This is a genomic window from Niabella aurantiaca DSM 17617, assembly GCF_000374125.1.
GTDB classification, from domain to species: domain Bacteria; phylum Bacteroidota; class Bacteroidia; order Chitinophagales; family Chitinophagaceae; genus Niabella; species Niabella aurantiaca.
This window is the reverse complement of sequence record NZ_KB893632.1, coordinates 57,672-98,341: the sequence shown is the minus strand read 5'-3', so window position 1 is coordinate 98,341 and position 40,670 is coordinate 57,672. Positions and strand designations below refer to the sequence as shown.

Below are 40,670 nucleotides of genomic sequence, written 5' to 3'. Positions count from 1 at the left end.
AAGGATTAAACGGATCATAGCAGATCGTGCCTATGATAGTGATAAGGCTGACAAAGAGCTTAGAAAACAGCAGGTGGAACTGATCGCGCCACATCGTTCTAACAGAAAGGCCAAACCCACCCAGGACGGACGACCCTTGCGGCGCTATCGAAATCGCTGGAAAGTGGAGAGATTGTTTGCCTGGATTCACAATTATCGAAGATGTTATGTGCGTTACGAATATCATGATACCAACTTCCTGGCCTTTGTTCAAATAGCTTGCATTATGATCATTATGAAAAAATACTTTTGAGATGGCTTCTAGTATGCTCCGTGTTACGGGCAACGATATTCAATAAAACGTTGCCCTTGGGCTCCCCTGCCCTCGTACGGAACCGGGTATCCACAGCCTCTAAACGCCGGTATGGACCCGGTCATAAACGCCGGACAAGGTTGCAACCGCTTTCTTTCCTTCTGGGCCCAGGTCCAGGCTATAATCGTTCACATAAAGATCGATGTGTTTGCGCATGACCTCTTCACTCATTGCCTGCGCGTGGTCTTTTACATACTCCGAAACCAGGGGATAATGATCAAAAGAATACCGCAGACTTTCCCGGATCAGCGCATCCACCTGGTCATAAAGAACCGTGCCCAGGGATCTTTTGATCACGATGCCCCCCAAAGGGATGGGCACACTCATAGTCTCCTCCCAATATTCCCCCAAGTCCTTCACTTTCATCAGGCCTTTATCCTGGTAGGTGAACCGGTTTTCATGGATGATCACGCCCAGGTCTGCCATACCATTAACCACCGCATCTTCTATTTCATGAAACACGCCAAAAGATTTGTTGCGCGCGCCGGGATAGGCAAAGCTAAAAAGCAGATGAGCGGTGGTATTGACCCCGGGCAGTATAATTGCCGCTTCATCAATGGCCGCCTCCGGAAAAGGTTGTTGCCGGCTAACCAGCAGCGGGCCCACCCCTTTTCCCAAAGCGCTTCCGGCATTCAGTAAAGCATACTGATCCTGCGTTTTAAAATAAGCCGGAAAACTAAGCTTTGTTACATCCAGCTTTCCTTCAAGCGCCCAGCGGTTCAGTGTTTCCACGTCTTCCAGCACCACTTCAAATTCAAGGCCTCCGGTATCGATCTTCCCGTTCACCAGGGCATCGAAAATAAACGTGTCATTCGGGCAGGGCGAAAATCCCAGTTTCAACTTCATATATGCTTCATATTAATATCTCATAAAACAGGAAAAACCCAAAAAATGTTCGGCAGTTTACGAAGTAAACACCCCGATGATCCGCTCCAGGGCCTCGTGAAGCTTTGAAATGGATTCCTTCAGCGCCCATTTTGATTTATCCCTTTCTCCCACATAATTGGATACAGCCCTTACCTGCAGAAAAGGCGCTCCTTCCGATAAAGCCACATAATGGAGCGCGGCACCCTCCATCGACTCTATTGCGGCACCCAGGTTATTTTTAAAGTGCTGGATCGTGTCTGCCCCGGTGGTGACTTCGTTAACGGTCACCCCTTTTACCCGCTCCAGACCGGTAAGATCCATCAGTGCGTCATATGGATTGGGAAGCCACCCCCCGGTAAATGGCGGGGTGTCCGCATGCTCTAGTTGCAGGTCAAAAACCGACTTCCGCTGCCCTGCTTCCACCACTCCCAGGTCGCCAAAGCACTCGCTGCCAATGACCACCACGCTTCCCGGAGCATACCGGTCAACAAAGCTGCCTCCGATACCTGCCTGCAGCACCAGGTCGTACGGTTCCCGCGCCAGCCGGCGGGTAAGCCGGTATGCCGTACCAACCCCCCCGATGCCGCTGATCAGCACATCCACCCCCTCCTGCGCTTTTAAGAAGGAGTTCAAAGGCGCAATCTCCAGCCCCGTGGCTGCTGTTAATAATATTTTTTTACGCATATCCCGTGTTTACACCGCTTGCTACCCCCGGTTCCGGTCCCTCTCAGGACCCGAAGGGTAAAAATGTTCAGCCCCGCTAAGTTCGGGCATTTTTATAATTGGGGGAAATGTTACCTTTGCAGTCTGTTTTTTTTGAAGGTGGTATCATTTTCGAATACAGCCGCCTTAAAAGCTGGAGCAAATACCGGCTTATTTATTTATGATGTATGGTATATCTCACAAGAATTGAACACTTTAACGCCGCGCATAAACTCTTCAATCCGCGGTGGAGCGAAGAGCAGAATGAACAGGTCTTTGGTAAATGTGCCAACAAGAACTGGCATGGGCACAATTATGAATTATACATTACGGTAAAAGGCGAACCGCATCCGGACACCGGCTTCGTATATGACGTAAAAAAATTGAGCGAGATCATTAAAGATCATATTATTGAAAAATTGGATCACCGCAACCTGAACGAGGACGTAGATTTTATGAAGGGGAAGCTGTGCAGTACGGAGAACCTGGCCATTGCCATCTGGAATGAGCTGCACCCGCATTTGCCCCAGGGAGTATTGCTTCATTGTATCAAGCTCTATGAGACCCCACGGATTTATGTGGAGTATTTTGGTTAAGTTTGTATGTACCTTTATCCAAGTATGAGAGTATCCGTATTCAGGAGGGAACATTTTAACGCGGCACACCGGCTCTTCAATCCAGCCTGGGATGATGCTACCAATGAGCAGGTCTTTGGGAAATGCGCCCTTCCGCATTATCACGGGCATAATTACGAACTGGAAATAAAGGTAACGGGCGAAGTAGACCCGCAGACCGGCTTTGTAATGGACCTTAAAGTGTTGAGCGATCTGGTTGCCCGGCATGTAATCGGAAGGTTTGATCACCGCAACCTGAACCTGGACACAGAGGAGTTCAAACATACCAACCCTACTGCAGAGAACATTGCAATTGTGATCTACGATATTCTGCGTCCGCATATCAACGGCGATCATGACCTGAAGATCCGTTTGTATGAAACACCAAGGAATTTCGTAGAGTATCCGTCATCTTAAATTACCGGCAAATATGGCCTATAAAAAAGAAGATCAATATAATGAACCTGTAACCCATGCGCTTATGCAGCACTATAAACAGGTGATTGCGCAGCTGGGGGAAGATCCGGAACGGGAAGGCCTCCAGAAAACACCCGAACGCGTAGCCAAAGCGATGCAGGTGCTCACACAGGGCTACCACCTGGATGCACACGAGATCATTAACTCTGCAAAGTTCCATGAAGATGTAAGCGAAATGATCATTGTAAAAGATATTGAATTGTACAGTCTGTGCGAGCATCATATGCTGCCCTTTTTTGGCAGGGCGCACGTGGCATATATCCCAAACGGATGGATCACCGGGCTCAGCAAGATCGCAAGGGTGGTAGATGTATATTCGCACCGGTTACAGGTGCAGGAGCGGCTTACTGTGCAGATCATGCATGCGATCAAAGAAACATTAAATCCGCTGGGTGTTGCGGTGGTGATCGAGGCAAAGCACCTGTGCATGATGATGCGGGGCGTTCAAAAGCAAAATTCCGAAACAACCACTTCTGCTTTTGACGGGGAGTTTCAAAAAAACTCAACCCGGAGTGAATTTTTAAAACTCATCAGTGCACGTTTAAGTTAAAGAAAAACGAACCAAAATAAATAAGTGAATATGAAACAGGCAGTGGTATTTCCCGGACAGGGATCGCAATTTACCGGGATGGGAAAAGAGCATTACGAGAACAATGCATTTGCAAAAAAATTGTTTGAGCAGGGCAATGAGATCTTAGGATTTCGCCTTTCCGACATCATGTTTACAGGAACTGCAGATGAACTAAAAGAGACAAGGGTTACACAGCCGGCTGTTTTTTTACATTCCATTGTCGCTTACAAGGTCATGGAGAACAACCGGCCGGATATGGTAGCAGGGCATTCCCTGGGCGAATTTTCGGCGCTTGTAGCCAACAACGTGCTGGCCTTTGAAGATGCACTGCAACTGGTGGCTGTAAGGGCCAACGCCATGCAAGCAGCCTGCGAGCTGCAACCGTCTACGATGGCTGCGGTGCTCAATCTTCCGGACGAAAAAGTAGAGGAGATCTGCAGCGCTATCGGGGAGGAAACCGGAGAGATCGTTGTTCCCGCCAATTATAATTGCCCGGGGCAGCTGGTCATCAGCGGAACCCTCAAAGGAATTGAGATCGCCGTGGAGCGCATGAAAGCGGCCGGCGCCAAACGCGCCCTGGTACTGCCTGTTGGCGGAGCCTTTCATTCTCCCTTAATGGAGCCCGCGCGAAAAGAGCTGCAGGAAGCCATTGAAAAAACAGCCTTCCATCAACCGGTTTGCCCCATCTACCAGAATGTGGCAGCCAAACCTATTATGGATAAGGAGGAAATAAAAGAGCATCTGATCGCCCAGCTTACAGGGGCGGTACAATGGACCCAGAGCATACAGGCGATGATCGCCAATGGTGCCACGAAATTCACGGAAGCAGGCCCTGGCAAAGTGTTACAGGGGCTGATCCAGAAGATCAGTAAAGAAGTAGAAGTAAATGGGGTTAGTTAACCCCATTTTTTTTCCCCAGACCGTTGCTGCAAATCGCCATCCATCTTACAGGACTTTGATCCCGCCGCGTGAATTCGGCCTCCGTCCCAATGAGGGTGACGACCATTGAGGCTGGTATTCCCTCCGGACAGGATCATCAGCAGCGATCTGCCGATGCCGGGCGTCCCTCATAGACAAGGAGGCAGACCCCGTTTGGGCCTGCCGTTGAACTTACCGCCCTTTATTTACTAGCCGCTGATGCGGTATGAAAATATTATAGTGTAAATACCGCGGCGGCGGCATAAAGACCCGGTATTTCAGCGCTCCCGCAGCCAAAACACCACACCAACATAATATACACCCGGGAGGTGCATCACCCTTATTTAGTATTTTCGCGCAAACAGAGATCCTTTATGATGCCCGCAAACACAAATACAATCCCCCCCCTCGCAACCGGCGACACTGATCTTGCCCGCACAACAGGCAGGGACGATCGATTGCTTGCCGGTTTTATGATCGCATGGCTGCTGATCAATGCGCTGCAGGCGGTGTTCCTGGGCATCGACGGGGATGAAGCCTACTACTGGATGTTGTCACAAAACCTGCAGTGGGGTTACTTCGACCATCCCCCCGTGGTAACCGCTCTTATACGGCTGGGAGAATCTTTCGGGCACGGACCGTTCTTTACGCGACTGGGAACCATCTTATTATCGACCTTTTCCATTGCCCTCGTGTATAAGGGGCTTCCCGTCTATCTTCAAAAAATAAAATGGTTCCTCCTCCTTTACGCAGCAACGCTGGTCTTTAACGTATATGCTTTTATTACCACGCCAGATGCTGCCCTCTTCTTTTTTGCAGCGCTCTTTTTCTGGAGGTATAAACTTTTTCTGAACAAAAACAGCTTCAGCAACAGCCTCTGGCTGGCCTTAGCCATCACCGGTATGTTCTACAGCAAATACCACGGCATCCTGCTTGTAGGATTTGTGGTCCTGTCCAACCTCCGGCTATTCGCCAATAAATATTTCTGGCTGATCGTCCTGGTGGTTACCCTGCTTTTCCTGCCGCACCTCTACTGGCAATACAGTAACGACTGGCCAACCGTGCGCTTTCATTTAATTGAACGCATCGCAAAAAAATACCGGATCAACTATACCACCGATTACCTGCTGGGACAAATACTGATCTGGGGACCGCTCATTTCCCTGCTGTTCTATGCCGCCGTTTTTAAGCTGAAGATCCGGGACAAGCTGATGCGTGCCCACCTGTTCATGTTTGCCGGAACCCTGCTTTTTTTCCTTTTATCTTCTTTTAAAAACACGGTAGAACCGCACTGGACAATGATCGCAGGTATTTCTTATGTTGCGCTGTTTTTATCGTTGATCATAAACGGCAGCGCAACCTTCCAACGCCTGTTCTTTAAATTTGCCTGCTCCAACATCGGACTTATCCTGCTGGCCCGGATCCTGTTCCTCATACCGAACGGACCGGCCAACCTGATCAAACACTTCCGTTCATTTTCTTATGCCCGCACATGGGCCGATGCGGTTTATCAAAAGGCCGCCGGTACTCCGGTCGTCTTTTCCAACTCCTACGCATTGCCTTCACTTTACAAATTTTATCACCCGGATGTACAAACCATCGGGTACAACGATAAGGGTTATCGTAAAACGAATTTCAATATTGCCGATGATCATTTCCTGCAGGGAAAAGACACTTATTATTATACCCAGAACCCATACCTGAAACCAGGCACCGGAATTGCCGTGGAAACCATCTATAACCCGGGGAGGCTATTGCCCCTGCCGCGATACCAAAGCGTTAACAAGCTCCGCATTGCATTAAAGGATCCGGTAAAAGAAATGCTGCCGGCGGGCATCCGGACCGTAACACTTCAGATCTCCAATAGAGGCAACACCGGACTGCAACTGAATGGCCGGCTCCGGCTGGACTACGCTTTTCTGATTGAGAAATACCGTTTCATCAATTCAGATTCCAGCTTCGCCCTTCCTCAAAAAACGCTGCAGCCGGGAGCAAGCATTCGGCTGAGCATACCGGTGAAAGCACCACAAAAACCAGGGAAGTACCGGCTGCTGTTCTCATTCACAAATGATTTCATACCGGGAAATTTTGCGAGCAATTTTTACGCGGTCGATGTTCATAAGAATTGACAGGGCATCAGTGGTGAGCCTTGAACAGCTTTCAGCAATCAGCCCTCAGCTTTCAGCGGGTCAATAGACAATAAAACTACAGGTATGAAAACGGGTCCGGCTGAAACGGGCAGCGGGATCTCCGGTAGTAAGTTCTTGCTCCGGCCACCTCACCATCCGAAACCTGCCAATGATCTTTGAGAAGTGAAACAGTCATCTGACGTGGAATTTCAAACCTGACACAAACACTATCCTCCCGGCGCTATAAGCTGGTTCCGGATCAGGCGGTTATTGTATTGCTGTATGAATGCCTTCGCTTTTTGTTCCATAGCAGCCGCCCGTTGCGCTGAATCCTTCAGCAGATCCTTTTTCATTAAACGGTCTTCCTTAAAATTGTAGAGCCCCGTTGCCTGCTTCTCGTCAAAAAACAGCAGGTAATCGCCTTCGATCCAGCGATGCCCGCCCGAATATTGGTAGGCAAAGCCCGCCCCTTTCCGGCTCAGCACATTTTCGCCAAAGGCCAGGTACGGTTTGTTATAGTGCAGGTAGCCCAGCACCGTGGGCATAATATCCAGCTGCTGGATCACACCCGGATGGGTGCCGCGAAAGCTGCTGTCGCCTGGTGCATACAAAATTATGGGTATCGCAATATCGCCCCAGGCATTCTGATATTCGGGATGATAGGACACCGTAGCATGGTCAGCGGAAATCACAAAAAGTGTATTATTGAACCAGGGCTGCCGGCGCGCCTTATCAAAAAATTTTTGCAAGGCCATGTCGGTATAGCTGATGCATTCCATTACCGGCAACGGGCCTTTCTTAAACCGGCCCTCATATTGTTTGGGTACCTTAAACGGATGGTGCGAGGACACGGAAAAGATCCCGGAAAAGAAGGGTTGGGGAAAACTGCTGAGCTTTTGTTCAAAGAACTGAAAAAACGGTTCGTCCCAGATCCCCCAGATCCCGTCATAGTCGGCATCATTGTCATACTCCGTTTTACCAAAATAGTGATCAATGCCGATCATCTTCGCATAGGACAAAAACCCCATCGACCCATTGGGAGCGCCATGAAAAAAAGAAGTATGGTATCCTTCCTGCGCCAGCAGCCGGGGCAGGCTTTTTGTACTGTCCGAAACATAGGGGGTCAATACAAAAGGGTCGAGCCCGCTGGGAATGCTGGAAAAAATAGAAGGGATGGCATCGATCGACTTCCGCCCGTTGGCAAAAGAGTTCCAGTAGATCTTACTTACCGATGCCAGGGAATCCAGAAAAGGTGTGAATCCTGTATAGGTACCCTGATCCAGGTCTTTGTTATAAAACCCCACGGATTCCTTGCCAAAACTTTCCAGGATAATGATCACCACATTCTTTTTGGAAAAAGGGAGCGAATCCGCCGGCGTATGTACCGGGGAATAAATATCCGCAACCTCCTTATCGGAATAATAATGCAGTTCTTTTAATGGCTTTACGCCCATGGTGCGGATAAACACAAAAGGTGTGTTCAATACCAGGTACACTTCATGAGACCGTTTTACATAGGCTCCGGCATCCCCTACGGTGATCGGGCGCGTGCTGTGCCGGAAACCACCCCGGATGCCGCCGATGGCCAGTACCACGCTCAAAACAAAGATCAGCGCCGCCTTCGTATAATAAACGGGATTCCGGTAAGGAGGCTTACCGGCGCGCACGGCTACTCTCCGGTATAAAAAAACCATGAGCCAGACAAGTCCTGCAAAGATCAGCACCACATACCAGTAATCGATCAAAAAATTAAATGCCAGCCCCGATTTATTCTGCTCATGCGAAAATTCGTTAAAAACGCTGGTAGTAGTCCTCCGCAGCGTAAAACGGTAATAGATAAAATCGATACAGTTCAGCAGCAGCGCGATCCCGTTGGTAATATAGAATACCCATTGAAGCACCCGCTGGTACCGTTTATGAATACGCAATCGATACGGCAACGGAACGGTCATCAAAAAAATAAGCAGGCAATTGAAATAGAACATAGCAGCAACATCAAACCGTAATCCTCCGGTAAGGATCTTTACCCAATCCGCTGCCCCGATCCCGGGGAATAAAGATGTGTTCAAAATGTAGAACAGGATCCTGCAGATAAAAAACAGGAACAACACCAACAGGATGCGGTATAAAAATACTCCGTAATAACTCAGCAACCAGGTGCCTCTTTTCCTGTTCATACGACAAAAAATTAACTGAATGCGCTTTCGTCCGGGTCAGCCGCCGTTACAGGCTGCTCCGTTTTCTTTTTCCGCTCCTTTCCAAATAAAATAAAAATAGCAGACAGCGCCATGATCATGGTTATTAAATAAAAACTGAGGCTGACCGATACCGCCAGATCCTTGTCCAGTCCGAATGTGCCGGCACCCCATACAATGGCAACCTCCCTTGCCCCTAATCCGCCGATGCTGAAGGGGAATAAAGACGCCAGTGAGGATAACAGAAAGATAGCAAAATAGGGCCAGTAACTGGTTTTGCAACCCAGCGCTGCCAGGATAAACGCCACCGTGGCCAGCTGGAGCGACTGGGTACAGATGCCCAGTAAATGTGTTTTAAAAAAACGGCGGCTGATGCGCCCGAAATACCGGCGCAATACATAATAATAAACCACCGTTCCCCCGGCAAAGCCAGCCAGGATCCACAGGCTGTATGCCCGCACTTCCGGCATAGCCAGGCTAAAACAGGCCACCAGAAAGCCCAATCCCCATAAGCCCGCCAGCCTGTCGAAAAAAACGGCGGAAAAAACATCTTTATGTGTGGTATCATACCGCTGCTTCAGTACGATGATCTTATATCCATCGCCCCCCAGCCCACTGGGTAAAAACAGATTGTAGAACATACCCAGCAGGTACAAACGCAAATTAGACCGCACGGAGATCGGCAGGCCGATATTCCGGAAGAAATAAAGCAGCCGGAAAGAGGTTGTGATCTGGCAGATGACAAAGGCGACCGCTGCGGGGATCAGCCACCAGCTATTGGCCTCCTTCCACAGCCGCCGTACAGCAGTCAGATCCACCTTGGTGTACACCAGCCATAAAGCCAGCACAGTAAAGGCAATTTTCAGTACCGGTTTTAAAACATTCCAGACCTTCTTTTTATCCATATATCCACTGCAAACTTCGGCTAAATTGTGAAATTACCTGTCGAAATTTTATTAAAATCAGTACCTTCAGAAGTTATCCATTGTCCGGTCTCCCTGTTTGAGATTTGAGACGTGGAATTTGGAATCCGGGATCCGGGATTTAAACATGAAACATCAAACAACGAATCGCATTACACAACTCTTCCGGATTACCTATCCGATCATCCAGGCCGGTATGGTCTGGACAAGTGGCTGGAGGCTGGCCAGCGCGGTCAGCAATGCCGGAGCGCTCGGTCTTATCGGGGCCGGTTCCATGTACCCCGATGTGCTGAGGGAGCATATACGAAAATGCAGGGCGGCTACCCGGCAGATGTTTGGCGTCAACCTTCCCCTATTATATCCCGAACTGGAGGAGCATATAAAGATCATTACAGAGGAAAAGATTCCGGTTGTTTTTACCAGCGCCGGCAATCCCGGTAAATGGACCGGCATCCTGAAAAAAGAAGGGGTTATTGTAGTGCACGTGGTCAGCAGCAGCAAATTTGCATTAAAGGCCCAGGAAGCAGGTTGCGATGCGGTTGTGGCCGAAGGCTTTGAGGCCGGGGGACACAATGGCCGGGAAGAGACCACTTCCATGGTATTGATACCGCTGGTACGCGCAGCGGTGCACATTCCGGTTATAGCAGCCGGTGGGATCGCCTCAGGAAAACAAATGCTGGCCGCATTTGCGCTGGGCGCCGAAGCCGTGCAGATCGGAAGCCGGTTTGCAGCCAGTGAAGAAGCTTCCTGTCATATCAATTTCCAACAACGCGTGCTGGATGCCAGGGAAGGCGATACAGAACTGTCTTTAAAACAGCTGACCCCGGTGCGCCTGCTTAAAAACAGCTTTTACCAGCAGGTAAAAGCATTGGAACTAAACGGTGCCTCCGCAGCGGCACTGGTGGCCCTTCTTGGCAGGGGGCGCGCCAAAAAGGGAATGTTTGAAGGCGACCTGGAAAACGGGGAGCTGGAAATAGGGCAGGTATCTGCTGCAATAACATCCGTTTTGCCCGCGGCCGAAATTGTAAAAAGAACATGGGAGGAGTTCAGGAACGGTTTGGAGGGCTTATCTAAAAATCAGTAATTTGTGATAAAACTGAATTGTTCTGACAAGAAAATGCAATACCGAAAAGACCTGCCGCTTTTGCCAAGTGTACCCTCCTGCCGGATGAAGCACCTTCGTAAAGTTTCCGGCACCCCGGCCCCTTTTTTCCGCCGGGAAATAAAATGGGTCCTCCTTATTTACCTGCTTGGTTCCGGCCACCTCAGCGCTTTTTGCCAGTTTCAACCACTCATAAAAAAGCTGGCTGCCAATGATTCCATCAACACCAATCTGCCAAGGGAGAAAATTTTCATCCACTATGACCGCCCCTACTACAACGTAAAGGATACCTTATGGATGAAGGGATATATTTTATCTGCAAGCGAAAATGCCATCCTTGACAGCACGGGCATTGCGTATATTGAGGTCATCAACGCTTCTAATGAGATCGTAAAACGAACTGCAGCGCCCTGCTACTGGGGACGCTTTCAGAGTAATATTGTTTTAACGGAAGATGATTTTCCACAGGGAAGTTATGTGTTGCGGGCCTATACCAACTGGATGCGCAATTTTGGGGACTCGCTTTTCTTTGAAAGCCGCTTTACCGTTATCAATCCCGTTTCAGGCGCATGGAATGCCCGCGTTCATGATCTAAAGTTTTCCGGCAGCCGTATAACCCTGCTTGCCGAACTCACAACCAACAGCCTGCGCGCCATTGCGTACAGGAAAGTCGCAGTAAGGGTCCGGTCAAAAAACAGGAACCTGCTCCGGATACAGACTATCACCGACGCCGGGGGAAATTTGTCCCTGGATACGGTGCTGAAAAGCGATGCTACCAACAAAGATCTTGTAATCGAAATAGCCGACAAAGAGGACCTTAAATTGCAGATACCGGTAAAAGCAGCTGATCAGTCCGTCATTGACCTGCAGTTCCTGCCGGAAGGCGGGAGCTTCATCGCCGGGAGAAAGCAACAGCTGGGATTTAAAGCCGTGAACCTGTATGGTAACGGTGTAGATGTGAAAGGCATTATCAAAAATGACCAGGGACAGGAAATAGCCCGCTTTGCGTCCATCCATAAAGGGATGGGGGCCGTTACTTTTACCCCGCAGCCCGGTGACCATTATACCGCTTTCCCGGAGGGCGCGCTTCCGGTAAAACTGCCCGACGCAAAACAATCGGGCACCTTGCTGCAGGTGATCAATGATCCTGCTTCGGATAGCATACAGGTAAACATCGATGCCACAGCAGACCTTCATGGAGAAAAATGCTACTTTACCGGAACCACAAGAGGTAATCTGTTTGCAAAAGGATCGGTTGCCCTGTCTGCCGTTCCACACAGCATCAGCATTGCCAAGAGCATGCTTCCTTCCGGCATTACACGGTTTACACTGTACAACAGTCTGATGCAGCCTGTAAATGAAAGAGCTGTTTTTATCTGGCAGAACGACTCCCTTCGGTTATCATTGACGGCCAGTAAAGAAGTTTACCGCAATAAGGACAGTGTGTCCCTGCTGCTGACCGTAAAAGGCGGCGCAGACAGCAACACTACCGGAAGTTTTTCTGTGGCAGTGATCGATACCAGCCAGGTCGGGATCAACCAGCAGGCGGAAAACATACTCAGCTATATGCTGCTCAGCTCTGATCTGAAAGGCCATGTTGAAGAGCCCTATTATTACTTCCGGCAGCGGGCCCCGGACGCTGCGGACGCATTAATGCTTACCCAGGGCTGGGTACACTATGAATGGCCGCCCGGAGGCTTTCACTTTGACCGGGAGGACGTATTTAAAATAAGCGGCAAGGCCTCAAATATCTTTAACAAGCCCTTTGCCAATACAAAAGTTGTTATATTCGGAAAAGTTGGCCGGCAGGGGGTCTTTCTCTTGGACACCATAACCAACAATAAGGGCATTTTCACTTTCGACCGGTTCCCCTATTTCAGCAAAGACAGCGTCAGCCTGGTCATCGAGGCTTTTAACCGGAAGGGAAGAGCCTTCAACATCGGCATCGATCTGCACGAACCTGAATTTCCACCCTACACTGGTAGCGGAACCGCTGCCTTTGAGCATCAGAACATCTTACTGGATACGGCCACCGCGCAGTTTGTACGCCGCCAAATGGCCATCCGCAACCTGATCAAAAAGCACGGGGAATACCTGGATGAAGTCGTCGTAAAGACGACCGCCGCAATTCCCGGTTCAAAAAATCTGAATAAAAATGGAGGCGCCGACCAGGTGATCTATGAAAAAACGCTGGACAAAATGCCCAAGGAAACACTGCTCAGCGTTTTATACAAGCAGGTAAAAGGGTTTGGACTGGGCTCCCTGCCAAGAAGCAATAACCTCCTCTACCTGATCAACGGCAACATCGTACGGTTCATCATCGATGGCGTCGATCTTCATTTCTTCTACGACCCCGGAAGCGGGGGTGGCGGCCCGAACGATTACCAGCTTTTCCTGGATGCCTACCTGAAATATTTTTCTGCCGAGGATATACGGGCCATCGAAATTATGAACACGCCGAAATTCAATTCGCCCTATCGCTCCTCCTTTTTGAGCATCCAGGAGCAAATGAATTCCGGGCCGGTAACCAGGGACTATTCTTTTGTGGAGATCACTACCCGGTCCGGCTCCGGCCCTTTCCTAAAGAAAACGCCGGGCATCTACCTATACAGGCCGGTGGTGCCGGTGCTTGCCAAACAGTTTTACAGTCCACGGTACATGTCGCCCGATGAAAAGACCGCCGTACCTGATCTCCGCACTACCGTTTACTGGAACCCGGAAGTAATGACCAATAAAGATGGAAAAGCCCGATTTTCATTCTATACATCAGAAAGCAGCAGCAATTATATGATCATTGTACAGGGGGCCAATCTAACGGGAAAACTGGGAGTACTCTATCAGCCCCTGGCGGTACAAAAGAACGGGGAATAAGATACACCACCTGTTTCGAAGCAATGCTTTCTTTAAATTGATCACCGCAATCACAGGCAAACCCGTTGCTGTCAGCGTTCTTCACAAGGAACTTTGTGCAGAGACACCGACTGGGTAAAGCTCAGTTCCTGCAAGCTTTTAAACACCAGCTTCCCATCCTGTTCTTCCATTTGCCCATATCCTTCCGTAGCAGTGCTGTCGCCGAGCAGGAATGCAACCTGGCGTACCGATTCTTTTCCTTCTGACGTAAAGGTATAATCAGCGATCAGCGTATCGCCCTTCAGCGTTCCTTCGATCGTTCCCCGGTTCCGGTCCTTTTCGTAAAAATCATACGAAAGCGAACCTGTTACCACATTGGGAAATACCTCCGTTTTCAGAAAGAAGGAGTCCTTTCCCTGCTGACCGGCATAACAGGTGGCCGCCGGTATCATTACCTGGTTTTCCCGGTGCCCCGCTGAATCAGCACCATCCGGCGCAGTCGCCGCTTCCTGCGGAGGGGTGTTACAGGACAGGCTCGCCATGAGCACCAACATACACCCTTTTAGCCGTGTATTTATAGTTTTCATCATCAGCTAAGTTAATCATTATCTTCCATGATGGCCGCTTGAAGCAGGATCCATTTCCAAATTACAGTGACCTTATAAATGCACCTGAAGAAGCACAGCCCTTTAAACAGGGCGCAAGGGTCATACGGCGACATCTCAAAAACGCTCTCCGGAAAAAAACAGGGCGGGGGATGTTGCCAAATACTCTTTTTTAACGTTCTCCCTTTACAACCCCTTACTAAAACGAAACTTATATGAACACATTATTGAAATTACTGCTGCCTGCCATCACCTTTTTGGTATTTACCGGCTGCGAGAAAGAAAACACCGGGATGGATGCGATGCCTTTATTTGGAGACCCCTTTGCTTTTTCCGATCTGCCAGAGTTTGAGAAATATAAGGACTATGAGGAAAACCCGTTCATAAAAGCGGCAGATCACCCGTTGTCCACTTTTTCGGTCGATGCAGACGGAGCCTCCTATTCCAATATGCGCCGTTTTACCCATATGGGCCAGCTTCCACCAAAGGCGTCCGTAAGAATTGAGGAATACATCAATTACTTTACTTACAATTATCACGAGCCGGATGGCAATGAAAATGTAGCCATCAATGCAGAAACGGCAACCTGCCCCTGGAATGCAGCGCATCACCTCATCCGCATTGGTATGAAGGGGCAAACCATCAGTGAAGCAGCGCTTCCCGGCTCCAATTATGTTTTCTTAATTGATGTTTCGGGCTCCATGAACTCGTATGATAAACTGGCCGTCCTCAAATCGGGATTCAAATTAATGGCCGATGGCCTGAAGGATAAAGATAAAGTGGCTATTGTTATCTATGCAGGCAGCGCCGGCGTGCTGCTTCAGTCAACCCCCGGCAGTGAAAAGGAAAAGATCAAGAAAGCCATTGACCAACTGGGCGCAGGAGGCTCAACCGCCGGGGCCGCTGGTATCAGCACCGCATATGAAATAGCGCAAAAGAATTTTATCGAAGACGGAAACAACCGGGTGATCTTAGGCACCGACGGTGATTTTAATATAGGCGTTACCAATTCCGATGAGCTGATAAAGATGATCGAAACCAAAAGAAAAAGCGGTATCTACCTGACCGTGCTGGGCGTGGGCAGCGGCAATCTCAACGACCATATGATGGAGCAACTTGCCAATAAAGGAAATGGCAACTATGAATATATCGACAACGCCAAACAGATCCAAAAAGTATTCTCTTTTGAAACATCCCGGTTTTATACAGTTGCCACAGATTCCAAAATACAAATAATCTTCAATCCCGCCAGGGTCGAATCTTACCGGCTGATCGGCTATGAGAACAGGGCATTAAAAGACGGGGACTTCGAGGATGAAAAGACCGATGCCGGCGAAATCGGCTCCGGCCAAACCATCACAGCCCTCTATGAAGTGGTGCTGAAAGAGGCGGTCGTAAATGAAAAATTTGCTGAGTTTAATTTTAAATACAAAGTGCCGGGAAACGGGGATAGCCGTTCGCTGCAGCTCGAGATCAAAACACCCCCGGTTCCTATAGCCGCCGCATCTGAAAACATGCGGTTTGCAACCGCTGTTACCGGCTGGGGGCTGCTGATGAAACAATCTGCCTACAAAGGCAGCCTGAATAAAAGGATGATCCTTGAGCTGGCGAATACGGCGATCACCTATGATCCCAACGGCTTCCGGAAGGAGTTTACAGAGATCGTTAAGAATGCAGGCTTATGATAAGCCGGTCAAAAAACGATGCGGGATCATGAACTGTTTAAAACCAGATCTGGAGTCGTTTAAACTTTTCGGATAGTGGCAAACCGCCACCCCGATGGGGCTTTATGCTGCTTGGCCGATCCATTTTCTTACCCGCCTAACGCTCTTACAGGGCCGGCTCATAGGAACTCTTTGCTGGTAAAAAAACACTTATACGATTTTTGAGCCCCATCGGGGTCACATATAGAAAAAGCAGAAACAGCCTCTCAGAGATCAGGGCAAACGCATCTAAATTTTATAAGTAGTATTTTTGTTATAGTATAGCACATACCTCTGTGTTCCAATGGTCCGGAACAGAGCATCTGCGGCTGATTCTTTGCTGCTGGCTGAATACACAGAAGAGGTTTCCCATTTTGTTGAAAGCAACCGATAAACGGTCTTTTGTAGTGAAACCGTTTAAACGCGTTTGGCCCGGCTCAGAGATATTTTCCGGTATAGCTGTTCTTTACTTTTTTTATACCGGAGGGAACGCCTTCATAAACCAGCTTCCCGCCGCCATCGCCCGCTTCCGGGCCCAGCTCTATAAGCCAGTCGGCACTTTTGATCACATCAATATTGTGCTCGACGACCAGTACTGTATGCCCCTGCTCGATCAGCGCATTAAAAGAAGCGAGCAGCTTTTTAATGTCATGAAAATGCAGGCCTGTTGTAGGTTCATCAAAAATAAAAAGGACCTTATGACTGCTTTTTCCTCCCTCTGACCTTGACGCCCGGCCAGGCTTTCCTAAAAAAGAAGCCAGCTTCACCCGCTGTGCCTCCCCGCCGGAAAGCGTATCGGAGGATTGTCCCAGCTTTATATACCCCAACCCCACATCGCTCAGCGGCTGTATCGCCTCCTTTATCTTCTTCTCCTCTTTAAAAAATTCCAGCGAGGCATCCACGCTCATTTCAAGAACATCATGAATGCTCTTCTCCCTGTATTTAACTTCCAGTACCTCTTCCTTAAAGCGTTTGCCGCCGCAGCTTTCGCATACCAGGTGTACATCTGCCAGGAACTGCATCTCAACCACCTGTTCGCCTTCGCCTTTGCAGGTATCACAACGGCCGCCATCCACATTAAAGGAAAAGTGTTTGGGCTGAAACCCCCGCATCTTGCTCAACGGCTGTTTTGCAAAAAGGTCGCGTATTTCATCATACGCCTTTATATAGGTTACCGGGTTGCTCCGCGACGATTTACCGATGGGATTCTGATCTACCATCTCTATCTGGTGCACACTGTCCACATCGCCGGTAATGGCTTTATGAAAACCGATCTTATCACCGGAAATTACCGGTTCTCCCTTCATTTTCTGCAATGCGGGGTACAGGATCTGTTTTACCAGTGTGGTCTTTCCGCTGCCACTGACCCCGCTGACGACCACCAGTACATTCAGGGGAAAGGTAACGGTAACATCTTTCAGGTTATGCTGCCGCGCCCCTTCCACTTTTATAAAGCGCGTCCAGCTACGGGTTGCTGCGGGAGGCTCAATGGAAAAAGTACCGCTCAGGTATTTTCCGGTAAGGCTGTTCTTATCTTTCAGCAATTCTTTATAGCTGCCTTCTGCTACTACCTCGCCACCAAGGTGCGCCGCAAGCGGGCCCATATCAATGATATGATCTGCATGACGCATTACCATATCATCATGCTCCACGACCACTACGGTATTATTGAGGTCGCGCAGTTCTTTCAGCACGTTGATCAGATTGTCCGTGTCACGCGAGTGCAGGCCAATGGAAGGTTCATCCAATATGTAAAGGGAATTGGTCAGGTTGCTTCCCAGGCTCCGGGTCAGCTGTATCCGCTGGCTCTCGCCACCACTGAGCGTATTGGCCACCCGGCTCATGGTCAGATACCCCAACCCTACTTTTAATAGCGTATCCAGGCGGTTGTTTATTTCCAGCAGGATCCGTTTGGCGATGGCCGCTTTATGCGCAGGCAATTTTAATTTTTCAAACCAGGCTTTCAGATCCTTAGCCGGCATTTCGCCAAGTGCTCCGATGTGTTGGCTGCCTACTTTTACATACAATGCTTCCTTACGCAACCGGTATCCTTCGCAATCCGGGCAGGTAGTACGTCCCCGGTAGCGGCTCAGCAGCACGCGGTACTGCACCTTATACAGATTCTGCTCTACCTCTTTAAAAAAATCATTGACGCCGTAAACCGAACTGTTTCCCTTCCATAAAAGGTCATATTGTTCTTTTGTAAGATCGGCTACCGGTTTGTGGATGGGAAAGTCATATTTGGTGGCAGCCCGAATAAACCGGTCTTTCCATTTACCCAGCTTTTCTCCTTTCCAGGGAGCCACCGCTCCTTCAAAAACACTCAGCCGTTTATCCGGGATCACCAGGTCGGCATCAATCCCCAGCACCAGGCTGAAGCCCTCGCAGGTAGGACAGGCGCCCAGCGGGTTATTAAAGGAAAACAAATTCGGATTGGGCTCTTCAAATACGATCCCGTCCAGTTCAAACCGGTTATTAAAATCAAGTAGCTGCGCATGGCCGTCCGGTGTGATCATTTGTACAAAAACGGTCCCCTCTCCTTCATAAAAAGCGGTGCCGATCGAATCCCCCAGGCGGTGGCGGTCGTCCTCATCCAACTCCCGCGCAATGATCCGGTCGATCAGTATAAATACCGGCGGCGATGATTTTGTTTTTGTCGCCGCCTTTTGCACCCCCAGCAACCGGGAAACAGCAGCATCGTCCTGCTCCAGCAGATCTTCAATATCCAGTACTTCCAGGTCCGTTGCCCGCGTTCCTCCCCCTGCTGCAACCCGGGTAAATCCCTTTTGCAGCAATATATTCAGCTCCTCACGTACATTGCGGTTGGAGTGGAGTTTAAAGGGCACCAGTATAAAGACCTTGCTCCCTGGCTCCAGCTTTTCGATGGCCGCAACCACATCCGTTACATCATCTTTTTTCACCTCTTTTCCCGAAACGGGAGAAATGGTGGTGCCAGCCCTTGCAAACAGCAGGCGGAGGTAATCGTAGATCTCCGTCATGGTGCCCACAGTGCTCCTCGGCGTACGGGTAATGACCTTCTGTTCGATGGCAATGGCCGGACAAAGGTTCTTGATATAATCCACATCGGGCTTATTCATCCGGTTCAGGAACTGGCGGGCATAAGCACTCAGGCTCTCCGCGTACCGCCGCTGTCCCTCCGCATACAATGTGTCAATGGTCAGCGAAGATTTGCCTGACCCCGAAACACCGGTTACTACTATGAATTTATTCCTGGGAAAACCAACTGTTACATTTTTCAGGTTATGTACCCGGGCGCCTTTCACAAAAATCTCATCTTTCTTTTCCACGGTTTTTGCCTTCGCCATTCCATTTACATTTTAAGAGGGCACAAATTTAGCTTTAAAATCCCTGAAAAAGATATCCGATATTCATCGCCCGGAGATATTTTAACCTGGTCGATGAATATTGCGTGTAATGGCACCATCTCTCTTCATGAGACTATGTATCAGCAAATTACAAATAATGTTAAAAAATTTTAACATTATTTTGAAGGTTTTGGGGGCAATTTCTAAAGAGAAAGCGCTGCCCATAAACGTTGAAACTCCTATTTTCGCAACACTCATTTACCCAAATAATAGAGATCTGGGGAGCGGAGGGGTAAATTCGGAGGTTATTGAACTAAGTTTTAATCTAAAAAATGTGGGAATCGTTTCCCGCAGCAATTGGACAACGGATGATAACTTACTTAAAGAAGACTGATAACGAGCTCATAAATTTATTTTCAAAAGGACATACTCCTGCGCTGGATTCATTGCTGAACCGCTATCAGGAGAAATTGTTCAGCACCATACTTTTTCTGGTAAAGGATAAATATCATGCCGAGGATATCTGTCAGGATGTTTTTATAAAGATTATTGAAACATTAAAGAATGGCAAATACAAAGAGGAAGGCAAATTTTTACCCTGGGCCATGCGCATCGCGCACAATCTTTGTGTAGACTATTTCAGAAAGCTGAAGCGCATCCCGTTCACCAAGAACAGTGTGGATCATGAAATGCTGGATGCCATTAACTCGGCGGACCAGAACGTAGAAGAAAAGATCATCACCGTCCAGAATATTGGTAAGGCCCAGGACATGCTGGAGCAATTACCGGAAGAGCAGCGGGAAGTTATCATTCTCCGCCACTTTGCAAACCTGAGTTTTAAGGAAATAGCCGACATGACCGGATGCAGTATTAATACTGCGCTGGGAAGGATGCGCTACGGCCTGCTGAACCTCAGGAAAATGATGACGGGTAAATAAAGAGCATGTCATCTTGTAACTCCTGATGGAAAAAGAGATTCAGCGGTTTTCTTAAACTTGTTTGAATTTATTTGCCGAATACCACCCGGTTGTTACAAGATGACGACTAATTGAGCCGCCCTGGAACAAAAATCCGGGGCGGCTTTTTTGTGCTTCCCTTTTCATGATTACCCCGCAGACCCACCCTGATGCCTGTGAAGCCGATTCATTTCATTTCAAACGTTGTAGTAAAAATTGCTGGTTTTATTTCGGCAGCCTGTCAATGAAAGTTGCTATTTTAGTTTCCTGTAACAATAGAAATTGCCTGCAACGATTGCATTACAAAACTTTGTTGCTATCAGGCGCTCACAACAGCTTCAATACTGTTTTAATTTTTAAGAAAATGTCTAACGCAAAAAGCAGAAGAAATTTCATCAAAAGTTCCGCCACCATTTCGGCAGGCGCATTCTTATTGCCCAAGGTGCCCATGATCGTCCCTTCCTCTTTTTTTACAAAAGATGCACCCAGCAATAAGATCAATATCGGGCAGATCGGCTGCGGCCGTATTGCCATGACGCATGATCTTGTAGAAACCTTTAAGCACGAATCGGCACGGATCGTAGCCATGGCTGATGTGGACCGGTACCGTTTGGAGGCCGGTAAAAAAAGAGTGGAGGGCTGGTACACAAAAAAGACCGGCAAGGCCGACTACATCGACATTAAAATGTACGACGACTACCAGGAGCTGCTGGTCAATAAAGACATTGACGCAGTGATCATCAGCACACCGGATCACTGGCACGCACAACCCGCCATGGAGGCCGCGATTGCCGGTAAACATATCTACCTGCAAAAACCGACTTCTCTTACTATTGAAGAGGGCCGTTCCATGAGCGATGTGGTACGCAAATCGGGCGTGGTATTTCAACTGGGAAGCCAGCAGCGTTCCGTTCATCCCTGGCCACAGTTCAAAAAAGCATGCGAACTGGTACGGAACGGCCGTATTGGCAAACTACACACCGTACACGTAGGCCTGCCCGCAGACCCCGCCGGCGGCAATACCACGGAAATGCCCATTCCCGAAGGGTTCAATTATGATATGTGGCTGGGCTCCACCCCTTATATCTACTATACGCAGGACCGCGTGCACAATCAAAAGGAAGTAGAGTCCCGGGGCGGCTGGCTGCGGCAGGAGCAATTCGGCGCCGGCATGATCACCGGCTGGGGCGTGCACCACATCGACATTGCCCACTGGGGAATGAATACCGAACTGACCGGCCCCATCGAGGTCGAAGGCTCTGCGCAATTTCCAAAAACGGGGTTGTGGAACGTTCATGGCGACTATGAAGTAACCGCCAAATACGCCAATGGCGTTACCATGCTGATCAACAGCAAAAATCCCAACGGCGTTAAATTTGTAGGCAGTAATGGCTGGATCTTTGTAACCCGCGGCAATGTGGGGGTAACCGCCTCCGATCCCGGTGCCGGAGATAAACAAAACAAAGCCTTTAGTTCCAGCGATCCAAAGCTTCTTACCTCCGTAATCGGCCCTAATGAAGTGCATCTGTATGAGAGCCGGGAGCAGCACCTGAACTGGGTTGATTGCATCATCAGTAAAAAACCCAATATCAGTCCGGCCGAAGTAGCGCACCGCTCCTGCAGCGCCTGCCTGGTAGCACACGCCGCCATGAAGCTGGGAACAAAGCTGTACTGGGATCCGAAAAAGGAGGTCTTTAAAAACAATATCGAAGCCAATAAGCTTTTGTCAAGACCGCAGCGTCATCCCTACGGAACAAACTATGTACTGAACAAACAAAAAAAATAAATGAAAAAAATCATATTACCGGTTGCCTTGCTCGCAATTATGGGATCCTGTAAAAATAACGGATCCGGCAGCTCCTTTGCAGAAGATTCATCGCGGATCACCCTGATAACACTGGACCCGGGGCACTTTCATGCCGCCCTGGTGCAAAAAGAAATGTACCCGGACGTGGACAGCAACGTATATGTGTATGCCCCGGAAGGAGAGGATATTGAGCTGCACTTAAAAAGGATCGAATCCTACAACACGCGTGCTGAAAACCCCACCCACTGGAAAGAGAACGTTTATACCGGTGCCGATTTCTTTGAAAAAATGGTCGGTGAAAAAAAAGGCAATGTGGTGGTCATGAGCGGCAACAACCGGAAAAAAGCAGAATACGTGCTCAACACGGTAGAGGCTGGCCTGAATGTGCTGGCAGATAAGCCCATGGCCATCGATAAAGCCGGCTTTGAACTGGTAAAGGACGCCTTTGCAAAAGCCGCGGAAAAGCATGTGTTCCTCTATGATATCATGACCGAACGTTTTGAGATCAATACCTTGCTGCAGCGGGAGTTTTCGCAGATCCGGGAAGTATTCGGCGACCTTGAAAAAGGCACTCCGGAAAACCCGGCGGTAACAAAAGAGAGCGTACACTACCTCTACAAATTTGTTTCCGGCTCGGTATTGCAGCGTCCCTCCTGGTTCCTGGACGTGACCCAGCAGGGGGAAGGCATTGTGGATGTAACCACGCACCTGGTGGACCTGGTTCAATGGGAATGTTTTCCGGAACAGGTCATCGATTACCAGAAAGACATCGAAATGGTGTCCGCAAAACGCTGGACAACCCCCATTACCCTCAGCCAGTTTTCCGAGATCACCAAGCAGCCCGCTTTTCCGGATTACCTCAAAAAAGATGTAAAGAACGATTCTGTTCTGAATATTTACTGCAACGGTGCCTTTACTTATAAATTGCGCGGAGTAAATGCAAAAGTGTCCGTAACCTGGGGATACAAAGCCCCTGAAGGAACGGGAGACACGCACTATTCCATCATGAGGGGCACCCGCGCCAACCTGGTCATTCGCCAGGGAGCCGAACAAAAATACAAGCCGGTGCTCTACATCGAGCCCGTTAAAAAAGCAGATGCCGGTTTTGAAAAAGACCTGACCAGCGCCCTGGCTGGCATACAGGCCAAATACCCCGGCATCGAACTGACAAAAACGGCCGCGGGCTGGCAGGTAGTGGTACCCGACAAATACAATACCGGGCACGAGGCACATTTTGGCCAGGTAATGCAGCGTTATCTTCAGTTCCTGAAAGAAAAGAACATGCCCGCCTGGGAGGTGCCCAACATGATCGCCAAATACTTTACCACTACGTCGGCACTGGAACTCGCAAAAAAATCAGAAACCAAATAGTAAAATGACAAAGAAGATCCTTTGCCTGCTGGCCTTTGCTGCAATAGCGGGGGCAACCCTGCTTCGTGCACAACGCGTTGGCGGCTGGCAGGTAAAAACAGCCGGAACAGAAGCCTTTTCCATCCCAATGAGCGTGGATCTGGATGCTATTACTTTTGAAGCAGACAGCAACCTGTTGCTGGTGGAAACCACCGGTGGCAAAAAGACCCCCGTTCCCTTTCAGATCGAAACCAATGGACGGCGCTGGTTGTACTGGATGCTGGAGCCCGCAAAGCAAAAGACCCGCACATTTGAGCTGACAAAGACACCGGCTTCCCAAAATGCGGCCGGCAGCCTGCAGGCCAGTCTGAACAACGGTGCCCTTACCGTTCAATACGGAAATAAAAACCTTCTGCGCTATCATTCCGAAACCGTATATCCACCCAAAGGGATCGATACCGCTTATAAACGCAGCGGCTTCATCCATCCTTTGTGGACACCCAATGGCGAGGAACTGACCAGGATCAATGCGCCGGACCATTACCATCACTGGGGTATGTGGAACCCCTGGACCCATGTGCTGTTTGAAAAAGATACCGTCGACTTCTGGAACCTGCGGGACCGCAAGGGCACTGTACGCTTTGCCGGTTTTGGCACCGTATTTAACGGACCGGTCTTTTCGGGCTTTGAGGCGCTGCATGAGCACATTGCCTTTAAAAAAGACGGCACCGAAAAAAATGCCATCAACGAGCTGCAGACCGTCAGGATCTACCGGCCGGATACGCATAACGACAGCTATTATATTATGGATATAACCGTACAATTAAGCTGCGCAAGCTCCAGTCCCGTAAAACTCCTGGAGTACCGGTATGGAGGCCTTGGCATTCGCGCCACTGAAGCATGGAATAAGGACAACAGTGTCATTTTTACATCGGAAGGAAAAAACCGGAAGGAAGCCGACGGCAGCACCGCCCGCTGGTGCGTGGCCGAGGGCAAGCTCAACCAGCAATACGGCGGACTGGAAATGATGAGCTACCCGGCAAACTATAACTATCCCGAACCACTGCGGGTATGGCCGGAGAATATGAACAGGCGGGGGGATGTATTCTTGAATTTCTCCCCTACCAAAAATAAAGACTGGCTGCTGGAACCGGGCAAGCAATATCTTTTAAGATACCGTTTCCTGGTGTTCAACAACCAGCTTCCAAAAGAAAACGCGGAAGAAGCGTGGCAATCTTTTGCACATCCGCCAAAAATCACTTTTAAATAAAAACAAGTAATGAAATTACGCAACAGGATCCTTTTTTTTGCAGCCTTTCTGTTCGTTGCCACAACGGTTCAGGGCCAGAATGTTCGTTGGAAAAAAGTAAAAGTACTGGTATACACCAAAAATGGCAAGGGATTCGTACACGATAATATACCCTCTGCCGTTAAGGCCATTCAGCAGCTGGGCGCCGTACATGGCTTTAAAGTAGATACCAGTTCCCAACCCTCGGTAATGACCGAGGCCAACCTGAAACAATATACCCTGCTCATTTTTCCCAGCACCAACAATGATGTATTCGATACCGATGCGCAACGGCTTGCCTTTCGCCGCTACATAGAGGCCGGCGGCGGTTTGGTAGGCATTCACTCCGTTACCGGAACCGAACGGAACTGGCGCTGGTTCAAAATGATGCTGGGCGGAACCTTTGCCTGGCATGCCAAATTTCAGGAATTCACCGTTCGGGTCATTGACACCAAACATCCTTCGATGAAGGACGTTCCTGCGGTTTGGACAAAAGGCGATGAGTGCTACTTTGCAAAAGAAATGTATCCCGGGCCGCATGTACTGATGGTTCATGACCTGCGCACGATTGATACCACCAACGCCGGACAAAAGGAACGGCTTCAGAAAAACAGGGGCAATTATGGCGATTTTTATCCCACCGCCTGGGAGTACCCGTTTGATGGTGGCCATACCTGGGTAACCACACTGGGGCACGATAAAAAAGATTACAGCGACCCGGTCTATCTAAATCATATCCTGGAAGGGATCCGCTTTATTGCCAGCCAGGTAAAAACCATCGACTTCAAAAAGGCCTATGCACAGCACCGGGATGATGAAGTAAGGTTTTAAGCGGCTGGCCAGCCATAAAAAGAGATTTTAACCCTGCCCGGTTTTACCAGGCGGGGTTTTCTTTTGTTTAAGGTTTAAAGTTCAACGTTCCGAGTCAGTTTTTTATACTTAACGTTCCGTTCTTCGTTTTCAAAATCCCATTCCCTATAGCTAAGCATGCGTGTTCAGCCGGGACGGAGCATCAGGGAAAGATATACGCAGACGTTTAACGTTTCCTCCTACATGATATCCGATAAAAATAAGACCCAACGTGAAACCTGAACTCAGAATATTAAACTTTTCACTCCTTTTCCCGATCTCGTAAGCGAATTTTTCCCGATTTCGTAAATGGATTTCCGCATTTAGAAAGTGAAAAACCGGAAAATAACCGTCTTTTGCGGCGAAAATTTATAGGAAATGAGAAGATTTTTGCTGTTTTTGACGACACTAATGACGTTTTTAAGTGCAAATGCACAAACCAACACCGGTAATATCGAGGGGGTGATCACTACTCCGGAGGGCAACCCGGTTCCCAATGTAAATGTAGTGATCAAAGGAAAGAAAAAACATGCGGTCACAAATGAGCAGGGACATTTTGAGTTCAAAGAGATCCCTTACGGGGAATATATACTGGTTTATTCATTTGAAGGAGAAACCAGCCAGGAAGTACCGGTCACCGTTCCACCGGTGAGCACGGAAGCCTCCCAATACAACCTTTCCTTAAACGCCCGCGAATTAAAAGAAGTGATCGTACGCATCGGCGGCAGCATCAACCAGGGAACGGCGCGGATCGGAAAATCCAATATTCCGATCATGGATCTTCCCCAGGCGGTGACCATCATCGGGCAATCGACCATCGAAAACCAGCAGGCGCAGCGTTTAAGCGATGTGATCAAGAATGTAAACGGTGTTTACCTGGGCGGGGCCCGGGCCAGCACCCAGGAAACCTTTTATGCCCGCGGTTACAACCTGGGCAATACCAATACCTTTAAGAACGGCTTCCGTGTCAACAGCGGGGCTATGCCGGAAATGAGCGCCATTGAAAGCGTAGAGGTTTTAAAAGGGGGTGCAGCGCTTTTATATGGTAACGTAGCGCCCGGCGGTATCATCAACATGATCACCAAAAAACCAAGGTTTAATTTTGGAGGCGAAATAAGCATGCGGGTGGGCAGTTATGATCTTTACAAACCGTCGGTTGATATTTACGGGCCCATCAGCCAATCCGTTGCCTACCGCCTGAACGGCACTTATGAAAAAGCCAACAGCTACCGCGACGATGTGCATTCCGAGCGGTTTTATGTAAACCCCTCGCTTCTGTTTAAACTAAGCGAAAAAACAAAGTTGCTGGTACAGGGCGATTACCTGCAGCATGAGTTCACGCCAGACTTCGGTATTGGAACTATGAGTGATAAAGCCGGTGTATATGGTGGTAAAACAGTTACCCCCGTAAGCCGCAATGCATTTTTTGGAGCTCCCTGGCAACACGCCAAAACCAACCAGGCCACCGCATCGGCCGAGTTCAATCATACATTCAATGACAGCTGGCAGCTCAATGCCCTGGCCGGATATCAGAACTATGAAAGAGATTATTTTTCTCTGGAGCGCATACAGGCAGATGTAAACGGAAAATGGAGAAGACCTTTGGGCAAAACCAACAATAAGCAGGACTATTATACCGGGCAGGTCAATCTGAACGGCCAGTTCCAAACCGGTGCCATCGTGCATAAATTATTGATCGGCGTGGATGCCGAGCGGGATCTGACTACCAGCCTGGCCTCTTATTACAGTTCCAGCACCTTTTATGATACTATCAGTCTTATTGATCCTTCCGCTTATACAGCACGTACCGACATGCCCACTGATTGGAAATGGAAAAGCTCTGCAGATGCCTCTGTAACACGTTTTGGAGCTTATGTACAGGATTTTGTAGCCCTTTCAGAAAAATTCAAAATACTGGCAGGCATCCGCTGGTCCTTTCAGCAGACCAGTCCTACAAAAACCACATATCTCCAAAACGACTCCCTTGCATACGGCAGCATACAAATTGACAAAGCCTTTTCACCCAGGATCGGCCTGGTATATCAACCAACCAATCATACCACTGTTTTTTCAAGCTATTCCAACTCATTCTCTCCCAATTCAGGCAGGGACATCAACAACCAGCCGCTCAAACCGTCATTCATCGACCAGTTTGAACTGGGTGTAAAAAATGACTTCTTTGATGGCTTGCTAAGCGCAAATCTTACGCTGTATCGCATCATCAACAGCAATCTGTCACAGCCCTCTCTTGAAAATCCGGAATACAGGGAACTGACCGGGCAAACCACCAGCGATGGTATTGAAGTGGATCTGAAAAGCCAGCCCATAAAAGGATGGGACATCCTGGCCGGTTATAGCTACAATAACATGCGTTATACCAAAACCTCCGGCCGGAAAGGAAGCTTTGTGGAAGGGCCGCGCCTGGTAAACAGTCCTGCGCATACCGCCAATGCCACTACTTTTTATACCTTCCGGGAAGGAGCCGTACGCGGATTGAAATTAGGAGCGGGTATCTACTATATAGGTGAGCGCAATGCTGGCTGGAGCAATGACTACGCAGATGATAACGGTGCCATCCGGGATCGTATGTTTACAGTAAAAGGGTTTACTACCGTGGATGTTTCCGCAGGCTATACCTACAAAAAATGGTCGTTGCTGGCCAAACTGGCAAATATCACCAATACCTTTAACTATTATGTGCATGAGAACTACAGCATCAATCCCATTCCTCCGCGGAATTTTGTGGTAACTGCTGCATTTAAGTTCTGATCGATCTGTTTTTAAAAAAAGAAGCCGTCTCAAAAGTAACTGGGGCGGCTTTTTCATTTTTGAAATAAAAAGCATGCCCATATTTACATGATATTATTTTGGTCCCTGCTTCATGGCATAGCATGCGTTTATTTTAACAAGAATTGATATTATTTTTGCATATTACTGCCAATAGCGTTCTATTTTCGCATTTTTGCAATAATGGTTATTGCCAGAGCATTAAAATAACGGTTGCCGATGCCTCGTTCTTACCCGATCCCGTTCTGCCGCAAGGCCCGGCCTGCCGCCATCAGCGCAGGGATGTCCGGTATTGCTCCCAGCCCGGTAATGCCACCTGTATCCGTTACCTGTTTTATCAAGTCAACAATATTCATCTTTATGCGTCCATCTTCTTCCGTTGTAAAACGTCTGTGCTACTTCATGATCGTGCTGCTTTTAGGCTCCTGTGCCGCAAAAAACGGAAAGCCAAGAATACTGGTATTTAGCAAAACTGCCGGCTTTCACCACGAATCCATTGCAGATGGGAATACGGCCATTCAAAAGCTGGGCGTAACCAATGATTTCGATGTGGACACAACAACGGATGCCAGGATCTTTACGGACGACAGTTTAAAAAAGTATGCCGCCGTTATTTTTCTCAGCACCACCGGGGATGTGCTTAACTACCGGCAGGAAGCCGCTTTTGAACGATATATACAGGCAGGAGGCGGTTATATGGGCATTCATGCGGCCACCGATTGCGAACCGGACTGGGGCTGGTATGGAAGGTTAGCAGGCGCCTACTTCCAGGATCACCCGGGCATTACCGACAGCTTTCCCAATGTGCAGCCAGGCGTACTGCTGGTAACCGACAGTACCCAAATGGCTACCCGGCACCTGCCACGGCAATGGAAAAAAACCGATGAGTTTTACAACTTTAAGAAGATGAGCAAAGACGTAAAAGTGATCCTGACCGTTGATGAAAAAAGCTACCAGGGTGGTAAGAACGGCAACCCGCACCCTATTGCCTGGTACCACAAATTTGACGGAGGCCGGGCCTTTTATACCGAGCTGGGGCATACCCCGGAGTCTTTCTCGGATACATTATACCTGCAGCATATCTTAGGCGGCATTCAATATGCCATCGGTGCTAATAAGAAGCCGGATTATTCAAAGGCAGCCACGCAAATGCCGCCTGACGAAGACCGGTTCTCAAAAGAGCAGTTATCACAGGGCACTTTTTTTGAACCCACAGAAATGACGATCCTGCCCAACTTTGACGTGCTGGTGATACAACGGCGGGGAGAGATCATGTTGTACAAGAACGCTACCCAAAAAGTAAGACAGGTTGGTTTTTTAAATGTTTACTACAAAACGGATGTGCCCGGTGTTAACGCAGAGGAAGGTATGCTTGGACTGCAAAAGGATCCGGACTTTGCCAAAAACAACTGGGTATATATCTATTACAGCCCCGCAGACAGCGCTGTGAACAGGCTTTCCCGGTTCACTTTTAAAAATGACACGCTCGATGCGGCTACTGAAAAAGTGATCCTCGAAGTAAAATCCCAAAGAGATATCTGTTGTCATACCGGCGGTTCCATTGCATTTGGTCCGGATGGACTGCTTTATGTTTCATCAGGCGATAATGCGACGCCTTTTGATGAGCCGGGTGTACGGTTCGTGAATAACGGCTACAGCCCAATGAATGATATACCGGGTCACCAGCAATACGATGCCGGAAGATCCAGCGGCAATACCAACGACCTCCGCGGAAAGATCCTCCGCATAAAGATAAACCCCGATGGCAGCTATGAAATTCCGGACGGCAATCTTTTTCCCAAAGGCACGGAAAAGACAAGACCCGAAATCTATGTAATGGGCAACCGGAATCCATACCGTATTTCTGTGGACCAGAAAACCGGCTATTTATATTGGGGCGAAGTGGGGCCGGATGCCAGTTCAGACAATTTTAAAGAACGCGGACCCCGTGGCTATGATGAAATAAACCAGGCGCGCAAGGCCGGCTATTTTGGATGGCCGCTGTTTGTGGGTAATAATTACGCCTACCGGCAGTATGATTACAGTACCGGTAAAAGCGGGGACAATTTTGACCCGGAGCATCCCGTTAACGCTTCGAGAAACAACACGGGGCTAACCATGTTACCACCAGCCCAGCCTGCATTTATCTGGTATCCCTATGCAGCCTCTCCCGATTTTCCGCAGGTAGGATCGGGCGGAAGGAATGCTATGGCTGGCCCTGTATATTACACCGATATGTTTCCCCGGGAAACCAGGTTACCGGATTATTACAACGGCAAGCTCATCATTTATGACTGGATCCGCGGATGGATGAAGGCGGTCACCATGCTGCCCAATGGCGATTTTGACAAGATGGAACCTTTCGCCAGTGCCGTAAAAGTGAACTCGCTGATCGATATGGAAGTAGGGCCCGATGGCAGGCTATACCTGCTCGAATACGGATCGGGCTGGTTTTCCAAAAACCCGGATGCCGGCCTGGCCAGGATCAATTTCAACGGCGGCAACAGAGCCCCGGCCATTCAATCCGTTACGGTGAATAAAACAACCGGCATACTGCCTTTTGCCGTTAACGTATCTGTAAAGGCCAAAGACCCGGATAACGACAAAATAACGTATACCTGGATCATGGGAGATGGCACCCGTAAAGAAACCGACACAGCCGGACTAACATATACTTATGCCAAAGCAGGCGACTTTAAAATAACGGTTGAAGTAAAAGATGATAAAGGCGCCGTTACCAAAAGCGATGCGGTAAGTATCTATGCGGGCAATGAAACACCGGTGGTAAACATCACCATTACCGGCGGAAACCGGTCTTTTTACATACCCGGTGTGCCGCTGCACTATAAAATAACGGCAACCGATCCAAAAGATACCGCAGCTTTTGACCCGGCCAGCCTCTTTGTATCCGCTGATTTCACTGAAGGGTTCGACAAAGCCGGTGCCTCCATGGGACATCAGCAGGGGCAGGCAGGTGTCAGCGGAAAAAACATCATGTTGTCGCTGGATTGCAAAGCCTGTCATAAGGAAACTGAAAAATCAGTAGGCCCCTCATTTGAACAGGTAGCGAAAAAATACAGCAAGGACCCCGGCGCCGTAAACTACCTTACAGAAAAAATAATAAACGGCGGCAGCGGCGTATGGGGCGAAACGGCCATGTCTGCCCACCCCACCCTTACAGAAGATGACGTTCACCAGATCGTTACCTGGATATTATCATTAAGCGACCGGAGCACCGTAAAAAAATCATTGCCTGCTTCGGGCACTATTGTGCCGCCGGCAGATACAAAGCCTAACCGCGTGCTCGTTCTATCTGCCAGCTATTCCGATAAAGGCGGCAATCAGATCAAATCGCTTACCGGCACCAGTACCCTTTTATTAAAAAGCAATACCCGGTCATTGCGCGACGCCGAAAAAACGGGAAAAGGAGGGCTGGCATTAAAGCAGATTGACCTGACAGGTGTACGCTCCCTCAATATAGCCTGCATCCAGCAGGAAGTTCGGGGAAAAACACCGGTCCTTGAAGTGCGGCTGGATGCCGCCGACGGGGTATTGTTAGGCCGCAAGCCCGTACCGGCAGTCGCAAAAGACCCGAAAGAGGCCATTATGCATATTCCCGTTAAAGAAATAACGGATGGTCAGTTTCACACCCTGTACTTTATTTACAGAACGGAGGATAAGATCCATAGCAGTATAAAGTGGGTGCAGTTTAATAGCAAATAAGCAGGCAGCTTCTTATATATGATGATCAGTCTTTATCACCCCGCCCCCGTGCCGGCGCGACAGTATCTTTAAAAGATTTTTGATAGCCCCCTTTTTTGAGATATGAAAATTGAGCACCGGGATCAGCATCAGGCTGTCCATCATCAACCCGCAAACCGCTCCGGCGACCGGTAAGAAGTGTAATACTCCAAAATGGATGACATCCTCTGAATCGCTGCGCTGATCCCCGCAAAAAACGGAGCAACGTTAAACCTTAAACCACAAACGCCCCGCCCCGTGCCGCAAACTGCTGCTTTAGCTGTTCATACCGGACCGCGTCGATCGGTAGTGTGGCCTGTTCTGCAATCGCCGCTTTCAATCCCAGTTCCAGGGCATCCAGCGCCGTAAAATAAACACAGAAATCGGCGGCCAGTCCGCATACATGTACCTCCGTTATCCCCTTGCCCTTCAGGTAATCGCCCATGCCAGTCGCTTTTAAATGTCCATTATCATAAAAGCCGCTGTAACTGTCAATTTCCGGGGCCATCCCTTTACGGAAGATGGCTTCGATCCTGCGCTGATCCAGGTCCGGATGTAATTCCGCACCATGCATTTCCTGCACACAATGATCCGGCCACAGGGTTTGTGTCCCTTCCTTCCATTCAATGACATCAAAAGCCTTTTTTCCCGGATGTTGCGTTGCAAAACTCTTATGATCTGCCGGATGCCAGTCCTGGGTGGCTACAACCAGTGCATACCCCTGCTGCAGCCGGTTGATCACCGGGATCAGGTCATGTCCCCCGGCCACGGGCAAAGCACCGCCCGGTAAAAAATCATACTGCATATCTACAATGATCAGGCTTTTCATAATGTGCTGTTTCAGGAAAGATAGGTTATAGCATTGAGATCTGAGAATGGAGATCTGAACATTGAGAAGCCGGAAGTCTTCAGCAGTTAGTTTTCAGCCATTTCTATCAAGCTTCCGGGCCCCATAAACAACCGGCCTGATAAACAATAGATTGGCAATCAACCAGGGCCCTGTTCATTTTTCACCAAAAACTTTTCGCTATCCGCTTCTCGCTAAAAACTTCTCACTAAAAATCATCAAACCTCTCACTAAAAACTTCTCACTAAAAAACTTTTCACTATTCCCCCCCTCCCAAAAAAAACTGTCAATCGTTCGTTACGGATCCTGTTTTTTTCCCCATAGTGTGTTCCGTACGCAAACGATTCGTTAACTTGCAGCCACAAAATCAAATTTTAAAAATTTATTTCAATTTTTTCCAATGAGTTACATTTCAGAGGTATTTGCAAGGCAAATCTTAGACAGTCGTGGTAATCCTACTATCGAAGTGGATGTGCTAACAGACGAAGGAGCCCTGGGTCGCGCCGCGGTTCCGAGCGGAGCCAGCACCGGGATCCATGAAGCCGTAGAACTGCGCGACGGCGACAAGAAAAAATATCTGGGAAAAGGAACATTAAAAGCGGTTAAAAACGTTAATAATACCATTGCACCGGCATTACTGGGCTATGATGTAGCCGACCAAACCGGCATCGACCAGCTGATGATCGAGCTGGATGGTACGCCTAATAAAGGAAAATTAGGCGCCAACGCTTTGCTGGCCGTTAGTATGGCTGCCGCAAAAGCAGCTGCAGAAGAAGCCGGCCTGCCCCTGTACCGTTATGTGGGGGGCACTAATGCAAAAACACTCCCTATCCCCATGATGAACATCCTGAACGGTGGTGCGCATGCGGATAATAAAATTGATTTTCAAGAGTTTATGGTAATGCCCATCGGTGCTTCTACCTTCAGCGAAGGACTGCGCTGGGGCGTTGAAATTTTTCATGCGCTCAAATCTGTATTGAAGAAAAAAGGCTTCAGCACCAACGTGGGCGATGAAGGCGGTTTTGCTCCAAACATCCAAAGCAACGAAGAAGCCATCGAAACCGTGCTGGCCGCTATCAATGCTGCAGGCTACAAAGCCGGTTCTCAGATCGTAATCGCCATGGACGCTGCCAACAGCGAACTTTGGGATGCCAAAAAGAAAAAATACGTATTCCATAAAAGCAGCGGCAAAGCCGTAAGCAGCGACGAGCTGGTAAAATTCTGGGAAAGCTGGGTAAAACAATACCCCATTGCAAGCATTGAAGATGGTATGGCCGAGGACGACTGGAAAGGCTGGGCTGCACTGACACAAGCCGTTGGCGACAAATGTCAGCTGGTGGGTGATGATCTTTTTGTTACCAATGTAACCCGTCTGCAGCAGGGAATCGACAAAAGCATTGCCAATGGGTTGCTGGTGAAGGTAAACCAGATCGGTACCATTACCGAAACCATCAACGCCGTAACACTGGCACAGCACAATGGGTACAATACCATTATGAGCCACAGAAGCGGTGAAACAGAAGATGTTACCATTGCCGACCTGGCCGTTGCATTGAACTGCGGACAGATCAAGACCGGATCTGCAAGCCGTACCGACCGGATCGCAAAATACAACCAACTGATCCGCATCGAAGAACAATTGGGCGAAAGCGCGGTTTATCCGAAAGGAACCATTAAATTTGGTAAGAAATAATAATTAGGTCGGCTTGGGTGCTAATGGCAGCTTTCTTGCGTCGCACACTTCAACTGCGGGGTAAAATCAGCAGGCTTCCATCAGCACGTTTTCAAATTTTCAAATTATCACATTAGTCCTGTATGGAAGAATTTGTTGACTTTGTCCCTGAAAAAGAGCCTGCACAGGAAACCGTTCCGCAGCGGCCGCGCAAAGCATTGAGCAAAATTTCGCGGTTCCTGACCAATAAATTTTTACTGGCTACAGTAGGCTTCTTAGCCATCATGCTGTTCCTGGATAAAAATGACCTGTTCTCCATCATTGAACGCAGCAAGGAGCTTCATGACCTGGAGCTGAGCAAAGATCATTACAACAAAGAACTGATCGGGCTGCACAAGATCAAAAACGATCTGGAAACAGATCCGGCGACCATCGAAAAGCTGGCGCGCGAAAAGTACCTGATGAAACGAAGCAATGAAGACATCTTCCTTACAGAAGATCAGACCAAATTAAAACAGGCAGAATAAACAAACGATCGGATCAGATACGCACCCGGGGTCAGTGGTTTACGCCAGGACCCCGGGTGTTTTTTGCTGGTACGAATATCAGCGGATAGATACCTTTTTACCGGAAATAACTGTTAACGAATCCCTTACCCGGGCGGTGTCCGCTGCGGGCGTGCTCAGCTTCATAATGATGGCGTATCGCAGGGAATCCACTTTCTCCAGCTCAACCGGCCATTCAATCCGTTTCAGCTGGTTATAGCGCTTTGAAGCACGGGGCTCCTTTGTAATTTCCAGCACATAGGTTACCACTCCCGGCGTTGCAGTAGCAGCAGTGCCGGGGTTAACGGCATTGCCTCCCTGCCGGGTAGCAGTATCAGCCGGAGCGGTATCCGCAGCACCGGGATGCCCGGCCGTTTCATTTGCAGGAGCCGGTATCCCCGGTTCGCTGGTCTTTGAATAAAACCAGATGGTTGCCGCGATGGCAATTACCGCCAGCACAATAATGATGATCGCCGGTTTTTTTGATTTGCCGGTGCCCGGCTTTTCCTCGATGTAGCTTTGTGGGATCGTATTCCGTTCCGTGATCGGAACATCTTTTTTCCTGGGCGGAAGCGGCGTTGTATTGGGCACAAAATCATACGAGCCGTCTGCTTTTTTCAGAAGGGTGCCCATGCCCGCAAATAAGTACGGCTTACCGGTATTTAAAAACCGGATCGCATCTTCCAGCTGCGAATGCAAATCGGAGATCGCCAGTACTTTCATCTTCCCGGTTTCGGAGGAGATGTAATCGACCACAGCCTCATCAAATCCGTCTACGGGCTTTTGTTCAAACTTGACTGTAGGAGGATACTCCGGATCTTCGCTGTTTTCAGCATAAAAAATCCCCAGCCCCGGCAAGCTTAACTGCTTATGGGCGAACAGGTATTGGGCTAATAATGACGCTAGTTTCACAAACAATTAATTGAACTGCAATATATGCAACATTTGTTACACTTACAAAACTGCTTGTTTTTCATTTACCTTTGAACGATCATGTACACAAAAGAAGAAGAAGCTTTTATAAAATATTGGGAGGCGAACCGGCTAAAGAAAAAAAGGTCGGTCAAGAACCTCCTGATCGGCACCCCATTCGGGATCCTGCTCATGATCGGCACTTTTATCAATTTTTTCAGCGGCTGGTATAAAAAAGCAGCCATGCAGGCCAATGCAGATCCATCTCTTTTTTTAATTTTGCTCATTGCCGGTATCATTATTGTTGCGTTTATTGCCGTCTTTTCGTCTTATCACAGGTGGGATATCAATGAGAATCATTATAAATCGTTGCTGGCTCGGAAAAACAAGAAGTAATTATTTGATTATCAATATTTATTAATTTAGTATTAAATTGAAAGAATGAAAAAAACGTTATTAATACCCGTAACTGCCGTTGTTGCCGCTGTAACGATGTTTGCCGCCTGTGTGAAAAACGATGGCCCTTCCTGTGTACCCTATACATTGGAGCAGGACAAACACATCATTGATTCTTTTATCAATGCCAATTCATTGGAAAGCGTCATTACTTACAGTGCGGAATCAAGCTGGTATGAAGGTACTATGGATCCCGGCGCAGGAAGCATGCCCAAGGCCGATTCCATCATAAGTTTTAAATATTCCATATCCCTGATGGATGGCACCGTTATTTTTGCATCCGACACGATCAAGCAAAATGACGACGGATCTCCAATTAAATTAAGCAATATAAAAGATCCTTTAAATTCAGTTTTTGCTGAGCTTCAAAAGGGCGGAAAATACAGATACATTTATCCCTCTTCGGTGTATTTCTCCTGTGCTCCGCAAACCATTAACGGAAAAACCGTACCCGGATCCTCCGAACTGATCTACGATTATACGCTTACAGAAGTAAAAGCGCCGGCTGCTAATTAATCCGGAGCAGGATATGAAAGGAACAATCCTTGTTCTCTTTTTCATGGCGGGCCTGGCTGCCGGATGCTCAAAACCCGAAGACCGGTCCGCCTGTACCAATAGCCTGACCCTGGGTCAGGACCGGCATATCATTGACTCCTTCCTGCAAAAGAACGGAGATGCAGCATTATATACGTTCGACCCGCAGGCATCCGTCTATTTCTATATCGAACATCCCGGAACCGGCACCACAAAGCCAACCATCGACTCGCTGGTTTCCTTCCGGTATAGCGGCAGGCTGATGAATGGCACCATTGTGGATTCCCTTACCGTAAAACAGCCGCCTACAGCTCCGCTGAGGAGCTTCAGCGAAGGCGTTTATGTTACCTACGCCCTCAGTAAAATATCAAAAGGAGGAAAGATCCGGCTGGTCATTCCTTCTTCTTCCCAGTTCGGTTGTCTGGAAATGACAGGAGTAAATCCTGTACCGGCCAACTCCCAGCTGGTTTATGAATATGAGCTCACGGATATGATCCCCAGCTATTAAAATCATCATTAATTAATATTAAAATCCTGTATGAAACAATGGTTTGGCCTGGCACTGATCGTAAGTACGGTAATGATCAGTTGCATGAAAAACGAAGACGTAAAACCCTGCACCCCCCAAACGGTAGAAAGTGAAAAAGCAGGAATGACAAAATTTGCGACTGACAGTTCTATAATTATCACAACCGATCCAAGCGGGATCATGTACCAGGTGATCGAAGAGGGCACCGGCAACACTCCTTCGGCCAACAGCAACGTAACGGCTAAATATGTAGGCAGGTTTTTAAATGGAAAGGGATTTGACTCCTCCTACGTCAGGGACCCGAATGGAACTGCCTTCCCTTTAAATGGAGTTATTGCCGGATGGCAGATAGGCATTCCTAAAATTAAAGAGGGAGGAAAAATCAAACTCATCATTCCTTCATCACTGGCCTATGGATGTGATCCCCGGTACGGACAAATGGCTAATCAGCCGCTGTACTTTTACGTAGAACTGATAAAAGTGCAGTAATGACGCATACAATATTAAATGTACCACTCATACAACCCTGGTTAGCCTGGGTTTTTGGTTTAAAAGACATACAAATGAGGGATATTAAGAACCGGCCACTTCAGAATCCGGCCATTTATGTAAATTCGTCCCGGAAGGGATAAAACGATTTCCTGAATCATGAACTCATCATTAATGAATAAGAAAATATGCGCCGGCCTTGCGGTGATCCTTGGCCTGGCAATAATTGGCTGTATCAAAGATGAGACCACGACCGCCTGTGAACCCAAACCCGCTGTCAGCGACACAGCACAAATGAAAAAATACATAAGGGACAGCTCCATCACGGCAGATAGCAATAATACCAGCTGGCTGATGTGGCAGATCATGGATGAAGGTACCGGGGCCATACCCGATCCCGGCAGCCAGGTAACCGTAAAATATATCGGCCGGTTTCTTACCGGTGTAGCATTCGACTCCAGTTATGCGCAGAAGCCGGAAGGAGCTGTTTTCCGGTTAGATAAGGTCATACCCGGCTGGTACCTCGGGCTTTCCAAAATAAAGGAAGGCGGCAGGATCAAATTGTTGCTCCCCTCATCACTGGCTTATGGCTGCGATCCCCGGTATGGCGTGCTTACCAACCAACCACTGTTTTTCGACATCGAATTAATAAAGGTGGAAAACTAACGCCCCAAAAATCAATATTGCAAGTAAGTATGGTTTTCTGAAAGGAAGCACTCGCTCCGTATCGGGAAGACGCCGAAAGCAATGAACATTCCTTTCCGGTTTAATGGCTGTAGTATTAAAAAATGACCGCTTCAGACAGATCCGTCCAATGGCCTGATATCTTCCGACGAATTTCAATGACGGCTTTGTTGTAATTTCGAAGATTAAAGATTGAGATATGCAGTACGAACCGATTTCGGTTTTTGATATGTTGAAGATCGGCATAGGCCCTTCCAGTTCCCATACACTCGGCCCCTGGCGGGCAGCAGAACGCTTCCTGGGATATCTGAAACAACAGCAATACCTGAACAAGGTTGTGACCCTACAGGTGCTGCTCTATGGTTCGCTGGCCAAGACCGGCGTAGGGCACGGCACCGGCATTGCCATACAGCTGGGACTTTGTGGCTACGATCCGGTAACCTTCGATGTGGAGCAGATTGACCCCACCATTGCAACCATACGGGAGGCAAAAAGCCTGCTGCTGGACGGGAGCCGGCGCATTCCCTTTGACCCCCAAACGGCGATTGAGTTCCTGTTTACCGAAACCCTGCCCTATCACTCCAACGGGCTGACGTTCCTGGCCACACTCAGCGACGGCGGAAACATTGCCAGGACCTATTATTCCATTGGTGGAGGCTTTGTAAAGGAAGAAGGAGAAGACACCCTTTTAAACAACAATGTACTGCTTTCCTTTCCCATCGACGATGCGGACGACCTCTTGCGCTGGAGCATCAAAACAGGACTCTCCATCAGCGAAATCGTTGCAGAGAACGAACTCGCCTGGCGCAACGAAAAGGAAACGAGTGAAGGGCTGATGCAGATATGGAATACCATGCGCGACTGTATCTACCGGGGCTGTCATAAAACCGGTATGCTGCCCGGCGGTTTAAATGTAAGAAGGCGGGCCGCCGCACTCAACAAAAAGCTGCTCGGTAATATAAGCTATGCCAACTACGATGAATGGATCCGCCTGATCCGGAACAGCGGCAGCAGTTTCCGTAATACCCTGGATTGGGTCAGCTGTTTTGCGCTGGCGGTAAACGAAGAAAACGCATCTTTTGGCCGTGTGGTAACCGCGCCTACGAACGGATCCGCCGGCGTGATACCTGCCGTACTGCACTACTTTATCATTTTCTGCCCAGAGCCCGGACAGGAAGAGAATAGCGGGGAACGGATCCGGAGATTTTTAATGACAGCGGCAGAGATCGGCAGCATTTTTAAAAAAGAATCAACCATCTCCGCGGCAATGGGCGGCTGCCAGGCAGAGATCGGTGTGTCTTCTTCTATGGCAGCGGCCGCACTAACAGAAGGACTGGGTGGTTCGCAAAAACAAGCCATGATGGCTGCAGAGATTGCCATGGAGCACCATCTTGGCATGACCTGCGATCCTATTGGCGGGTTGGTGCAGGTGCCCTGTATTGAACGGAATACCATGGGAGCCGTCAAAGCCATTACCGCCTCTCAGCTGGCCTTGCAAAGTACACCTGATTTTGCAAGGGTTTCGCTGGACGAAGTGATCAAAACCATGTGGGACACAGCCCAGGATATGAACTTTAAATACAAAGAAACCGCAGACGGCGGGCTGGCAGTAAATGTACCCCTGAGCTTGCCGGAATGCTGAGAGAGATAAGGAGTAGTTCCAGGTTTGAGGTTTAAAACCCGCCTGCTCCGGCAGGTTTCACGTTAGATCTGTTTTGTTACTCGATGCGCTTTCTAGGTTTAAATGATAAGTTCCAACATTAGATCTGGTTTTATACATAATGTCGGCTTTCATTTTCACATCTCCCCATTTTCAAATTGCCAAATTATTTCCAGGTTCCAGTTAACGTTAGATTTCGTATCGTTCCGGAAGGTCCATTGACTATTGTC

Annotated in this window: 34 protein-coding genes; 25 read left to right on the top strand and 9 right to left on the bottom strand. The window is 48.6% G+C overall.

Annotated elements, in window-relative coordinates; genetic code table 11:
- Positions 1-292: transposase (locus tag B160_RS0112435; RefSeq protein WP_018628248.1), on the top strand; the 292-nt coding region annotated here is incomplete at its 5' end.
- 99 nt (positions 293-391) lie between these two features.
- Here the strand turns inward: B160_RS0112435 and B160_RS0112430 are convergent.
- Both B160_RS0112430 and mqnB read right to left on the bottom strand, forming a co-directional pair.
- A complete protein-coding gene (locus B160_RS0112430) occupies positions 392-1,198 on the bottom strand; it encodes a 1,4-dihydroxy-6-naphtoate synthase (protein ID WP_018628247.1) in 807 nt (268 codons plus the stop codon).
- Between the two features lie 57 nt (positions 1,199-1,255).
- Positions 1,256-1,903 carry a futalosine hydrolase gene (mqnB, locus tag B160_RS0112425; protein ID WP_018628246.1) on the bottom strand — a complete coding sequence of 216 codons (648 nt, stop codon included), beginning with the start codon at positions 1,901-1,903 and terminating at the stop codon, positions 1,256-1,258.
- A 206-nt stretch (positions 1,904-2,109) separates the two neighbouring features.
- Here mqnB and B160_RS0112415 point away from each other — a divergent pair, with 206 nt between their 5' ends.
- The 5 genes from B160_RS0112415 to B160_RS0112395 all read left to right on the top strand — a co-directional run bounded on the left by B160_RS0112415 (position 2,110) and on the right by B160_RS0112395 (position 6,630).
- Complete coding sequence (locus tag B160_RS0112415) at positions 2,110-2,517, top strand: 6-pyruvoyl trahydropterin synthase family protein (RefSeq protein WP_018628244.1); 408 nt, start codon at positions 2,110-2,112, stop codon at positions 2,515-2,517.
- 24 nt (positions 2,518-2,541) lie between these two features.
- Positions 2,542-2,952: a 6-pyruvoyl trahydropterin synthase family protein gene (locus B160_RS0112410; protein ID WP_018628243.1), complete on the top strand. Its 411-nt coding sequence runs from the start codon at positions 2,542-2,544 to the stop codon at positions 2,950-2,952.
- A 13-nt stretch (positions 2,953-2,965) separates the two neighbouring features.
- Positions 2,966-3,562: a GTP cyclohydrolase I FolE gene (gene folE, locus B160_RS0112405; RefSeq protein ID WP_018628242.1), complete on the top strand. Its 597-nt coding sequence runs from the start codon at positions 2,966-2,968 to the stop codon at positions 3,560-3,562.
- A 30-nt stretch (positions 3,563-3,592) separates the two neighbouring features.
- Positions 3,593-4,483 (top strand): ACP S-malonyltransferase, encoded by an 891-nt coding sequence (fabD, locus tag B160_RS0112400; protein ID WP_018628241.1) that lies wholly within the window; start codon positions 3,593-3,595, stop codon positions 4,481-4,483.
- Between the two features lie 392 nt (positions 4,484-4,875).
- The gene (locus B160_RS0112395) at positions 4,876-6,630 is read left to right on the top strand and encodes an ArnT family glycosyltransferase (protein ID WP_018628240.1); all 1,755 of its coding nucleotides are present in this window, start codon (positions 4,876-4,878) and stop codon (positions 6,628-6,630) included.
- A 227-nt stretch (positions 6,631-6,857) separates the two neighbouring features.
- Here the strand turns inward: B160_RS0112395 and B160_RS0112390 are convergent, their stop codons facing one another.
- Positions 6,858-8,807, bottom strand: a complete 1,950-nt coding sequence (locus B160_RS0112390; protein WP_018628239.1) for an LTA synthase family protein — start codon at positions 8,805-8,807, stop codon at positions 6,858-6,860.
- An 11-nt stretch (positions 8,808-8,818) separates the two neighbouring features.
- Positions 8,819-9,730: a lysylphosphatidylglycerol synthase transmembrane domain-containing protein gene (locus tag B160_RS0112385; protein WP_018628238.1), complete on the bottom strand. Its 912-nt coding sequence runs from the start codon at positions 9,728-9,730 to the stop codon at positions 8,819-8,821.
- Between the two features lie 145 nt (positions 9,731-9,875).
- Here B160_RS0112385 and B160_RS0112380 point away from each other — a divergent pair, with 145 nt between their 5' ends.
- Entirely contained in the window at positions 9,876-10,832 is a 957-nt protein-coding gene (locus B160_RS0112380; RefSeq protein WP_018628237.1) for an NAD(P)H-dependent flavin oxidoreductase, read from the top strand.
- A gap of 33 nt (positions 10,833-10,865) precedes the next feature.
- Positions 10,866-13,721: a hypothetical protein gene (locus B160_RS0112375; protein WP_018628236.1), complete on the top strand. Its 2,856-nt coding sequence runs from the start codon at positions 10,866-10,868 to the stop codon at positions 13,719-13,721.
- 71 nt (positions 13,722-13,792) lie between these two features.
- On the opposite strand, the gene B160_RS29000 is transcribed toward B160_RS0112375, so the two are convergent.
- Positions 13,793-14,290 carry a hypothetical protein gene (locus tag B160_RS29000; RefSeq protein WP_157558034.1) on the bottom strand — a complete coding sequence of 166 codons (498 nt, stop codon included), beginning with the start codon at positions 14,288-14,290 and terminating at the stop codon, positions 13,793-13,795.
- A gap of 230 nt (positions 14,291-14,520) precedes the next feature.
- Here B160_RS29000 and B160_RS0112365 point away from each other — a divergent pair, with 230 nt between their 5' ends.
- Positions 14,521-15,990: a vWA domain-containing protein gene (locus B160_RS0112365; protein WP_018628234.1), complete on the top strand. Its 1,470-nt coding sequence runs from the start codon at positions 14,521-14,523 to the stop codon at positions 15,988-15,990.
- A 455-nt stretch (positions 15,991-16,445) separates the two neighbouring features.
- Here B160_RS0112365 and uvrA read toward each other — a convergent pair whose 3' ends face one another.
- Entirely contained in the window at positions 16,446-19,334 is a 2,889-nt protein-coding gene (gene uvrA / locus B160_RS0112355; protein WP_018628232.1) for an excinuclease ABC subunit UvrA, read from the bottom strand.
- Between the two features lie 157 nt (positions 19,335-19,491).
- Between uvrA and B160_RS0112350 the strand changes: the two genes are divergently transcribed.
- From B160_RS0112350 to B160_RS0112320, 7 genes are all read left to right on the top strand, one after another.
- Positions 19,492-19,728: a hypothetical protein gene (locus tag B160_RS0112350; protein WP_018628231.1), complete on the top strand. Its 237-nt coding sequence runs from the start codon at positions 19,492-19,494 to the stop codon at positions 19,726-19,728.
- Complete coding sequence (locus tag B160_RS0112345) at positions 19,703-20,272, top strand: RNA polymerase sigma factor (protein WP_026309726.1); 570 nt, start codon at positions 19,703-19,705, stop codon at positions 20,270-20,272. The genes B160_RS0112350 and B160_RS0112345 overlap by 26 nt, the downstream gene beginning before the upstream one ends.
- Positions 20,273-20,654: 382 nt before the next feature.
- Entirely contained in the window at positions 20,655-22,076 is a 1,422-nt protein-coding gene (locus tag B160_RS0112340; RefSeq protein WP_018628229.1) for a Gfo/Idh/MocA family protein, read from the top strand.
- Positions 22,077-23,468: a putative oxidoreductase C-terminal domain-containing protein gene (locus B160_RS0112335; RefSeq protein WP_018628228.1), complete on the top strand. Its 1,392-nt coding sequence runs from the start codon at positions 22,077-22,079 to the stop codon at positions 23,466-23,468.
- Positions 23,469-23,472: 4 nt separating this feature from the next.
- The gene (locus B160_RS0112330) at positions 23,473-24,717 is read left to right on the top strand and encodes a DUF6807 domain-containing protein (protein ID WP_018628227.1); all 1,245 of its coding nucleotides are present in this window, start codon (positions 23,473-23,475) and stop codon (positions 24,715-24,717) included.
- Between the two features lie 9 nt (positions 24,718-24,726).
- Positions 24,727-25,566, top strand: a complete 840-nt coding sequence (locus B160_RS0112325) for a ThuA domain-containing protein (RefSeq protein WP_018628226.1) — start codon at positions 24,727-24,729, stop codon at positions 25,564-25,566.
- Positions 25,567-25,962: 396 nt separating this feature from the next.
- A complete protein-coding gene (locus B160_RS0112320; RefSeq protein ID WP_026309725.1) occupies positions 25,963-28,353 on the top strand; it encodes a TonB-dependent receptor in 2,391 nt (796 codons plus the stop codon).
- Between the two features lie 248 nt (positions 28,354-28,601).
- Here B160_RS0112320 and B160_RS32390 read toward each other — a convergent pair whose 3' ends face one another.
- Positions 28,602-28,727: a hypothetical protein gene (locus tag B160_RS32390; RefSeq protein ID WP_018628224.1), complete on the bottom strand. Its 126-nt coding sequence runs from the start codon at positions 28,725-28,727 to the stop codon at positions 28,602-28,604.
- A 4-nt stretch (positions 28,728-28,731) separates the two neighbouring features.
- Between B160_RS32390 and B160_RS0112310 the strand changes: the two genes are divergently transcribed.
- Positions 28,732-32,094, top strand: a complete 3,363-nt coding sequence (locus B160_RS0112310) for a ThuA domain-containing protein (protein WP_026309724.1) — start codon at positions 28,732-28,734, stop codon at positions 32,092-32,094.
- A 253-nt stretch (positions 32,095-32,347) separates the two neighbouring features.
- Here the strand turns inward: B160_RS0112310 and pncA are convergent, their stop codons facing one another.
- Positions 32,348-32,941, bottom strand: coding sequence for a bifunctional nicotinamidase/pyrazinamidase (pncA, locus tag B160_RS0112300; RefSeq protein ID WP_018628221.1), 594 nt, complete (start codon positions 32,939-32,941; stop codon positions 32,348-32,350).
- Positions 32,942-33,359: 418 nt separating this feature from the next.
- Between pncA and eno the strand changes: the two genes are divergently transcribed.
- Positions 33,360-34,652, top strand: coding sequence for a phosphopyruvate hydratase (gene eno / locus B160_RS0112295; RefSeq protein WP_018628220.1), 1,293 nt, complete (start codon positions 33,360-33,362; stop codon positions 34,650-34,652).
- Positions 34,653-34,774: 122 nt separating this feature from the next.
- Positions 34,775-35,158 (top strand): FtsB family cell division protein, encoded by a 384-nt coding sequence (locus B160_RS28995; protein ID WP_018628219.1) that lies wholly within the window; start codon positions 34,775-34,777, stop codon positions 35,156-35,158.
- Positions 35,159-35,236: 78 nt separating this feature from the next.
- On the opposite strand, the gene B160_RS0112285 is transcribed toward B160_RS28995, so the two are convergent.
- Positions 35,237-36,088, bottom strand: a complete 852-nt coding sequence (locus tag B160_RS0112285) for a hypothetical protein (protein WP_157558033.1) — start codon at positions 36,086-36,088, stop codon at positions 35,237-35,239.
- A gap of 81 nt (positions 36,089-36,169) precedes the next feature.
- On the opposite strand from B160_RS0112285, the gene B160_RS0112280 reads away from it, so the two are divergent.
- The 6 genes from B160_RS0112280 to B160_RS0112250 all read left to right on the top strand — a co-directional run bounded on the left by B160_RS0112280 (position 36,170) and on the right by B160_RS0112250 (position 40,422).
- Positions 36,170-36,484 (top strand): hypothetical protein, encoded by a 315-nt coding sequence (locus B160_RS0112280; protein WP_018628217.1) that lies wholly within the window; start codon positions 36,170-36,172, stop codon positions 36,482-36,484.
- A 45-nt stretch (positions 36,485-36,529) separates the two neighbouring features.
- The gene (locus B160_RS0112275; RefSeq protein ID WP_018628216.1) at positions 36,530-37,060 is read left to right on the top strand and encodes an FKBP-type peptidyl-prolyl cis-trans isomerase; all 531 of its coding nucleotides are present in this window, start codon (positions 36,530-36,532) and stop codon (positions 37,058-37,060) included.
- Positions 37,061-37,073: 13 nt separating this feature from the next.
- Entirely contained in the window at positions 37,074-37,586 is a 513-nt protein-coding gene (locus B160_RS30620) for an FKBP-type peptidyl-prolyl cis-trans isomerase (protein ID WP_018628215.1), read from the top strand.
- Positions 37,587-37,616: 30 nt separating this feature from the next.
- Entirely contained in the window at positions 37,617-38,096 is a 480-nt protein-coding gene (locus tag B160_RS0112265; protein ID WP_018628214.1) for an FKBP-type peptidyl-prolyl cis-trans isomerase, read from the top strand.
- Between the two features lie 159 nt (positions 38,097-38,255).
- Positions 38,256-38,762: an FKBP-type peptidyl-prolyl cis-trans isomerase gene (locus tag B160_RS28985; RefSeq protein ID WP_245562197.1), complete on the top strand. Its 507-nt coding sequence runs from the start codon at positions 38,256-38,258 to the stop codon at positions 38,760-38,762.
- Positions 38,763-38,979: 217 nt separating this feature from the next.
- Positions 38,980-40,422: an L-serine ammonia-lyase gene (locus B160_RS0112250; protein ID WP_018628211.1), complete on the top strand. Its 1,443-nt coding sequence runs from the start codon at positions 38,980-38,982 to the stop codon at positions 40,420-40,422.
- Positions 40,423-40,670 lie beyond the last annotated feature (248 nt).

Bases quoted from the DNA above. Each gene is read 5' to 3' on its own strand.
- B160_RS29000 (WP_157558034.1), bottom strand. From the start codon at position 14,290: ATGATGAAAACTATAAATACACGGCTAAAAGGGTGTATGTTGGTGCTC.
- B160_RS0112320 (WP_026309725.1), top strand. From the start codon at position 25,963: ATGAGAAGATTTTTGCTGTTTTTGACGACACTAATGACGTTTTTAAGT.
- B160_RS32390 (WP_018628224.1), bottom strand. From the start codon at position 28,727: ATGAATATTGTTGACTTGATAAAACAGGTAACGGATACAGGTGGCATT.
- B160_RS0112340 (WP_018628229.1), top strand. From the start codon at position 20,655: ATGTCTAACGCAAAAAGCAGAAGAAATTTCATCAAAAGTTCCGCCACC.
- pncA (WP_018628221.1), bottom strand. From the start codon at position 32,941: ATGAAAAGCCTGATCATTGTAGATATGCAGTATGATTTTTTACCGGGC.
- folE (WP_018628242.1), top strand. From the start codon at position 2,966: ATGGCCTATAAAAAAGAAGATCAATATAATGAACCTGTAACCCATGCG.
- B160_RS30620 (WP_018628215.1), top strand. From the start codon at position 37,074: ATGAAAGGAACAATCCTTGTTCTCTTTTTCATGGCGGGCCTGGCTGCC.
- B160_RS0112390 (WP_018628239.1), bottom strand. From the start codon at position 8,807: ATGAACAGGAAAAGAGGCACCTGGTTGCTGAGTTATTACGGAGTATTT.
- B160_RS0112250 (WP_018628211.1), top strand. From the start codon at position 38,980: ATGCAGTACGAACCGATTTCGGTTTTTGATATGTTGAAGATCGGCATA.
- B160_RS0112280 (WP_018628217.1), top strand. From the start codon at position 36,170: ATGTACACAAAAGAAGAAGAAGCTTTTATAAAATATTGGGAGGCGAAC.
- B160_RS0112410 (WP_018628243.1), top strand. From the start codon at position 2,542: ATGAGAGTATCCGTATTCAGGAGGGAACATTTTAACGCGGCACACCGG.
- B160_RS0112375 (WP_018628236.1), top strand. From the start codon at position 10,866: ATGCAATACCGAAAAGACCTGCCGCTTTTGCCAAGTGTACCCTCCTGC.
- B160_RS0112330 (WP_018628227.1), top strand. From the start codon at position 23,473: ATGACAAAGAAGATCCTTTGCCTGCTGGCCTTTGCTGCAATAGCGGGG.
- B160_RS0112275 (WP_018628216.1), top strand. From the start codon at position 36,530: ATGAAAAAAACGTTATTAATACCCGTAACTGCCGTTGTTGCCGCTGTA.
- B160_RS0112325 (WP_018628226.1), top strand. From the start codon at position 24,727: ATGAAATTACGCAACAGGATCCTTTTTTTTGCAGCCTTTCTGTTCGTT.
- B160_RS0112345 (WP_026309726.1), top strand. From the start codon at position 19,703: ATGATAACTTACTTAAAGAAGACTGATAACGAGCTCATAAATTTATTT.
- B160_RS0112385 (WP_018628238.1), bottom strand. From the start codon at position 9,730: ATGGATAAAAAGAAGGTCTGGAATGTTTTAAAACCGGTACTGAAAATT.
- B160_RS0112365 (WP_018628234.1), top strand. From the start codon at position 14,521: ATGAACACATTATTGAAATTACTGCTGCCTGCCATCACCTTTTTGGTA.
- B160_RS0112430 (WP_018628247.1), bottom strand. From the start codon at position 1,198: ATGAAGTTGAAACTGGGATTTTCGCCCTGCCCGAATGACACGTTTATT.
- B160_RS0112335 (WP_018628228.1), top strand. From the start codon at position 22,077: ATGAAAAAAATCATATTACCGGTTGCCTTGCTCGCAATTATGGGATCC.
- fabD (WP_018628241.1), top strand. From the start codon at position 3,593: ATGAAACAGGCAGTGGTATTTCCCGGACAGGGATCGCAATTTACCGGG.
- B160_RS28985 (WP_245562197.1), top strand. From the start codon at position 38,256: ATGAACTCATCATTAATGAATAAGAAAATATGCGCCGGCCTTGCGGTG.
- uvrA (WP_018628232.1), bottom strand. From the start codon at position 19,334: ATGGCGAAGGCAAAAACCGTGGAAAAGAAAGATGAGATTTTTGTGAAA.
- B160_RS0112415 (WP_018628244.1), top strand. From the start codon at position 2,110: ATGGTATATCTCACAAGAATTGAACACTTTAACGCCGCGCATAAACTC.
- B160_RS0112350 (WP_018628231.1), top strand. From the start codon at position 19,492: ATGTTAAAAAATTTTAACATTATTTTGAAGGTTTTGGGGGCAATTTCT.
- B160_RS0112395 (WP_018628240.1), top strand. From the start codon at position 4,876: ATGATGCCCGCAAACACAAATACAATCCCCCCCCTCGCAACCGGCGAC.
- mqnB (WP_018628246.1), bottom strand. From the start codon at position 1,903: ATGCGTAAAAAAATATTATTAACAGCAGCCACGGGGCTGGAGATTGCG.
- B160_RS28995 (WP_018628219.1), top strand. From the start codon at position 34,775: ATGGAAGAATTTGTTGACTTTGTCCCTGAAAAAGAGCCTGCACAGGAA.
- B160_RS0112310 (WP_026309724.1), top strand. From the start codon at position 28,732: ATGCGTCCATCTTCTTCCGTTGTAAAACGTCTGTGCTACTTCATGATC.
- B160_RS0112380 (WP_018628237.1), top strand. From the start codon at position 9,876: ATGAAACATCAAACAACGAATCGCATTACACAACTCTTCCGGATTACC.
- eno (WP_018628220.1), top strand. From the start codon at position 33,360: ATGAGTTACATTTCAGAGGTATTTGCAAGGCAAATCTTAGACAGTCGT.
- B160_RS0112265 (WP_018628214.1), top strand. From the start codon at position 37,617: ATGAAACAATGGTTTGGCCTGGCACTGATCGTAAGTACGGTAATGATC.